The 56,257-nt window shown below is 72.7% G+C and carries 54 protein-coding genes and 2 riboswitches (1 of these 56 cut by a window edge); of the genes, 34 read left to right on the plus strand and 20 right to left on the minus strand.

Annotated elements, in window-relative coordinates; genetic code table 11:
* Positions 1-5: 5 nt before the first annotated feature.
* A complete protein-coding gene (locus ACRWK8_RS12365) occupies positions 6-1,064 on the minus strand; it encodes a tartrate dehydrogenase (protein WP_378741269.1) in 1,059 nt (352 codons plus the stop codon).
* A gap of 66 nt (positions 1,065-1,130) precedes the next feature.
* Entirely contained in the window at positions 1,131-2,030 is a 900-nt protein-coding gene (locus tag ACRWK8_RS12370) for an alpha/beta fold hydrolase (RefSeq protein ID WP_431870330.1), read from the minus strand.
* Positions 2,031-2,143: 113 nt separating this feature from the next.
* Between ACRWK8_RS12370 and ACRWK8_RS12375 the strand changes: the two genes are divergently transcribed.
* Positions 2,144-3,022 carry a LysR family transcriptional regulator gene (locus tag ACRWK8_RS12375; RefSeq protein ID WP_431870332.1) on the plus strand — a complete coding sequence of 293 codons (879 nt, stop codon included), beginning with the start codon at positions 2,144-2,146 and terminating at the stop codon, positions 3,020-3,022.
* A 9-nt stretch (positions 3,023-3,031) separates the two neighbouring features.
* Here ACRWK8_RS12375 and ACRWK8_RS12380 read toward each other — a convergent pair whose 3' ends face one another.
* The 5 genes from ACRWK8_RS12380 to ACRWK8_RS12400 are packed head-to-tail and all read right to left on the minus strand — an operon-like array spanning position 3,032 to position 7,882.
* A complete protein-coding gene (locus ACRWK8_RS12380) occupies positions 3,032-3,457 on the minus strand; it encodes a PPOX class F420-dependent oxidoreductase (protein ID WP_378741276.1) in 426 nt (141 codons plus the stop codon).
* Positions 3,458-3,504: 47 nt separating this feature from the next.
* On the minus strand, positions 3,505-4,866 hold the full coding sequence (locus ACRWK8_RS12385; RefSeq protein WP_431870335.1) for an adenylosuccinate synthetase: 1,362 nt from the start codon (positions 4,864-4,866) through the stop codon (positions 3,505-3,507).
* Positions 4,863-5,849, minus strand: coding sequence for a hypothetical protein (locus tag ACRWK8_RS12390; protein ID WP_378741280.1), 987 nt, complete (start codon positions 5,847-5,849; stop codon positions 4,863-4,865). Before ACRWK8_RS12390 ends, ACRWK8_RS12385 begins: the two co-directional genes overlap by 4 nt.
* Before the next feature lie 39 nt (positions 5,850-5,888).
* On the minus strand, positions 5,889-7,007 hold the full coding sequence (locus ACRWK8_RS12395; protein WP_378741282.1) for a molecular chaperone DnaJ: 1,119 nt from the start codon (positions 7,005-7,007) through the stop codon (positions 5,889-5,891).
* Between the two features lie 50 nt (positions 7,008-7,057).
* Positions 7,058-7,882, minus strand: a complete 825-nt coding sequence (locus ACRWK8_RS12400) for an NUDIX hydrolase (protein WP_378741284.1) — start codon at positions 7,880-7,882, stop codon at positions 7,058-7,060.
* Positions 7,883-8,091: 209 nt separating this feature from the next.
* Here ACRWK8_RS12400 and ruvC point away from each other — a divergent pair, with 209 nt between their 5' ends.
* The 7 genes from ruvC (at position 8,092) to ACRWK8_RS12435 (ending at position 15,647) form a co-directional block, all read left to right on the plus strand.
* A complete protein-coding gene (gene ruvC, locus ACRWK8_RS12405; protein ID WP_431870338.1) occupies positions 8,092-8,640 on the plus strand; it encodes a crossover junction endodeoxyribonuclease RuvC in 549 nt (182 codons plus the stop codon).
* Positions 8,641-8,715: 75 nt separating this feature from the next.
* Positions 8,716-9,330, plus strand: coding sequence for a Holliday junction branch migration protein RuvA (gene ruvA / locus ACRWK8_RS12410; protein WP_378741288.1), 615 nt, complete (start codon positions 8,716-8,718; stop codon positions 9,328-9,330).
* 30 nt (positions 9,331-9,360) lie between these two features.
* The gene (ruvB, locus tag ACRWK8_RS12415; RefSeq protein WP_431870341.1) at positions 9,361-10,437 is read left to right on the plus strand and encodes a Holliday junction branch migration DNA helicase RuvB; all 1,077 of its coding nucleotides are present in this window, start codon (positions 9,361-9,363) and stop codon (positions 10,435-10,437) included.
* A gap of 320 nt (positions 10,438-10,757) precedes the next feature.
* Complete coding sequence (gene yajC, locus ACRWK8_RS12420) at positions 10,758-11,123, plus strand: preprotein translocase subunit YajC (RefSeq protein ID WP_017546174.1); 366 nt, start codon at positions 10,758-10,760, stop codon at positions 11,121-11,123.
* A 155-nt stretch (positions 11,124-11,278) separates the two neighbouring features.
* Entirely contained in the window at positions 11,279-11,839 is a 561-nt protein-coding gene (locus ACRWK8_RS12425; RefSeq protein WP_378741292.1) for an adenine phosphoribosyltransferase, read from the plus strand.
* Between the two features lie 594 nt (positions 11,840-12,433).
* The gene (locus tag ACRWK8_RS12430; protein WP_378741576.1) at positions 12,434-14,617 is read left to right on the plus strand and encodes a RelA/SpoT family protein; all 2,184 of its coding nucleotides are present in this window, start codon (positions 12,434-12,436) and stop codon (positions 14,615-14,617) included.
* 106 nt (positions 14,618-14,723) lie between these two features.
* Positions 14,724-15,647 (plus strand): GNAT family N-acetyltransferase, encoded by a 924-nt coding sequence (locus tag ACRWK8_RS12435; RefSeq protein ID WP_431870344.1) that lies wholly within the window; start codon positions 14,724-14,726, stop codon positions 15,645-15,647.
* A 69-nt stretch (positions 15,648-15,716) separates the two neighbouring features.
* On the opposite strand, the gene ACRWK8_RS12440 is transcribed toward ACRWK8_RS12435, so the two are convergent.
* The 4 genes from ACRWK8_RS12440 to ACRWK8_RS12455 all read right to left on the minus strand — a co-directional run bounded on the left by ACRWK8_RS12440 (position 15,717) and on the right by ACRWK8_RS12455 (position 19,207).
* Positions 15,717-16,184: a nitroreductase/quinone reductase family protein gene (locus ACRWK8_RS12440; RefSeq protein ID WP_378741296.1), complete on the minus strand. Its 468-nt coding sequence runs from the start codon at positions 16,182-16,184 to the stop codon at positions 15,717-15,719.
* A gap of 79 nt (positions 16,185-16,263) precedes the next feature.
* The gene (locus ACRWK8_RS12445; protein ID WP_431870346.1) at positions 16,264-17,457 is read right to left on the minus strand and encodes an acyl-CoA dehydrogenase family protein; all 1,194 of its coding nucleotides are present in this window, start codon (positions 17,455-17,457) and stop codon (positions 16,264-16,266) included.
* 58 nt (positions 17,458-17,515) lie between these two features.
* Positions 17,516-18,796 carry a CaiB/BaiF CoA transferase family protein gene (locus ACRWK8_RS12450; RefSeq protein WP_431870348.1) on the minus strand — a complete coding sequence of 427 codons (1,281 nt, stop codon included), beginning with the start codon at positions 18,794-18,796 and terminating at the stop codon, positions 17,516-17,518.
* Positions 18,797-18,802: 6 nt separating this feature from the next.
* Positions 18,803-19,207 (minus strand): DUF3870 domain-containing protein, encoded by a 405-nt coding sequence (locus ACRWK8_RS12455; RefSeq protein ID WP_378741302.1) that lies wholly within the window; start codon positions 19,205-19,207, stop codon positions 18,803-18,805.
* A 217-nt stretch (positions 19,208-19,424) separates the two neighbouring features.
* A riboswitch (SAM riboswitch) is annotated at positions 19,425-19,539 on the plus strand.
* Between the two features lie 62 nt (positions 19,540-19,601).
* Here ACRWK8_RS12455 and ACRWK8_RS12460 point away from each other — a divergent pair.
* The 3 genes from ACRWK8_RS12460 (at position 19,602) to ACRWK8_RS12470 (ending at position 22,517) form a co-directional block, all read left to right on the plus strand.
* Positions 19,602-20,990: an aminotransferase class V-fold PLP-dependent enzyme gene (locus tag ACRWK8_RS12460; RefSeq protein ID WP_378741304.1), complete on the plus strand. Its 1,389-nt coding sequence runs from the start codon at positions 19,602-19,604 to the stop codon at positions 20,988-20,990.
* A gap of 247 nt (positions 20,991-21,237) precedes the next feature.
* Positions 21,238-21,957, plus strand: coding sequence for an SAM-dependent methyltransferase (locus ACRWK8_RS12465; RefSeq protein ID WP_431870351.1), 720 nt, complete (start codon positions 21,238-21,240; stop codon positions 21,955-21,957).
* On the plus strand, positions 21,948-22,517 hold the full coding sequence (locus ACRWK8_RS12470) for a DinB family protein (RefSeq protein WP_378741308.1): 570 nt from the start codon (positions 21,948-21,950) through the stop codon (positions 22,515-22,517). Before ACRWK8_RS12465 ends, ACRWK8_RS12470 begins: the two co-directional genes overlap by 10 nt.
* On the opposite strand, the gene ACRWK8_RS12475 is transcribed toward ACRWK8_RS12470, so the two are convergent.
* Positions 22,514-24,595 (minus strand): primosomal protein N', encoded by a 2,082-nt coding sequence (locus tag ACRWK8_RS12475; protein ID WP_378741311.1) that lies wholly within the window; start codon positions 24,593-24,595, stop codon positions 22,514-22,516. The two genes, ACRWK8_RS12470 and ACRWK8_RS12475, sit on opposite strands and share 4 nt — an antisense overlap.
* Positions 24,596-24,703: 108 nt before the next feature.
* Here ACRWK8_RS12475 and fmt point away from each other — a divergent pair, with 108 nt between their 5' ends.
* Both fmt and ACRWK8_RS12485 read left to right on the plus strand, forming a co-directional pair.
* Positions 24,704-25,639: a methionyl-tRNA formyltransferase gene (fmt, locus tag ACRWK8_RS12480; RefSeq protein WP_378741313.1), complete on the plus strand. Its 936-nt coding sequence runs from the start codon at positions 24,704-24,706 to the stop codon at positions 25,637-25,639.
* A 76-nt stretch (positions 25,640-25,715) separates the two neighbouring features.
* Positions 25,716-27,179, plus strand: coding sequence for an RsmB/NOP family class I SAM-dependent RNA methyltransferase (locus ACRWK8_RS12485; RefSeq protein WP_378741315.1), 1,464 nt, complete (start codon positions 25,716-25,718; stop codon positions 27,177-27,179).
* Between the two features lie 79 nt (positions 27,180-27,258).
* On the opposite strand, the gene ACRWK8_RS12490 is transcribed toward ACRWK8_RS12485, so the two are convergent.
* Complete coding sequence (locus ACRWK8_RS12490) at positions 27,259-27,645, minus strand: DUF6841 family protein (protein ID WP_378741318.1); 387 nt, start codon at positions 27,643-27,645, stop codon at positions 27,259-27,261.
* A gap of 68 nt (positions 27,646-27,713) precedes the next feature.
* Between ACRWK8_RS12490 and rpe the strand changes: the two genes are divergently transcribed.
* The 9 genes from rpe (at position 27,714) to ACRWK8_RS12535 (ending at position 36,019) form a co-directional block, all read left to right on the plus strand.
* Entirely contained in the window at positions 27,714-28,382 is a 669-nt protein-coding gene (rpe, locus tag ACRWK8_RS12495) for a ribulose-phosphate 3-epimerase (protein ID WP_378741320.1), read from the plus strand.
* Between the two features lie 201 nt (positions 28,383-28,583).
* A complete protein-coding gene (locus ACRWK8_RS12500; protein WP_431870441.1) occupies positions 28,584-29,585 on the plus strand; it encodes a phosphatase PAP2 family protein in 1,002 nt (333 codons plus the stop codon).
* 67 nt (positions 29,586-29,652) lie between these two features.
* Positions 29,653-29,783: riboswitch (FMN riboswitch) on the plus strand.
* A 117-nt stretch (positions 29,784-29,900) separates the two neighbouring features.
* On the plus strand, positions 29,901-30,545 hold the full coding sequence (locus tag ACRWK8_RS12505) for a riboflavin synthase (RefSeq protein ID WP_378741323.1): 645 nt from the start codon (positions 29,901-29,903) through the stop codon (positions 30,543-30,545).
* Between the two features lie 55 nt (positions 30,546-30,600).
* Entirely contained in the window at positions 30,601-31,887 is a 1,287-nt protein-coding gene (locus ACRWK8_RS12510) for a bifunctional 3,4-dihydroxy-2-butanone-4-phosphate synthase/GTP cyclohydrolase II (protein WP_378741326.1), read from the plus strand.
* Between the two features lie 50 nt (positions 31,888-31,937).
* Complete coding sequence (ribH, locus tag ACRWK8_RS12515) at positions 31,938-32,411, plus strand: 6,7-dimethyl-8-ribityllumazine synthase (protein ID WP_378741328.1); 474 nt, start codon at positions 31,938-31,940, stop codon at positions 32,409-32,411.
* Between the two features lie 107 nt (positions 32,412-32,518).
* On the plus strand, positions 32,519-32,992 hold the full coding sequence (locus ACRWK8_RS12520) for a PH domain-containing protein (RefSeq protein ID WP_378741579.1): 474 nt from the start codon (positions 32,519-32,521) through the stop codon (positions 32,990-32,992).
* Between the two features lie 133 nt (positions 32,993-33,125).
* Complete coding sequence (locus ACRWK8_RS12525; RefSeq protein ID WP_378741330.1) at positions 33,126-34,292, plus strand: XdhC family protein; 1,167 nt, start codon at positions 33,126-33,128, stop codon at positions 34,290-34,292.
* A 164-nt stretch (positions 34,293-34,456) separates the two neighbouring features.
* The gene (locus tag ACRWK8_RS12530) at positions 34,457-35,029 is read left to right on the plus strand and encodes a nucleotidyltransferase family protein (protein WP_378741581.1); all 573 of its coding nucleotides are present in this window, start codon (positions 34,457-34,459) and stop codon (positions 35,027-35,029) included.
* 138 nt (positions 35,030-35,167) lie between these two features.
* A complete protein-coding gene (locus ACRWK8_RS12535) occupies positions 35,168-36,019 on the plus strand; it encodes an SAM-dependent methyltransferase (RefSeq protein WP_431870356.1) in 852 nt (283 codons plus the stop codon).
* Here the strand turns inward: ACRWK8_RS12535 and ACRWK8_RS12540 are convergent, their stop codons facing one another.
* The 4 genes from ACRWK8_RS12540 to ACRWK8_RS12555 all read right to left on the minus strand — a co-directional run bounded on the left by ACRWK8_RS12540 (position 36,020) and on the right by ACRWK8_RS12555 (position 41,098).
* Entirely contained in the window at positions 36,020-37,009 is a 990-nt protein-coding gene (locus tag ACRWK8_RS12540; RefSeq protein WP_378741335.1) for an aldose 1-epimerase family protein, read from the minus strand.
* 41 nt (positions 37,010-37,050) lie between these two features.
* Positions 37,051-39,810 (minus strand): serine/threonine-protein kinase, encoded by a 2,760-nt coding sequence (locus ACRWK8_RS12545; RefSeq protein ID WP_431870359.1) that lies wholly within the window; start codon positions 39,808-39,810, stop codon positions 37,051-37,053.
* A gap of 242 nt (positions 39,811-40,052) precedes the next feature.
* On the minus strand, positions 40,053-40,361 hold the full coding sequence (locus ACRWK8_RS12550) for a DUF2470 domain-containing protein (protein WP_378741339.1): 309 nt from the start codon (positions 40,359-40,361) through the stop codon (positions 40,053-40,055).
* A 194-nt stretch (positions 40,362-40,555) separates the two neighbouring features.
* Complete coding sequence (locus ACRWK8_RS12555) at positions 40,556-41,098, minus strand: YceI family protein (RefSeq protein ID WP_378741341.1); 543 nt, start codon at positions 41,096-41,098, stop codon at positions 40,556-40,558.
* A 184-nt stretch (positions 41,099-41,282) separates the two neighbouring features.
* On the opposite strand from ACRWK8_RS12555, the gene ACRWK8_RS12560 reads away from it, so the two are divergent.
* The 11 genes from ACRWK8_RS12560 (at position 41,283) to ACRWK8_RS12610 (ending at position 50,773) form a co-directional block, all read left to right on the plus strand.
* Positions 41,283-41,732: a MarR family winged helix-turn-helix transcriptional regulator gene (locus ACRWK8_RS12560; RefSeq protein ID WP_378741343.1), complete on the plus strand. Its 450-nt coding sequence runs from the start codon at positions 41,283-41,285 to the stop codon at positions 41,730-41,732.
* 102 nt (positions 41,733-41,834) lie between these two features.
* Complete coding sequence (locus tag ACRWK8_RS12565; protein WP_431870362.1) at positions 41,835-42,542, plus strand: SseB family protein; 708 nt, start codon at positions 41,835-41,837, stop codon at positions 42,540-42,542.
* Positions 42,543-42,609: 67 nt separating this feature from the next.
* On the plus strand, positions 42,610-43,551 hold the full coding sequence (locus ACRWK8_RS12570; RefSeq protein WP_431870364.1) for a prepilin peptidase: 942 nt from the start codon (positions 42,610-42,612) through the stop codon (positions 43,549-43,551).
* A gap of 45 nt (positions 43,552-43,596) precedes the next feature.
* A complete protein-coding gene (gene aroC, locus ACRWK8_RS12575) occupies positions 43,597-44,778 on the plus strand; it encodes a chorismate synthase (RefSeq protein ID WP_431870366.1) in 1,182 nt (393 codons plus the stop codon).
* Between the two features lie 453 nt (positions 44,779-45,231).
* A complete protein-coding gene (locus ACRWK8_RS12580) occupies positions 45,232-45,735 on the plus strand; it encodes a shikimate kinase (protein WP_378741584.1) in 504 nt (167 codons plus the stop codon).
* Positions 45,732-46,814 (plus strand): 3-dehydroquinate synthase, encoded by a 1,083-nt coding sequence (aroB, locus tag ACRWK8_RS12585; RefSeq protein ID WP_378741351.1) that lies wholly within the window; start codon positions 45,732-45,734, stop codon positions 46,812-46,814. Before ACRWK8_RS12580 ends, aroB begins: the two co-directional genes overlap by 4 nt.
* Before the next feature lie 160 nt (positions 46,815-46,974).
* Entirely contained in the window at positions 46,975-47,538 is a 564-nt protein-coding gene (efp, locus tag ACRWK8_RS12590; protein WP_378741354.1) for an elongation factor P, read from the plus strand.
* On the plus strand, positions 47,538-47,951 hold the full coding sequence (nusB, locus tag ACRWK8_RS12595; protein ID WP_378741357.1) for a transcription antitermination factor NusB: 414 nt from the start codon (positions 47,538-47,540) through the stop codon (positions 47,949-47,951). The genes efp and nusB overlap by 1 nt, the downstream gene beginning before the upstream one ends.
* Before the next feature lie 42 nt (positions 47,952-47,993).
* Complete coding sequence (locus ACRWK8_RS12600) at positions 47,994-48,776, plus strand: methyltransferase domain-containing protein (protein WP_378741360.1); 783 nt, start codon at positions 47,994-47,996, stop codon at positions 48,774-48,776.
* 41 nt (positions 48,777-48,817) lie between these two features.
* Entirely contained in the window at positions 48,818-50,104 is a 1,287-nt protein-coding gene (gene dinB / locus ACRWK8_RS12605; RefSeq protein ID WP_378741363.1) for a DNA polymerase IV, read from the plus strand.
* Between the two features lie 243 nt (positions 50,105-50,347).
* Positions 50,348-50,773, plus strand: coding sequence for an SCO2097 family morphological protein (locus ACRWK8_RS12610; protein ID WP_378741365.1), 426 nt, complete (start codon positions 50,348-50,350; stop codon positions 50,771-50,773).
* A gap of 175 nt (positions 50,774-50,948) precedes the next feature.
* Here ACRWK8_RS12610 and ACRWK8_RS12615 read toward each other — a convergent pair whose 3' ends face one another.
* The 3 genes from ACRWK8_RS12615 to ACRWK8_RS12625 are packed head-to-tail and all read right to left on the minus strand — an operon-like array spanning position 50,949 to position 55,603.
* A complete protein-coding gene (locus ACRWK8_RS12615) occupies positions 50,949-53,306 on the minus strand; it encodes a transglutaminase TgpA family protein (RefSeq protein ID WP_431870444.1) in 2,358 nt (785 codons plus the stop codon).
* A gap of 17 nt (positions 53,307-53,323) precedes the next feature.
* On the minus strand, positions 53,324-54,577 hold the full coding sequence (locus ACRWK8_RS12620; protein WP_431870370.1) for a DUF58 domain-containing protein: 1,254 nt from the start codon (positions 54,575-54,577) through the stop codon (positions 53,324-53,326).
* A gap of 33 nt (positions 54,578-54,610) precedes the next feature.
* The gene (locus ACRWK8_RS12625) at positions 54,611-55,603 is read right to left on the minus strand and encodes an AAA family ATPase (protein ID WP_378741369.1); all 993 of its coding nucleotides are present in this window, start codon (positions 55,601-55,603) and stop codon (positions 54,611-54,613) included.
* A 309-nt stretch (positions 55,604-55,912) separates the two neighbouring features.
* Between ACRWK8_RS12625 and mraZ the strand changes: the two genes are divergently transcribed.
* On the plus strand, positions 55,913-56,257 hold the 5' portion of the coding sequence (gene mraZ, locus ACRWK8_RS12630; protein WP_378741371.1) for a division/cell wall cluster transcriptional repressor MraZ. 87 nt of this gene lie beyond the right edge of the window; the window shows 345 of its 432 coding nt (coding positions 1-345); the start codon lies at positions 55,913-55,915; its stop codon lies off the right edge, out of view.

The raw sequence follows: 56,257 nt of genomic DNA on the forward strand, positions 1-56,257 counted from the left end.
GGGCGTCAGGGGAGTCGGCGCAGGACCTCGGCGGTGAACGCGTCGGTCCCGGCCTCGCCGCCCAGGTCGCGGGTGCGCACCCGGCCCTCGGCCAGAACGGCGCGGACCGCGTCCATCATCTGTGTCCCCGCCTCGGGGTGGCCCAGGTGGTCCAGCATCATCGACGCCGACCACAGCGCCCCCAGCGGGTTGGCCACCCCACGGCCCGCGATGTCGGGCGCCGACCCGTGCACCGGCTCGAACATGGACGGGTACGCGCGCTCGGGGTTGAGGTTGGCCGACGGGGCGATCCCGATCCCGCCCGCGACCGCCGCGGCGAGGTCGCTGAGGATGTCACCGAACAGGTTGGAGCCGACGATCACGTCGAACCTGGCCGGGTCCAGGACGACCTTGGCGGCCAGGGCGTCGATGTGCTCCTGGTCCCAGACCACGTCCGGGTGCAGCGCGGCCCGCTCCGCCACCAGTTCGTCCCAGAACGGCATGGTGTGCACGATCCCGTTGGACTTGGTGGCCGAGGTCAGCCGTCCACCGCGCCGCTCCGCCAGGTCGAAGCCGTACTCCAGGACCCGTTCCACACCCTTCCGGGTGAACACCGACTCCTGCACGGCGCGCTCCTGGGGAGTGCCCCGGTCGAAGCGGCCCCCCTCACGCGAGTACTCGCCCTCGTTGTTCTCCCGCACCACCACGAAGTCCACCTCGCCCGGCAGGGCGCGCGTCACCGGGCTGGGCACACCCTCCAGGACGGTGATCGGCCGCAGGTTGACGTACTGGTGGAACTCGCGGCGGATCGGGATGAGCAGACCCCACAGGGACACGTGGTCGGGCACGCCCGGCCAGCCCACCGCTCCGAGGAGGATGGCGTCGTGGTGGCGGATCCGGTCGAGGCCGTCCTCGGGCATCATCGCGCCGGTGTGCGCGAACCGCTCACAGGACCAGTCGAACTCGTCGTAGGTCAGGGCGAACCCGTGGTGGGCCGCGACCCGGTCCAGGACGGCGGTCGCGGGGGCGACGACCTCACCGCCGATGCCGTCTCCGGGGATCGTGGCGATGCGGTACTGCTTCATGGGGTCTCCATCGGATGAGAGGTGGGACGGAACGAGGGGTGGGGAGGCGGGAACGGGATCCGGCGGTCAGGCCCCGGCGGCGTGCGCGCCCAGGAAGGAGCGGAGGGAGGCGGCGGTGGCCTCGGGAGCCTCCTCCGGCACGTAGTGGTCACAGTCCAGGCTGTGTCCGCGCACGTCCGACGCGTACTCGGACCAGGCTCCGGGCACGTCGTAGTGGCGTCCGACGAAACTGTGCGCGCCCCACAGGAGCAGGACGGGGCACTCCAGGCGACGCCCCGCGTCCGCGCGGTCGTGTTCGAGGTCCACGGTGGCCGCGGCCCGGTAGTCCTCGCAGGACGCGTGGATGGCGGCGGGGTCGCTGAAGCAGCGCACGTACTCGTCCACGGCCTCGGGGTCGAACGCGGAGCCGCCGTGGTGGCGGGCGTTCATCCGGGTGCGGACCCAGAAACCGGGGTCCCGGCCGATGAGGTGTTCGGGGATGCCGTTGCCCGCCGTCAGGAAGAACCAGTGGTAGTAGCCGGTGGCGAAGTCGGCGTCGGCGTGTTCGAACGCGTACCGGGTGGGCACCACGTCCAGGGCCGCGAACGCGGTGACCGCCTCGGGGTGGTCGAGCGCCAGCCGGTGTCCGACCCGCGCCCCCCGGTCGTGGCCCACGACGGCGAAGCGGTCGAAGCCCAGCTCGCGCATGAGGAGGTACTGGTCCCGGGCCATGGTGCGCTTGGAGTAGGCCAGGTGTCGGGGGTCGGAGGGCGGTTTGTCGCTGTCCCCGTAGCCGCGCAGGTCCGCCAGGACGACGCTGAACCCGTCGGCCAGGAGCGGGGCGACCCGGTGCCAGATCAGGTGGGTCTGGGGGTAGCCGTGCAGGAGGAGGACGGGGGGTCCTTCTCCGGCCCGGCGGACGTTGAGGCGCAGCCCCCCGACCTCCACGTCGTGCCGGGTGAATCCGGGGAGGAGTCGGTCGTTCATGCCCTGATCACAGCAGCCCGGCACGGTGTCCGTCCAAGACCGGTTGTCGATAGTGCTGATAGGCCCGGCCTATAGGATCGGACGGGAGAGGACGAACCGGACGGAGGGGCGACGTGGACGTGCGTCAGCTGGAGTACTTCCTGGCCGTCGTCGACCACGGCGGGGTCAACCGCGCCGCGACCGCCCTGCACCTGTCCCAGCCCTCCCTCTCCCAGGCGATCCGCACCCTGGAACGCGACCTCGGCAGCGACCTCTTCCACCGGATCGGGCGTCGCCTGGTGCTCAGCGACGCCGGGCACGCGCTCGTCGAACCCGCCCGCGAGGCCGTGCGCGGACTCGACCTGGCCCGCTCCGCCGTGGAGGCGGTCCGGGGGCTGCGCCGGGGCCGCGTGGACGTGGCCGCCCTGCCCACCCAGTCCATCGAACCCCTCACCGGGCTGGTCGCGGGCTTCACCGAACGCCACCCCGAGGTGTCGGTGTCCATCCGGGGCGCCCTGACCAACCGGGACGCCGTCCAGATGGTCCGCACCGGTGCCTGCGAACTCGGCGTTGTCGCCACCGACACCCCGCTCCGGGACACCGAGGTGCACGTCCACCCGCTGGTCCGGCAGGCCTTCGTTCTCCTCGCGCCCCGGGACGGTCCCTTCCGCCCGGGAGCCTCCGTCCCCGTCCGCGAACTGAGCGGACGGCGCCTGATCGTCGGCCACGAGGGCTCGGGCATGCGGCGGTTCGCGGACCGTCTGCTGGCCGAGGGCCTGGACGCGCGCATCGCCGTGGAGAGCGAGCACCGGGTGTCGATCCTGCCGCTGGTCCTGGGCGGCGCCGGACTGGCGGTGGTCACCGACGCCTGGCGCGGGCTCGCGGAACAGGCCGGGGTGCTCGTCCTCGAACTGGACCCCACCGACCACCTGCACGTGGCCCTGATCAGCCGCAAGGGGCCGCTCACGGCCGCCGCCCGGGCGTTCGTCGAGCACGCCACCGCCCCGGCGTGAACCGCCCGGTCAGCCGATCATGTTCATCTCGGCGATGACGCGGGTCGGACGCACCCGCACCACGAGCTCACCGGCGACGCCGTTGCGGCGGCCGTACTCCTCCGCGACCTCCGCGCTCACGTAACGGCGGGCGATCGCGGTGGCCGTGCGGACCAGTTCCCCGGGGTCCTCGGACAGCTCGGCCACGCCTTGGACCTGCACGAAGCCGTACGGCTCCTCCTCCAGGTCCACCACCAGCGTCAGCCGGGGGTCACGCGCGAACGCCCGCCCCTTCGCGGAGTCGCGCCCGGTGTTGAACACCAGCCCGTCCTCGTCGATGGTGAACCAGATCGGGGCCGCCAGCGGGCGGCCGTCGGAGGCCGTGTAGGCCACCTTGCCCGTGCGGGTGCCGTGCAGCAGGAAGTCGCGGACCTCGGGATCAGTCAGGGAGCTCATGGCCCCAACGTAGGCCGCGACCCGCCCGCCCCTCCGGTCCGACACGCTCAGACCGGTGCGGGCAAACGCCGGGGCAGGGCCCCCACCCGTGGCGCCCGCCGCACCCGCACGTGGGCGTCGGCCCTGGTCGGACCGGAGAACACCGCCTCCAGCGGCAGGCCCAGGGCGTCCGAGACCGCGTCGGGCGCGTCCCCCGGCACCGGCTCCAGCACCGGACGGGCGGCGCCCAGCAGACCGGTGAGCCGGGCCTGGCGGGCCAGGTCGGGGGAGGAACCCGGCGCGATCCGCACCGGGCTCCCGTCCGCGAGCTCGTACCCCACGCACCAGCGCAGGCGCCGCCCGAGCCGGGCGGGGGCGTCCGCGTGCGTGACCACCAGCGCGTCCACCCCCGCGGTGGCCTCCAATGCGTACCGCAGCGCCACCAGGTCCAGGTGACCCACCCGGAACCCGCCCTGCCACGGGTGCGTCCGGTTGTGCCGGTCGGCCAACCGTTCGGTGAGCCCGGCGTCCTCGGTCACCAGAGGACCCGCCCCGTGACGGGTCGCGAAGGTGCGCGTCACCCCGATCCGGCGGGCCCGCCCCGCCATCCCCGCCTCCGCCAACAGCGCCAGCGGGTTCACGGCGGTGGTGGTGGACCAGGTGGTGTACGGGTGGAAGCCGTGCCACTCGTCCAGCAGCACGCCCTGCGCGCCCTCGAACACCACCGGAGTCCGGGCCAGCAGCCGGGGCAGGTACCGCTCGTCCACCAGCCGGACCCGCTCCGCGAAGGCCCGGTAGGCGGCCAGGCACGCGTCCGGGTCGGGTCGGGGCTCCGGGGTCGCGCCCCCACCCCCGTCCGCCGACCCGGACAGTACCGACGCCAGCCGCTCCGCCAACCGGTCCAGCTTGCGGCGGAGCACCGCCGGGGACGCGCAGTCACCCACGGTCGGCGCGTCCTCCGGGTGCTCCAGGGAGTAGGCCACCGTCTCGCCCACGCCCATCCCGCACGAACCGTGCCGGTCCCGGCCGCGCGCCCGCTCCCGGGCACGGTTGGCGGCCGCGTGCCAGGGGGTGCTGATCAGCGCGCGCCGGTCCACCGTCACCAGGGAGAGGGGATCGGCCACCCCCAGGGAGGACAGGTGCTCCGCCTCGGCGGCCAACGCGAAGGGATCCACCACCGCGAACCGGGACAGGTGCGTGGGCACCGGGCGGCCAGGGGCGAGCGTGCCCGCCCCGAACTGCGCGAACGTGTGGTGCCGACCGTCCGGGGTCACCACGTTGTGCGCCGCCTGCGCGCCGCCGTTGGCCCGCACCACCGCGCCGTACCCCCCACCCGAACACAGGAGGTCCACGGTCACGCCCTTGCCCGCGTCCCCGAACCCCAGGTCCACCACGATCGCGTGGTCGTCGGGCGTCGTCCTGTCGTTCACAGCCGGTCCACCCCCGGGCCGTCACCGGCCAGCCCCTCCAGGCCCGTGGAGGTCGCGACCGCGCCGCGCCCGCGTGCCAGCGGGCGCAGGGCCCGCCCCACCACGTCGGCCTGGTCCGACCCGGCGTCGGCCAGGTCCCGCAGTCCCTCCTCCAGGTCGATGGCCTCCTCACCCAGGCCCACCGTGACCGCGATCGTCTCGCAGACCGCGTCGAGGTCGTCCAGCAGGACGAGGTTCTGCCCCAGGTGCCGCTCCCAGAACTCCCGCACCCGGCCGTTCCGGAAGTGGTGGCTGCCGGTCGGCATGAGGAAGTACACCTCGTACTTGCGCCGGAGCTCCTCCAGGATCGCCGGGAGGGTGACGTCCTCGTCGAGGTCGTCCCCGATCACGTCCCGGACCTCACGCGCCTTGACGGAGCCGTAGGCCATCTCGTCGCCCACGATGAACAGGTAGCCGCGCCGACCCCGCTTCTCCAGGCAGTCCAGCGCGGTGTGGCGGGCCATGAAGTACATCGCCAGCTCGTAGGACTCGGTCGTCTGGCCGCCGCCCCCGCCCTCCAGCACGATGTTGCCGAGGTCGTCCTCCAGCTCGTTGCCGGACTCGAACTGGCCGACCTGGAGCGGCACGCGGTCACAGGTGGCGTCACCGACCGCACCGAACAGGATCTGAGGGTCCGCCACGTAGCCCCGGCGGAGCAGCAGCCCGAACAGGTCGGGAAGCTTGGTCTGGAGGGCGCGGGGCACACGCCCCATCGAACCGGTGACGTCGAAGAGCACCGACACCGCCAGCGAGTTCGGGTGGGCGTCGGAGTCGCGGCTCTCCCGGACGCCCACGCCGCGCGGGTCGAGTGAGGGGTGGGCCCGCCACTGGTCGCGCGGGGCGGAGGTGACGTCGTCGTGGTAGTCGAACCCGCTGCTGCCGGCGGAGGCCTGGTAGGCCCGTCGGGCGTGGTGGGCGTCGGTGGACCAGCTGCTGCTTCCCATGGTGGTCTCCTTCTTCTCCCGGGTGGGGTGGGGTGGGGGTCAGATCGGGGCGGGCATGTGGAAGGGGCGGAACCGGCGTGGGCCGAAGCACCGCTCCAACGCCCCGTCGAGCTCGTCGAGCAGAGCGAACGCGTCCGCGGGCCGTCGGTCGGGGGAGGGGAGCGTGCACCCGCGCGCCAGGGCCCGCAACGGCCCGGGCAGGCGGCCGCGGGTCACGAACTCCACGCACCGGGTGGCCATGTACACGTCCGTCGCGGGCACGGCCGGGCGGCGCCGGGCGACCTCGGGCGGATACGTGTCCACCCGGTGCGGCACCATCGCCGGAACGTGGGGCGCGGTGCGCGACTCTCCGAAGGTGACGGAGTAGCACCAGTCCACGAGGACGAGACCGTGCGCCTCGGGGTGGATCAGGACGTGCTCGGGGACGACCGCGCCGTGCACGACCCCGGACCGGTGGGCGTCGCCCAGCGCGACCAGCAGGCGCCGCCACATCCACGCGGCGTCGCGCGGGTCGATCCCGTCCGGGTGGGCCCGCCGCACCTCGGCCAGGCTGTGGAAACCGGACAGCAGCCCCAGGACGTTGCCGCGCCGCTCCACCCCGGTGGCCGCGTCGCGGTGGCGGACCGACTCCACCAGCTCCGGGAAGAACGCGCGGAACGCATCGTCGCCGCGTTCCCCGATCCGGCGCAGCGCGGTGGCCTCGGCCAGGATCAGGTCGTTGTCGCGCGGGGCCCGGGGGAGCTTGAGCACCCCGTCCCGCCAGGGACCGCCGACGCAGTCGCCCTCCCGCCACCGGACCGGGTGGAGGTCGGCCACGTCGCCGCCGGCCAGGGAGCCGCCCCGGCTCACGTGGTAGGTCCGGGCCCGGGTCACCAGGGTGAGGTCGTCGAGGCCCAGGCCCCCCTCGGCCGCCAGCCGGTAGCGCCGCCACGCCTCGGTGAGCCCGGAGAACCCGGCCGCGGCCTCGGCCGCGCGGGAGGGGGGAGCGGAGTCCGGGTGGAGCAGCCGGGCCAGGCGCCGGTACGCGGCCGTGGCGGCTGGGGGCACCGCCCCGCCGTCGACCGGCAGGGGACCGAACAGCGCGGTGGGGTCGGCCGCGAGACCGAGGTCGCGCAGGGCGGAGTCGAATCCGTCGTGGGGGTGCCGCTCCTGGTCCATGCCTCTCCTCTCCGGGGATGTGGTGCGTCGGGGGCGCACCGGGGTCGGGATCACTGGGAGCCGCGCAGCAGCGGCGGGTGGAGGAGGGCGGCCCCGCCCGCCCGGTACAGGCGGGCGCGGCGTCCGCCTCCCGCGCCCCCGCGCTCGGCCAGCTCACCGGTGTCCTCCACGAACCCCGGGGTGGCCTGGATCTTGCGGTGGAAGTTGGCGGCGTGGAGGGTGCGGCCCCACACCGCCTCGTACACCCCGCGCAGCGCGGAGACGGTGAAGGTGGGAGGGAGGAACGCGGCGGCCAGAGCGGTGTACTCCAGCTTGGAACGGGCGCGTTCGACCGCGTCGCCCAGGACGCGCGCGTGGTCGAAGGCGAGTTCGTGCCGCTCCCGGGACCCGTCGCCGTGGCCGAGCGCGGTCCACGGCACCCAGGCGGCCTCGGCCGTGTCGCGGCCGGTGTGCGGGTCGGGCAGGTCGGGGGCGAGCACCATGTACGCCACCGAGACCACCCGCATGCGCGGGTCCCGGTCGATCGCCCCGTAGGTGCCGAGCTGTTCGAGGTGGAGCTCGGCGGGCAGCGGGGTCTTCTCGGTGAGTACGCGCAGGGCGGCGTCGGGCAGGTCGTGGTCGGCCGGGCCCCCGGGGCCGTCCTCCGCCCGCACGAACCCGCCGGGCAGGGCCCACCGCCCGAGCTGGGGCTGTCGGGTGCGCCGTCCGAGCAGGACGTGGGGGAGGCCGTCGCGGATGGTCATCGCCACCACGTCGACGGTGACGGCGACCGGCGCGAAGGCGTGCGGGTCGTAGCCGTCGAGGTACCTGCGCTCGTCGGCCGCGTCGTAGTGGCCCGCCTCCGTGCCGGTCGGCCCGTCGATCCCCTCGGACACCGCGTCCTCCAAGTTGTTCTCAAGATGAGTTTTTCTCGATGTGAGTTGAACTTAGCATCGCTCGCCCCGTCCGTCCACCCCCGCCCGGGCTGCGGCCCGACACGCCGCCCGTCGCGGACGATCCCGTCGTCGCCCGCCGCTAGCATGGTGCGAACGGACGTTCGAGAGCGGCGTCCGCCGGACGACCGAGCGAAGGACCGGGTGGAGACGTGCGCGTGCTGGGGATCGACCCGGGGCTGACCCGCTGCGGGGTCGGAGCCGTGGAGGGCGCCATCGGCCGCCCCCTGCGCCTGCTGGCGGCCGACGCCATCCGCACCAGCCCCGACACCCCGCTCCCGCAGCGCCTGGTGGAGGTCGAGCGCGGCATCGAGGAGTGGCTGGACACCTACGAACCGGACGCCGTCGCCGTCGAACGCGTCTTCGCCCAGCACAACCTCAGCACCGTGATGGGCACCGCCCAGGCCAGCGGCATCGCCCTGGTCTGCGCCGCCCGGCGCGGCCTGCCCGTGGCCACCCACACCCCCAGCGAGGCCAAGGCCGCCATCACTGGCAGCGGTCGTGCCGACAAGAAACAGGTCGGCGGCATGGTGGCGCGTATCCTCGGACTCGACGGGCCGCCGAAACCGGCCGACGCCGCGGACGCCGTGGCCCTGGCCATCTGCCACATCTGGCGCGGCGGGGCCCAGGCCCGGGTCGCCCAGGCCCAACAGGACTTCGCCCGCAAGGTGGAACTGGCCCGCCGCACACGCGGCCGCTGACACCCGGGCGGCGACGCCCACAGCAGCAGCACCCCCAGGAAGGAGACGGGCACCCCTCCCGGTGTCCCACACGAGATGATCGCGTTCCTCACCGGCCGGGTGGCCGCACGCGGCGCGGCCAGCGCCGTGATCGACGTCGGCGGCGTCGGCATGAGCGTCCAGTGCACCCCCTCCGCCCTCTCCCGACTCCACGTGGGGGAGGAGGGGACCGTGGCCACCAGCCTCGTCGTGCGCGAGGACTCCCTCACCCTCTTCGGGTTCGCCGACGACGACGAGCGGAACCTCTTCGAGCAGGTGCAGACCGCCTCCGGCATCGGACCCCGCATCGCCCTGGCCATGCTCGCCGTGCACAGCCCCGACAGCCTCCGCCAGGCCGTGGCCACCGAGGACACCACCGCCCTCACCCGGGTGCCCGGCATCGGCAAGAAGGGCGCCCAGCGCATCGTCCTGGAGCTGCGCGGCAAACTCGACGCCCCGGTCATGACCGACGGCACCCTGCCCCCCGCCGACGGACCCGGCATGGAACCCCACGGGGCCTGGCGCGGACAGGTCGTCTCCGGGCTGGTCAACCTCGGCTGGTCCAGCAAGGACGCCGAGGCCGCGGCCGCCGCCGTGGCCGCCGAGGCCGAGGACACCGACGACGTCACCGTGCTGCTGCGCAGCGCCCTGCGCAGGCTCAGCCGCGCCTAGCCCCCAACGGGAACCGGAGGGAGAACACCCGTGTACGAGCGTGACGCCGTCTCGCCCGAGGCCGACGTCGAGGAACACCAGATCGAGGGTGCGCTGCGCCCGAGGAACCTGGACGAGTTCGTCGGCCAGCACCGGGTGCGCGAACAGCTCTCCCTGGTCCTGCACAGCGCCCAGCGCCGGGGCCGCGCCCCCGACCACATCCTCATGTCCGGCGGCCCGGGCCTGGGCAAGACCACCCTGGCCATGATCATCGCCGCCGAACTCGGCGCGCCCCTGCGCATCACCTCGGGCCCGGCCATCGAACGCTCCGGTGACCTGGCGGCCGTGCTCTCCACCCTCCAGGAGGGCGAGGTCCTCTTCCTCGACGAGATCCACCGTATGGCCCGCCCGGCGGAGGAGATGCTCTACGTCGCCATGGAGGACTTCCGCGTGGACGTCGTGGTCGGCAAGGGGCCCGGCGCCACCGCGATCCCGCTCGACATCGCCCCCTTCACCCTGGTGGGGGCGACCACCCGTGCGGGCATGCTTCCCGCGCCCCTGCGCGACCGCTTCGGCTTCACCGCGCACATGGACTTCTACGAGCCCGACGAACTGGAGCAGATCCTGCACCGCTCCGCCGGGCTGCTCGGTGCCCCGCTGGACGGCGACGCGGCCCACGAGATCGCCGGTCGCTCGCGCGGCACGCCCCGGATCGCCAACCGCCTGCTGCGCCGCGTGCGCGACTACGCGGAGGTCCGCGGCGGGGGCCACCTCACCCTGGCCAACGCCCGGGCCGCCCTGGAGCTGTACGAGGTGGACGCGCTCGGGCTGGACCGCCTGGACCGTGCCATCCTGGACGTGCTCATGAACCGCTTCCGGGGCGGGCCGGTGGGACTGTCCACGCTCGCGGTGTCCGTGGGCGAGGAGGCCGAGACGGTGGAGGTGGTCGCGGAGCCCTTCCTGGTGCGTTCCGGCTTCCTCGCCCGGACCCCACGCGGGCGGGTGGCCACCCCGATGGCCTGGGCGCACATGGGGATCACCCCGCCGCCGGACGCCGCCTTCGGCGCCGCGGCCGACCCCGCCGCCAACGCCGCCGGACGGGCCGGTCACGGCACCCCGGCTTCCTGACCGGGGCGGGAACCCCACAACGGGCCTCGGGCGGGTGGCGTGAGGCGCGTGCGCGAACCGGGTCCGAACCGTTAGCGCACCGACCCCCGGGCGGTGGGGCGCCGGTGACCGGCGCCACGTAAACTGGGCCGAACCAGCCAGGACGGGGCAGCGCCCCCGACTGGTGTCGTCGGACACCGGCGGAACGAGTTGGCTCCCCCGAGCGTTGTAGGCAACGGGTACGACTCCGGCCGCCGTGGTCGGTCGGCCCGAGAAGGTGGTCGTCGCGGTGTCCGAACCGGCAGACGTCGGCCACACGAAACGTCAGGAAGGACGCCCCCGTGCAGGGCATTTACACTCTCGCCGACGCGGCCCAGCAGGAGGGCAGCATCTTCAGCATGATGCTCCCGTTCGTGCTGATCCTCCTGGTCTTCTGGCTCCTGTTCTGGCGCCCGAACCAGAAGCGTCGCCAGCAGGAGACGCAGATGCAGAGCTCCCTGGTCCCCGGCGTCGAGGTCATGACCAAGGCGGGCATCTTCGCCACGGTCGTGGAGATCCACGACCAGGACGTGCTGCTGGAGATCTCCCCGGGCACCCGTATCCGGATGCTCAAGGCCGGTGTCGGCGAGGTCATCACGCCCGCCGCCGACGACACCCCGGTCGAGGACCGTCCCGACTTCGGCGACGACGACAAGCCCAAGGGATAACACCGGGCCGGGCGCGACGCCGCGCCCCGGCTCGCCACAGACTTCGGTACCGGCCCCCACCCGGGGCCGGTACCGCTGCTGTCCCGGCCACCGCCGCACACAGCTCCGCCCGCGCCGAGGCCCGAGCGGACCCACCACAGAAGGCCCCGCCACCCATGTCCCACGACACCGCGACCCCGGACGTCCCGGACGCCGCCGACCTCGACCTGATCAGCGCCCACGTTCGCGACGTCCCCGACTTCCCGCACCCGGGCATCCTCTTCAAGGACATCACGCCCCTGCTCAACCACCCGGAGGCGTTCGCCGTCGCGGTGCGGGCGCTGGCCGCTCCCTTCCGCGACAGCGGGATCGACCACGTCGTCGGACTGGAGGCGCGCGGGTTCATCTTCGGCGCCCCCGTCGCCATGGCGCTCGGCGCGGGCTTCGTTCCGGCGCGCAAAGCCGGGAAACTGCCCTCGGACACCATCGACCAGGCCTATGATCTGGAGTACGGCACCGCGACCGTCGAGATCCACGCCGACGCGATCACCCCGGGCAGCCGTGTGCTCGTCGTCGACGACGTCCTCGCGACCGGCGGGACCGGCAGGGCCGCGGTGGACCTGGTCCGCAAGGCGGGTGGTACGGTCGTGGGATTCTCCGTCCTGATGGAGCTCTCCGCACTGCGGGGGCGGGAGAAGATGCCCGACGTGGAGCCGCGCACCCTCCTCTCGGTCTGAGGCCGACCTCGCCTGACAGTCGCCCCCCACGGGGGAATACCCCGACGGGGCGTCCTTGTTCACGTACTCCGGCACTCGGCGTGACGTACCTGGTGACCTGTGTCACCAGGCGTACCCACGCGTCGGTATCGGGGACACGAGGCGCCCGACCGCTCCCCGCGCAGGTGGGGAGTGGTCCCCACTAGACTGGCGGGCGAGGGGACCGCGGCGGCCGCGTCAGCGACTGGCCCTGATGACACGCACGTGCACCGGAGGCGAGCCGGACGGCGACGTCGGCTCCACCCGGAGGAACCGCGGGAGGTAGGCATGCCAAGCGAAGTGGTCTCGACCGGGGCCGTGTCCGAGCAGGGGTCGGACGGGCAGACCCCCGGGACGCCGACGGCCGCCACCCCCCAGGAGGAAGCCACCACGCGGGCGGAGCGTGTGCGGGGCACCGACAGACCACAGAAGGACCGCCCGGAGGGCGCCGCGCGCGACGCGGCGCCCTCCGACGTCTCGGGGCCGGGTGCCCCGGGGGGTCAGGCGGCCACCACACCCTCCACCGTGCGAGTACGCCGAAGGCTCGCCCGACTCGGGGCCCAGCGGGGAGTGACGATGAACCCGGTGCTCGAACCACTGATCAAGACCGTGCGCGCCACCCATCCCAAGGTGGACGTGCGGCTGATCGAACGCGCCTACGAGGTCGCGGCCCACCATCATCGCCACCAGAAACGCAAGAGCGGCGACCCCTACATCACGCACCCCCTCGCCGTGGCCACCATCCTCGCGGAGCTCGGCATGCAGGAGGCCACCCTGGCCGCCGCCCTCCTACACGACACCGTCGAGGACACCGACTACTCCCTCGACGAGCTGCGCGCCGACTTCGGCGACGAGATCGCGGAGCTGGTCGACGGCGTCACCAAGCTGGACAAGGTCAAGTACGGCGAGGCCACCCAGGCCGAGACGGTCCGCAAGATGGTCGTGGCGATGGCCCGCGACATCCGGGTCCTGGTCATCAAGCTGTGCGACCGCCTGCACAACATGCGTACCCTGCGCTACCTCCCCGCCCGCGCCAAGCGGGAGAAGAAGGCCCGCGAGACCCTGGAGATCTTCGCTCCGCTCGCCCACCGCCTGGGTATGAACACCATCAAGTGGGAGCTGGAGGACCTGGCGTTCGCCACCCTCTACCCCAAGCGCTTCGACGAGATCGCCCGTCTTGTCTCCGAGCGGGCCCCCCGCCGCGACGTGTACCTCCAGGAGGTCATCGAGGCGGTCTCCGCCGACCTGCGCGAGTCCAAGCTCAAGGCGACCGTGCGCGGGCGGCCCAAGCACTACTACTCGATCTACCAGAAGATGATCGCCCGCAACGTGGGCTTCGACGAGATCTACGACCTCATCGCGGTGCGGGTCCTGGTGGACAGCGTCCGGGACTGCTACGCGGCCCTGGGCACGATCCACGCGCGGTGGAACCCGGTCCCCGGCCGGTTCAAGGACTACATCGCGATGCCGAAGTTCAACATGTACCAGTCGCTGCACACGACGGTCATCGGTCCCTCAGGCAACCCGGTCGAACTCCAGATCCGCACCCGCGCGATGCACCGCCGCGCCGAGTACGGCATCGCCGCGCACTGGAAGTACAAGGAGGACCGCAACTCCTCCGGCGCCGAGGCCAAGCCCAAGGGCACCACCGACATGCAGTGGCTGCGCCAGCTCATCGACTGGCAGCAGGAGACCAAGGACCCGGGCGAGTTCCTGGAGTCGCTGCGCTTCGACCTGTCCGTGCAGGAGGTGTTCGTCTTCACCCCGGGCGGCGACGTCATCTCCCTGCCCCAGGGCGCCACGGCGGTCGACTTCTCCTACGCCGTGCACACCGAGGTGGGCCACCGCACCGTGGGCGCCCGGATCAACGGACGCCTCGTGCCGCTGGAGAACGAGCTGCACAACGGCGAGACCGTGGAGATCCTCACCTCCAAGGACCCCGACGCCGGGCCCAGCCGCGACTGGCTCAACTTCGTCAAGAGCGCCCGCGCCCGCAACAAGATCCGGCACTGGTTCACCAAGGAGCGCCGCGAGGCCGCGATCGAGCAGGGCAAGGACGAGATCGCCAAGTACATGCGCAAGCAGGAGCTGCCGGTCAAGCGCCTGTTCAACGGGGAGGCCATCATCGCCCTCGCCCGTGACCTGCGCTATCCGGACGTCGACTCCCTGTACGCGGCCGTGGGCGAACGCCAGGTCAGCGCGCAGAGCGTGGTCGGCAAGCTGGTGGACTCCATGGGCGGGCTGGACAGCCACGCCGAGGACCTCGCGGAGTCCTCCCTGCCGACCAAGGTGGCCACCAGCCGCCAGCGCGCGGGGAACCCGGGCGTGGTCGTGGCTGGGGGCGACGCCGACGTGTGGGCGCGCCTGTCCAAGTGTTGTACGCCCGTGCCCGGAGACGAGATCGTCGGCTTCGTGACCCGGGGCAACGGGGTCTCCGTGCACCGCGCGGACTGCGTCAACGCCGCGAGCCTGGACCGCGAGCGCATGGTGGACGTCGAGTGGCGCCCCACCGAGGACTCGATGTTCCTGGTGGCGCTGCACGTGGAGGCTCTGGACCGCTCGCGTCTGCTGTCCGACATCACGAGGGTGCTCTCCGACCAGCACGTCAACATCCTGTCCGCCACGGTGCAGACCAGCCGGGACCGGGTGGCGCAGAGCAGGTTCACCTTCGAGATGGCCGACCCCACCCACCTGGGCAGCGTGTTGCGCGCCGTCCGCGGGGTGGACGGCGTGTACGACGTCTTCCGCGTCCGCAACTGACCCGGGCCGTCCCTCGGGGCGCGGCTCGGGCGCGGAAAACCAGTGGAGCGGGGGCGGTCCCCGGCGCTAGCGTGCCCAGGACCACTTCGAGGGAAGGCAGCCCCCCATGCTCGACATCCGTCCGTTCCGCCCCGAGGACGGGCGTGCCCTGGAGGCCCTGGCCCAACGACTGTGGCCGCGGGCACCGCACCCGGGCGGGCTCGGGTGGCAGCTGGCCACCGAGGAGTTCACCGCCGAGAACACGACCGTGGCCGAGCGCGACGGCGGGATCGTGGGCTGGGCGGTGATCGAGGGACCCAACGTCCTGCACTCCCTCGCCACCCTCACGCTCACGGGCGCGACCGAGGACCCCGACGCCGAGTCCGCGCTCCTGGACCGGGCCCTGGCCCGGACCGGTGACGCCGCCGTGGAGCTGCTCGTCTTCGACGGTGACGACGCGCTCCGGGACCTCGCGGAGAAGGCGGGGTTCGCCCTCGGCGAGAACAACACCTTCGGTGAGTGGATGAGCCGCGCCGCCACCGAGGAGGAGATCCGCCTCCCCGAGGGCTACCGGATCCGCCCCGTCCGCGAGGACGAGCGGGAGGCTCGCGTGGAGTGCCACCGCACCGCCTGGCGGCCCTTCGACCTGCCCTGGCCCGAACGCGCGGGCACGGTGAACCCGGACCTCACCAGCCGCTTCAGCCGGAAACGGTACGACAACACCCGCGCCGCGCTGCTGTACGACCGCGAACTCGACCTGGTGGTGGAGGCCCCCGACGGATCGCTGGCCGCCTGCTGCGTCGTGTGGTGGGACGCGCAGAACCGCTGCTCGGAGATCGAACCCCTCGGTGTGGTCCCCGCGCACCGGCGCCGTGGCCTGGCCGTCGCGCTCGCCCTCACGGCGTGCGCCCTGACCGCGCGGCGCGGCGGGGACCGGGTGTACATCAACACCACACCGAACGAGGCCTACCCGACCCCGGCCATGACGTACGCGACGGTGGGCTACACGCCGCTCGACCGGGGCACGGTGCTGCTGCGCCCCGCGCGCTGACACACCGCGCGGTCGACACCCCACGGCGGAGCCCCGGTCACCTGGGTGACCGGGGCTCCGTTCGCGGTACTACAGACGGATCGTCGTGGACCGCACGATCTGGAAGACCGGGTGCCGGTCGGCCTCGGCCTCGAACGCCTGCTCCGGTGCCTCCGGCGGGGCGTCGAAGTACGGGCCCACGACCGCGGACCGGGGGTTGTCCAGGTACTCCTTGAGTACCGGAGCCGCCTCGGCCGGGCCCAGCTCCCGCACGCTCACCAGCTCGATCCAGCCGCCCTGACGGAGGGTGGCGAATCCGTCCTTGCGGATGTTGCGCACCCAGTCGACCTCCCCGTACGGGGAGACCAGGTACCGGCCGCTCTCACTGTCCAGGACACTGAGCGGGATGGTGCGCAGGAAACCGGAGGTGCGCCCACGCGTGGTGAGCAGGTGCAGCTCCGGCGGGCAGGCCCCGTACTTGACGAAGCCGCTGACGAAGGCGTTGGCGGTCCGCCGCAGTTTCGTCATCTCGAACCGCTTCGTCGGTTCGTTCACCATCTTCGGCAACTCCCTCGATCGGATGCTCCCATTGTGATGGTTTCCGGCCACCGATGGCACCCGTGGGCACGCCCCCGGTCTAGCGGAACGCGGAGACGCCGGTCACGGACTGGCCGATGCTGAGCGCGTGGATCTCCTCCGTGCCCTCGTACGTGGCCACGGTCTCCAGGTTCACCATGTGCCGCATCACCGGGTACTCCAGGGTGATCCCGTTGGCGCCGTGGATGCCGCGCGCCGTCCGGGCCACCCGCTGGGCCGCCGCCACGTTCGCGAACTTGCCGAAGCTCACGTGGTTGTGGTGGCAGTTCCCCTCGTCCTTGAGACGGCCGATCCGCAGCGCCGTCATCGAGGCGTGGTTGACGTCCACGACCATGTCGGCGAGCTTGCGCTGGGTGAGCTGGAACCCGCCGATGGGCTTGCCGAACTGCTCACGCGTCTTCGCGTAGTCCAGGGAGGCCTCGTAGCAGGCGCGGGCGGCCCCGGCCACACCCCACACGATCCCGTACCGGGCCTCGTTCAGGCAGGACAGCGGGGAACCGAGCCCCTTCGACGCGGGCATGACGGCGTCGGCGGGCAGCCGCACGTCCTCCAGGACCAGCTCGGAGGTGATCGACGCGCGCAGCGACAACTTCTTGTGGATCACGTTGGCGGAGAACCCGGGGGTGTCCGTGGGCACCACGAAACCGCGGATCCCGTCGTCGGTCGCGGCCCACACCACGGCGACGTCGGCGACCGATCCGTTGGTGATCCACATCTTGGTGCCGTTGAGGACCCAGTCCGCGCCGTCGCGGCGGGCGCGCGTGCGCATGGAGCCCGGGTCGGAGCCGGAGTCGGGCTCGGTCAGTCCGAAGCAGCCGATCGCGTCACCGGCGGCCATCCGGGGCAACCACTCGTTCTTCTGCTCCTCCGAGCCGAACTTGTGGATCGCGGCCATGGCCAGCGAGCCCTGCACGGACACGAAGCTGCGCAGCCCCGAGTCCACCGCCTCCAGCTCGCGGCAGGCCAGGCCGTACGCGACGGCGCTGGAGCCGCCGCAGCCGTACCCCTCCAGGTGCATGCCGAGCACGCCCAGGTCCCCGAAGGCCTTGGCCAGGCCGCGCGGGTCGGGGAGGGTTCCGGCCTCGAACCAGTCGGCCACGTGGGGCAGGAGCTCACGGGTGGAGAACTCGCGGACGGCGTCACGGATGTCGCGCTCGGTGTCGGAGAGCTCGGCGTCCACCGCCAGGAAGTCGAGGGGGTCGGGTGCGGCGGCCCTGCGCTGGGAGTCGCTCATGATGGGTGTCCCTTCGTCGTGCTTGCGTGTGTGGGGTCGGTGCCGGGGCGGGAACGGCTCAGCCGACGTCGGTCTGCTGGACGGCGCCACTGGTCAGGAGCGCCGCGATCCGCTCCTGGGTGAGGCCGAGTTCGCTCAGGACCTGAGCCGAGTGCTGCCCGAGCAGCGGTGGAGCGGTCATCGGTACGGGGGTGTGCTTCATGCGGAAGCCCGCACGGACCTGCTCCAACGGTCCGGCGGTGGGGTGCTCCACGGTGCGCAGGACGTCGTCGCCGTTGGCGTCCGCGGTGCGCAGGGCGTCCAGCACCCCGCGTACCCGACCGGCGGGGACCCCGGCCTCGACCAGGACCCGCATCCAGTGTTCGGCGGGCCGCTCCCGCAGCGTCGCGGACAGCTCCGCGACCAGTTCCCCCCGGTGCGCGACCCGCTCCGGGTTGGTGGCGTACCGGGGGTCCGTGCCCAGATCGGGGCGGTCGATCGCGGAGCACAGGCGCTGGTAGAGGGCGTCGTTCCCGGCCGCGATCACCACCTCGGCGTCCTTCGTGGGGAACACCTGGTACGGCACGATGGTCGTGTGGGCGTTGCCCACGCGCGCCGGCTCGGCCCCGGTGACCAGCGCCTGCTGCGCGAGGTTGACCAGGCTGGACAGGGTGGAGTTGACCAGGGAGACGCTGATGTCCTCGCCGCGCCCGGTCACCCGGGCCCGCATGAGCGCACCGAGGATGCCCACGGCCGCGTTCAGGCCGGTCAGGACGTCGGTGAGCGCCACACCCACCTTGCTCGCCGGACCGTCGACGGGACCGGTGGCGGCCATCAGCCCGCTCTCGGCCTGCACGACGATGTCGAACCCCGGACGGGTGGCGGGTTCGTGTTCGGGGCCGAAACCGCTCACGGAGCAGTACACGACGGCCGGATTGCGCGCGCTGACCTGCTCGTATCCCAACCCGAGCCGGTCGATCACCCCGGGCCGGAAGTTCTGGATCACCACGTCCGAGGTGGCGCACAGCTCCTGGACGGCGGCCAGCCCCTCCGGGTCCTTCAGGTCGACGGCCAGGCTGCGCTTGTTCCGGTTCACGGACAGGAAGTACGCGGCCTCGCCGGGGGAGTGGTCCGCCCGGTGCTCCTCCGTGGGCTCCGCGTAGGGCGGGCCCCAGGAGCGGGTGTCGTCGCCCCGGCCGGGCTGCTCCACCTTCACCACCTCGGCGCCCATGTCCGCGAGCAGCATGGTCGCGTAGGGGCCCGCGAGCACCCGGGACAGGTCGGCGATCCGCACCCCGGCCAGGGGGAGCGGTGCTCCCTGACCGGGACCGGGGTCGGGCTGAGGACGGGTCTCACGCATGGGGGGTCACTCCTTGCCGTCGGACGGGCACTCGGGATCCACGGGGCCGCCGGGCAGCTGGTCGCCGTCCCGCAGCTGGTAGTAGGTCTCCAGGCAGCGGCGCAGCGCGGTGGTGAGCGCGGCGCCGGACTGGCCCGCGTAGCGCGTCTGGACCCGCTGGACGATCTCCGCGATGTCCTCGGTCACCGAGGCGCCCTCGACCAGGGCACGGAAGAAGTCCTTGGCCAGGTCGGTCAGGAGGGTGGTGTCCGCGGCCACGATCCGGCCGTCCGCGGAGTCCACCGCGAGCACGACACCGAGCCGCTGGTACTGGGAATGGCTCGCCACCGAGTCGGGAAGACGGGCGTAGCCGGAGATGAGCACGACCCTGGGGTCGCGGAGAAGCTGCTGAACACGGTCGTCGCCGTACAACGGAAAAGCACCTCTTGTCTGCGGGCACGCGAAAACTCCAACTGACTGGAGTCTCGCGTCTGAAGGGCGGCCGGGGGAAACCGGACACCCGCGACGTGAGGGCAGTTCTCGATCAGTATGGCCCAGCCGGGACGGTCGGTGTCAAGGCGGGGGGTGGTCCAGGGCACACGCGCGCACGGATGCGCGCTCCGGGAACCCTGTGTTACATTTCCGCTCAGGTCACGAGTACCAGCGACAAGCCCCGGCTAGCTGGTCGGCAACCCTCCTTCCGCGGTGGGGTGCCCCGGGTGAGGACCAGGTCCCGACACGACCGTGTCAGACAAGCGCGGACCCCTGAGGCGCAGCCGTCATCGGCGTACCCCGTGGGTCCCACGACCCGCAGAAGAGGTGCCCCATGACCACCGTCATCCCGTTCGACTCCACGCGCTCCAGCCGTTCCGCCGCCCGGGACGCGGCCCGAGAGGCCGAGGCCCGCACCGAGTGCGCGATCGTCACCGCCGAGGGCGGGGTCCCCCTGGTCGACGGTGAGTACGTCGACTACGCCAACTTCGACTACGCGGCCAGCGCCCCCTGCCTGACCAGCGTCGCGGACGCGCTCTCCGCCGCTCTCCCGTACTACGCCAGCGTCCACCGGGGCGCCGGGCACCACTCGCAGGTCAGCACCGACGCCTACGAGCGCGCCCGCCGCAGCGTCTCCCGGTTCCTGGGCGTGCGCACCGAGGCCGACGCCCACGGTTCCGCCGACGCGGTCGTGTTCGTGCGCGGCACCACCGACGCCGTCAACCTGCTGGCCCGCGCCGTGCCCGAGGGCTGCACCGTGGTGGTCTTCGAGTCCGAGCACCACGCGAGCCTCCTTCCGTGGGAGCACCCGGCCGCACGCGCCGGACAGGTGATCCGCCTTCCCCTGCCCGCGTCGCCCGAGGAAGCCGTCGCCTCGGCCCGCGCCGCGCTCGCGCGGGCGCCCGAGGGTCCCCGCCTGCTGTGCGTCACCGCCGCCTCCAACGTCACCGGCGAGATCTGGCCGGTCGAGGAACTGGTCGAGGCCGCCCACGCTGAGGGGGCCCGTGTGGTGGTGGACGCGGCCCAGTACGTGCCGCACCTGCCGTTCAGTCTCACCGGCACCGGGGCCGACTACGTGGCCCTGTCCGGGCACAAGCTCTACGCCCCCTTCGGTTCCGGAGTGCTGGCGGGCCGTGCCGACTGGCTCAGCGACGCCGCCCCCTACCTGGCGGGAGGGGGCGCGACCCGCCGGGTGACCGAACACGACGTCCAGTGGAACGACCTGCCCGCGCGCCACGAGGCGGGCAGCCCGAACGTGCTGGGAGCCGTGGCGCTGGCGGCGGCCTGCGACACCTTCACCACCGAGACGCTCTCCCTCCAGCACATCCGTGAGGCCGCTCTGCTGGAGCGCCTGCGCTCCGGGCTGGGCGAGATCGAGGGCGTGCGCGAACTGTCCCTGTGGGACGCCGAACACGCCCGGGTCGGGATCGTGTCGTTCGTGGTCGACGGCCTGCCCGCCGACCTCCTCGCCGCCGCGCTCTCCGCCGAGTACGGGATCGGGGTGCGCGACGGCCTGTTCTGCGCCCACCCGCTCACCACCCACCTGCTGCCCGAGGGGCACGAGCAGGCCGTGCGGGCGAGCCTGGGCGTGGGGACCACCGAGGAGCACGTGGACCGGCTGGTCGGCGCGGTCACCGACCTCGTGGCCCACGGCCCGCGCTGGGAGTATGCCGACTGCGACGGCCGCCTCGCCCCGGTTCCGGACCCCCGCAACGTCCTCTGAAGCGTCGGATCCCGCCCGGAGTGTCTGGAATCTGTGTGTTCGGGACCTCGGACTCATGGAACTTCACTACGCATGACCCCCCATTCGACGCACTGGGTCACATTTCACGCGGGGGTGTGCTGGGGATCACGTTCCCAGGCGGTACTATCGGGCCCTGACGGCGGGGCGCGCCGTCGCCGGACCCGACCGGTCCGTACCGACGCGACGTCCCGCCTCCCGCGAGCGAACCGGCTGGGGGAGCGTGATCGTGACGGACGTACGAGGACCCAAGACAGGTCCCCTCACGGCCGTGTTCCGACCCACCGAGCCCCCGCGCGTCCCCGAGCAGCCCTCACCGGTGGTCAGCCTCGGCCCGCGCACCCGACCGCCGGACCCGGCCGACGCCGAGCGGGTCCGCCTGCACCAGGCCTTCCTCGGCCGCGTCGTCGACTACCTCTGCGCGGACGCCGGGATACGCCAGTTCGTGGACTGGGGCTGCCCGGTGCCCGGCACCGCCGAGCGCGTACGCCGGGCCAGCGCCGACGCCACACTGGTGCACCTGGCCCCGACCGGGACGGCCGGGGTGCTGGCCGCACCCGCCTCCAACGCGACCGTCCTGGCCGGGGACGGCTCCGGCGGCACCGGTACGGACTCCGTGCTCCGACGCCTCCACACCAGCGGGCTCGTCGACTTCGACGAGCCCGTCGCCGTCCTGATGACCCGCCCCGGCACCGAACAGGACCCGCCCGCCGGTCTCGACACCCTGCACCGCATGATGCGCGGCGGCGGATACGTCGCCCTCACGTCCACGGCTCCCCGCCCCACGGCGGAGCGGGCCTTCGCCCCCTTCCTCCCCGTCGAACCGGGGGTCGCCGACCTGACCTGGTGGCCCTACCCGGACGAGGACGTGTCCGCCCCGGGGTGTGGAACCCTGGGCGGACTGGGCCGCGCGCCCGGGCGAGGAAGGGGAGCGACGCGATGGCGCTGAACTGGAACGGTGAGATCCAGGCCCAGATGAGGTTCTACTGGGACTTCTCGCTGTGGCCCAGGCTGGAGGGGCTGACGGACGCCGAGTTCTACTGGGAGCCCGTCCCCGGCTGCTGGACGGTGCGCCAGCTGCCCGACGGCCGCCACGCCCCGGACGGTGCCTACCCGGAGCCCGTCCCGCCGCCGGTCACCACCATCGCCTGGCGCCTGGGACACATCGTGGTGGACGTCCTGGAGGCCAGGATCAACTGGCACTTCGGGGACCGCACCGCCAGCCGCGACAACATCGACTGGCCCTCCAGCGCGGCCGAGGCCAGACAGCGCCTGCGCAGGGCCTACCTCACCTGGTCCGAGCACGTCCAGGAACTCGACGACGACGACCTGGCCGAACCGGTGGGCGGCGCCGAGGCGCCCCAGTGGGCGGACTTCCCGCTGGTCGTGCTCATCCTGCACCTGAACCGCGAGTTCATCCACCACGGCGCCGAGGTCGCCCTCCTGCGCGACCTGTACCGGGCCCGCTTCGGGGAGAGCGCCGGTCCGTGGTCGGAACCGGTCGCCTAGAGCACGTGCGGGGGGTCCACCCGGACCTGCACCAGGTGTTCGTCCCGCCGCGCGCTGCGCGCCGAGGCGGCCGCCTTCAACGCCCGGGAGAGGTCGCCGATCGCCCCCCGTGGCACCCGCAACAGCGCCCGCTCGGTCACGTGGTCACCGTTCTCGCCGGTCTCGGACCCGACCGGGACCGGTCCCAGCAGCTCGGCCGACTCGGGCAGCTGGATCTGGTCCAGCAGCTCGCGCACGTGCTCGGGGGCCCCGGTGATCGAGGCCATCGACACCGCTGGAGGGAAGCCCAGCGCGCGCCGCTCGGCCAGCTCCCGTTCGGCGAAACCGCCCGGGTCCCAGCGGACCAGTGACTGCACCACCGGCAGGGACGCGTCGGCCGAGACCACCACGGTGCCCCCCGGCCGCACGAGCGCGGCCGCGTTGAACCAGCGGCGCAGCGCCTCCTCCGAGGCGCGCAGGTCCGCCCGGTTGAGCAGCGCCCAGCCGTCCAGGAGCACCGCGGCCGCGTACCCCCCGTCCGGGACCACCGGCTCCGCCCCCGGAGTGGAGACCACCAGCGAGGGCTGGTTCGGCACCTCCGCCAGGACCTCGTCCCGGCCGGAGGTGCGCACCGTCAGGGACGGGAAGGCCCGGCCGAGCTCCTCGGCGGTCCGGCGGGCACCCACCACCACCGCCCGCATGCGGGTCACTCCGCACTCGGGGCACGCCCACTGACCGGCCACCCGCCCGCACCACCCGCAGGAGGGCACCGCGTGCGCCTCCCGGATGGCCAACGGCCCGTGACAGGATCCGCAGCGGGCCGGTTCGCGGCAGCCAGCGCAGGCCAGGGCGTTCAGATAGCCCCGCCGCGGCACCTGGAACAGCACCGGGCCCTCCCGTGCCCCCTCCCGCGCCGCCTTGAGGGCCAGGCTCGGAAGCCGGGCGGAACGCGCCGCCTCGTCCCGGGCCAGTTCGCGGTCGTCCCCGGCGGGTTTGACCACCGGTGCCCGGCCGCGCAGGGTCGTCCGGTCGGAGACCAACGGGAGCGCCCACCCGGATTCCACCAGGAGCTGGGTGTCGGTGGTGCGGGTGTGTCCGCCGAAGAGCGCGCCCGCACCCGCCATGTGCGCGCGCATCGCCAGGACCGTGCGGGCGTGCGGATAGGGCGCGTGCGGATCCACGTGCACGTCGTCCCCGTCGTCCCACAGCACCACCAGGCCCAGGTCGCGCACGGGCGCCAGCAGGGCCAGGCGCGAGCCCACCACCACCCGCGTCCGCCCGTGCAGCACCGACAACCAGCGCCGGTAGCGCGGGGTCGGGCCGAGGTCGGCGGGGAGCGCGGCGTGGCGCCCCTCGCCCAGGACGCGGGTCAGGGCGGCGTCCACGGCCTGCACGTCACGGCTGTTGGGGACCACGATCACCGTGCCGCGACCGGCGTCCAGCGCGGACCCGGCCGCCACCGCGATGGCGTCGGCCCACTCGGGGCCGGGCAGGGCGTTCCAGACCGCGCGGGCCGGACGCCCCTCGCGCAGGGCCTCGACGAAGGCCGGACCCTCCGGATAGTCCCGCCAGGGGCCCGGGTCCGTCGCTGATCCGCCGCCCACCGGGGCACCCTCCTCCTCGGGCGGGGGCTCCCGTTCCACCTTCACCCTGCGCGGCGGCACGGCCAGCTTGGCCACCTCGTTGAGGGTGCCCGCGTACCGGTCCGCCACGGCCCGGGCCAGCTCCAGGATCTCCGGGGACAGGACCGGCTCCGAGGAGACCACCGAGTCCAGGTAGGCGAGCCGCCCGGCGAACTCCGACCGCTCCACCCGCTCGGCGAGCAGCCCCGCCAACAGGCGCCCGTTGAACACGACCTTCACCCGGCAGCCGGGCACCGCGTCGGCGTCCTGGTCACTGGAGACCTGGTAGTCGAAGTAGCGGTCCAGGTGGGGGAGCGGGGTGTCCACGATGACGCGCGCCACCGGAAGGCTCGCGGCGGGCCTTCGGGGTTCGGGGCGGGACGCATCCCTGGCCCGGGCCTTGGCCAGCGCCTTGGGGTCCAGCAGTTCCGACACGTCGAAGAGGCCGTCGTCGGGCTGGTCGGGCTGCTCAGTCATCACCCTTGGTTTACCAGAACCCACCGACAACGCCGCCTTTCCCGCTCGGGCGACCCCGCAGGTACTGGTAGAACAGTGAACCGTAGGCGCAGCGGAGGGGACCCGAACATGAAGCTTGTCTTTGCCGGAACGCCGGAGGTGGCGGTGCCCTCGCTCCGGGCGCTCATCGACTCCGGGCACGAGGTCGCGGCGGTGGTCACCCGGCCCGACGCGCGCTCCGGCCGTGGTCGGAGCCTCTCGGCCAGCCCCGTCGCGGAACTCGCCGAGAGCGAGGGCATCGAGGTCCTCAAGCCCGCGAAGGCCGGGGACCCCGAGTTCCTGGCCCGCCTGGCGGAGATCGCCCCCGACTGCTGCCCGGTGGTGGCCTACGGCGCCCTGCTGCCGCAGTCCGCGCTGGACGTCCCCAAGCACGGCTGGGTGAACCTGCACTTCTCGCTGCTGCCCGCGTGGCGGGGTGCCGCCCCGGTCCAGCACGCCCTCCTGCACGGCGACGACGTCACCGGGGCCTCCACCTTCCAGATCGTCAAGGAGCTCGACGCCGGGCCGGTCTACGGCACCCTCGCGGAGACGGTCCGCCCCACCGACACCAGCGGCGAACTCCTCGGCCGCCTGGCGGAGTCCGGCGCGGGGCTCCTGCTCCGCACCATCGACGGCATCGCCTCCGGAGAGCTCGTCCCGGTCCCGCAACCGGACGCCGACGTGTCCTACGCGGGCAAGCTCACCACCCTGGACGCCGAACTCGACTTCACCGCGCCCGCCCAGCGGGTGGACCGCGTCGCCCGCGCCTGCACGCCCGCGCCCGGCGCCTGGACCACCTTCCGGGGCACGCGCCTCAAGCTCGGCGCGGTGCGGCCCGTCACCGACGCCGACCGGCCCGACCTCGACCCCGGCCAGCTGCACGCGGACAAGAGGCGCGTCATCGTCGGCACCAGCACCCACCCCGTGGAGCTGGGCCTGGTGCGGCCGCAGGGCAAGAAGGAGATGGCCGCCGTGGACTGGGCCCGTGGGGTGCGTCCCACCGAGGACGACCGACTCGGCCGCTGAGCTGCCGTACTCTCGGATCTGGCGTGCGTGAGCGTGCGTCGGCACCCGTCCCCGGCTTGTTGAGGCAGAGCACACGTTGAGCGAGCAGTCCCGGTCCCGGAACCAGCGCCCCCGCAAGGGTGGAAAACCCAGGCAGGGCGGTGGCCACCGGACCGCTCCGCCCCAGCCCCGGGACCCCGCCCGGCGGGTCGCCTACGACGTGCTGCGCGCGGTGGAGCAGCGGGACGCCTACGCGAACCTGCTCCTGCCCGCCCTGCTCGGCGAGCGCGGCATCCACGGCCGCGACGCGGCGCTGGCCACCGAGCTCACCTACGGGACCCTGCGCCACCAGGGCACCTACGACGCGATCCTGGAGACCTGCGTCGACCGTTCACTGGCCTCGGTGGACGCCGAGGTGCTGCCCCTGCTGCGGCTCGGATCCCACCAGCTGCTGTCCACGAACATCCCGCCGCACGCCGCCGTCAGCGAGACCGTGGACCTGGCCCGCCGCGTGGTGGGCCAGCACCGGGGCAAGTTCGTCAACGCGATCCTGCGCAAGGTGAGCGCGCGCGACCTGGACGCGTGGATCGCGATCGTCGCCCCCGACCGCGAGCGCGACCCCAGCGGCTACCTGTCCGTCGTGCGCAGCCACCCGCGCTGGGTGGTCAAGGAGCTGGCCCGTGCCCTGGGGGAGCGGGCCAAGGACGGCCTGGAGCAGACCGAGAGGCTGCTGGTGGCGCACAACGACCGCCCGAGGGTCACCCTCGTGGCCAAGCCCGGCCGGGCCAAGGTCGCGGACCTGGAGGAGTCCGGGGCGCTGCCGGGCCGCTACTCGCCCTTCGCCGCCTACCTGCCCGAGGGGGACCCGGGGCTGATCCGCGAGGTCCGGCAGAACCGTGCCGCCGTCCAGGACGAGGCCAGCCAGCTCGTCGCCCTCGCGCTGACCCGGGTGGACGCCGGGGGCCGCGACGCCCTGTGGCTGGACATGTGCGCGGGCCCCGGCGGCAAGGCCGGTCTGCTGGCCAGCATCGCGGGTCAGGGCGAGGCCCGCCTGGTCGCCTCGGAGCTCCAGCCCGCCCGCGCGGGCCTGGTCGCGAGCGCGGTGCGCCGCGCCCCCCGCGACGCGGGCCGGGCCGTCGTCGCCGACGGCACCCGCCCGGCCTGGAAGCCGGGCTCCTTCGACCGCGTCCTGGCGGACGTGCCGTGCACCGGCCTGGGCGCTCTGCGCCGCCGCCCCGAGTCCCGCTGGCGCCGGGGCCCGGAGAACGTCACCCAGCTCGCCCCGCTCCAGCACGAACTGCTCACCCGGGCGGTCGAGTCCGCGCGCCCCGGCGGCGTCGTCGCCTACGTGACCTGCTCACCGCACCTGGACGAGACCGACGTGATCGTCCGGAGGGTGCTGGCCGAGCGCGAGGACCTCGAACTCCTGCGCGCCCCGGACTATCTCGACGAGGTCCCCGACCTCGCCGCCGGCCCGGAGGGGAAGTACGTCCAGTTCTGGCCGCACGTCCACGGCACGGACGCCATGTTCCTCGCCCTCCTGCGCCGCAAGCCGGAGTAGCGGACCGACACGCGCCCCCGGGACTCTCACCCGGGGGCGCGTGTCGGACATATCAGAATCTACGTCGTAAAGGCGCCGGTCACGCGACGCCCGTCGCGACCACCACGCAGATCATGCAGGAGTTCCCCGCCTCCCGCAGCAGGTACCGGTACGACTCGCCCCGGACCTCCTCGCCGCGCGCGTCCCGATAGGACCAGCGCACGTCCGCCCACACCAGCCTCGCGGTGAGCTCCTCGATCCGCCGGATCTCGGGGACCGCGTCCACCATCCCCTGCTCGCGGTAGCTCCCGGCCGCCCCCGCGAAGGCCTCCCGCACGTCCGCGGGCGCGGCCACCGCGATGCTCTCGAGGTCCCCCGCGACATAGGCCGGGTATCCGTACCGCGCCGCGATCCCGTCCAGATCGCCCCCGACCAGCTCCCGGCTGTAGGCCTCCAGGAAGTCCCGTAGCCCGTCCTCGTCCAGCATGTCTCCCCCTCGGTCCGTGGTACCCCCGAGGCACACCTGCCCCGAACCCGCCCGGATACACTGCTGACGTGGCAATTCAGATCTCTCCCAGCATCCTCAGCGCCGACTTCGCGCGCCTCGCCGACGAGGCCGCCCGCGTCCCCAACGCGGACTGGCTGCACGTCGACGTCATGGACGGGCACTTCGTCCCCAACCTCACGCTGGGCCTGCCCATCGTGGACTCCCTGCTCAAGGCGACCACCACCCCGCTGGACTGCCATCTGATGATCGAGGACCCCGACCGCTGGGCACCCGCCTACGCGGAGGCGGGTGCCGGGAGCGTCACCATCCACGCCAGGGCCGCCAACGCCCCCGTGCGGACCCTGCGCGAGATCCGCAGGCACGGCGCCCGCGCCGGGCTGGCCCTCAACCCCGCCGAGCCGGTCGACCCCTACGAGGACCTCATCGGTGAGATGGACATGCTCCTGCTCATGACCGTCGAGCCGGGGTTCGGCGGCCAGCGGTTCCTGGACCTGGTGCTGCCCAAGATCCGACGGGCCCGGGAACTCCTCGACAACCGCGACGCGGCGGTCTGGCTCCAGGTCGACGGCGGCGTGAGCGACGAGACCATCGAGCGTGCCGCCGAGGCCGGGGCGGACGTGTTCGTGGCCGGATCCGCCGTCTACGGCGCCCAGGACCCGGACGGCGCCATCGAGTCCCTGCGCGCCCAGGCCCGCAAGGCCAGCCCGCTCGCCTGACCCCCCGGTAACGATCGCGGCGCGCCGGGCCGGGGGGCCTGGCCACCGTGGGACGGTCCGCCCTATGCTGCCCGCTGTAGTCGTCGATTTCGCTTGGTCGCGGCTCCGTCTTCCCCTCGGGGGAGCGGCGCGGCGTGAGCGCGTTGCCAGGCGCGGACCCGTGGAGTACGCGTGAACGCTTGGACCCCCGAGCACCTGGCCATGGACGCCCTCTGGGAGGCGGAGAGCGAGGCGATCCGCTGGTTGCAGGGCCTGGCCGGGTGGCTCGCCCCTCCCTTGGAGGCCGTCACCTTCCTGGGCTCCCAGGGCGTCATCATCGTCCTGCTGGTGACCGTCTTCTGGTGTTTCCACGCGAGCCTTGGCGCCCGGCTCTTCGTGGCGGTCATCGCCTCGGCGGTGGTCAACAACCTGCTCAAGTCGGTGCTCTACGGCTCCCGGCCCTACTGGTTCGATCCGCGGGTCACCGGATACTCCCAGCACAGCAGCTTCGGGATGCCCTCGGGTCACAGCCAGGCCGCCGTGGTGACCTACGGGTATCTCGCGGCCAGATCCGGCCGCAGGAGCCTGGCGTGGGCGGCGGTCGCGGTGATCGCCCTGGTGGCCTTCTCCCGTGTCTATCTGGGCGCGCACTACTTCAGCGACGTCGTGGTCGGTCTGGCCGTGGGCGGTGCCGTGCTGTGGCTGGTGCTGCGCTACGAGGAGCGTGTTCTGGCCTGGTGGCGCTCCCTGGACACGCTGCGCTGGGTGTCGTGGCTGCTGGTGGTCTCGCTGGTGCCGTGCGCGGTGGCGACCGCCTGGCAGTTCGGTGTGCGCGGGGACTGGGTGGTCCCCACCGCCGAGTGGATCGGCGCGACCCCCTCCGATCCCGCCGCCCACACCCTGGCCGGGCTCTACACCACCTGCGGAGCGCTGCTCGGCGGGGTCCTGGGCTTCACCCTGCTGCACCGGCGCGGCTGGTACAGCGCGGCGGGCACGCCCACGGCGCGCGCGGCGCGGTTCGCCCTCGGGATCTCCGTGGTCCTGCTAGTCCTCGCGGTGGAGCGGGTCCTCTTCCGGGACCTGGCCGGGCTGCCGTCGGCCCTGGTGTCGTACGTGGTCTACGCCGCAGTGGCCTTCTGGGCGTCCTTCGGGGCGCCGGAGATGTTCGTGCGCGCGGGTCTGGCCGCCCGCCCGGACCGGTCGACGGACCCCGCCGAGCAATGAACCCCGTCACACGGGCTATGCGCCGTGTGGGGGAGGGGTTAGGATCGGGTCGTCAGACAACAGTCAGACGCGTGCTCCGGGGTCGGTGAAAGTCCGAACCGGCGGTGACAGTCCGCGACCCGGTCGATTCCATCGACCGGTTGAACCGGTGGAATTCCGGTACCGACGGTGAAAGTCCGGATGGGAGGCAGTGCGCGTTGGGGCGGGTCCGAGCCGTGCCGATCCCTTGGTGACGGCTCCGTGCTCCGCTCCTGTCGTGGACCCGTTTTCCACACCCTTTTCCCCGGAGCCGTACCAGGCGAAGGGATGTAGGGCGTGTTCACCGGAATCGTCGAGGAACTCGGCAAGGTCGTCTCCATCGAACCCGCTGGGACCAACGGTGAGGCGGTCCTGCTCACCGTGGACGGCCCCCTGGTCAGCTCCGACGCCGGTCTCGGTGACTCCATCGCGGTCAACGGCGTGTGCCTGACCGTCGTCGCGCGCGGCGAGGGCACCTTCACCGCCGACGTGATGAAGGAGTCCCTGGACCGCTCCTCCCTCGGCGCCCTCACCCCCGGCGCCCCCGTGAACCTCGAACGCGCCGCCCGCAGCGACGGCCGTCTGGGCGGCCACATCGTGCAGGGCCACGTCGACGGCACCGCCACCCTCCTCTCCCGGAACCCCGGTGACAACTGGGACGTCCTGAGGTTCGGCCTCTCCCCGCAGCTCTCCCCGTACGTGGTCGAGAAGGGGTCCATCACCGTGGACGGCACCAGCCTCACCGTGTCGGCTGTGAGCGCTCCCGGCGCCGAGGACGAGTTCTTCGAGGTCAGCCTCATTCCGGCCACCCTGGAGGCCACCACCTTGGGCGGCCTCGCGGTCGGCGCCACCGTGAACGTCGAGGTGGACGTCATCGCCAAGTACGTGGAGCGCATCACGGCCGTCTCCCGGGCCCGAGCGCAGGACGGCACCCGCGCCTAGGACCAGGCACCCACCACCCACCAGACCCACCCACGACGCACCTTCAGGAGCGGGCATGACCGTCACCGACACCACCCCGGCCGCCGACACCACCCCGGCCGTCGTCCTCGACCGCATCGAGGACGCCATCGCGGAGTTCGCCCAGGGCAGGGCCATCGTGGTGGTGGACGACGAGGACCGTGAGAACGAGGGCGACATCATCTTCGCCGCCGAGCTCGCCACCCCCGAGCTGCTGGCCTTCATGATCCGCTACACCTCCGGAGTGGTGTGCGTCCCCATGGAGGGTGAGGACCTGGACCGCCTCGACCTGCCGCTGATGACCGCGCGCAACGAGGAGAGCCTGCGCACCGCCTACACGGTGACGGTGGACGCCCGCGAGGGAGTCAGCACCGGCATCTCCGCCGCCGACCGCGCCCGCACCATCCGCCTGCTGGCCTCCGACGACAGCCGCCCCGTGGACTTCGTGCGCCCCGGCCACATCCTGCCGCTGCGCGCCCGCCCGGGCGGTGTCCTGGCCCGCCGCGGCCACACCGAGGCCTCCGTGGACTTCGCCCGCCTGGCCGGTCTGCGCCCCGCCGGCGTGCTCGCGGAGGTGGTCAACGACGACGGCACCATGGCCCGCCTGCCCCGGCTGCGCGAGTTCGCGGACGAGCACGGCCTGAAGCTGGTTTCCGTCGAGCAGCTGGCCGCCCACCGCGCCTCCCTCGGTGAGGCCCTCACCGAGGAGGAGGCCAACCCCGCACTGGTCACGCGCATGGTGGAGACCCGCATGCCCAACCAGTACGGCGAGTGGCGCGCGGTCGGCTTCAAGGGCACCGCCGACGGCGCCGAGCACGTCGCCCTGGTCCTCGGTGACCTGTCCGACGGCGACGACGTCCTGGCCCGCCTGCACTCGGAGTGCCTGACCGGCGACGCCTTCGGCTCCCACCGCTGCGACTGCGGCGCCCAGTTGGACGCCGCCATGGCGGCCGTCGCGGAGGAGGGGCGCGGGGTCATCGTGTACATGGGCGGCCACGAGGGCCGGGGGATCGGTCTGCTGCACAAGCTGCGCGCCTACAGCCTCCAGGACGAGGGCGCGGACACCGTCGACGCGAACCTGCGTCTGGGGCTGCCCGCCGACGCGCGCGAGTTCGGCGCCGGGGCGCGCATCCTCACCGACCTCGGGGTGGCCTCGGTGCGGCTGCTGTCCAACAACCCCGCCAAGGCCGAGGGGCTGGAGCACCACGGGGTGCGGGTGAACGAGCGGGTGGCCATGCCGACCTTCGTCACCGACGACAACCTCTCCTACCTGCTGACCAAGCGCGACCGGATGGGTCACGACCTGGCCCGCGTCGCCCAGTAGGACCACCACCCCCCGACACCACCATCACTCCATCCCAGGAAGGGCCGGTCATGAGCGGCACAGGACGTCCGGACGAACACCAGATCGACGCCTCGGGGCTCTCGGTGGGCCTCGTCGTCACCCGCTGGAACGAGGCGATCGTCGAGCCGATGCTCGCCAACGCGCTCGCCGTGGTGAAGGCCTCGGGGGCCTCCGAGCCCGTCGTGGTGAGGGTCGCCGGGGCGGTGGAGATCCCGGTGGTGGCCCAGGAGCTGGCCCGCAGGCACGACGCGGTGATCGCCCTGGGAGCGGTCATCCGTGGCGGAACCCCGCACTTCGACTACGTGTGCCAGTCGGTCACCCACGGTCTGACCGAGGTGGCCCTGCGCGAGTCCACCCCCGTGGGCAACGGTGTGCTCACGTGTGACACCCTGGAACAGGCGCGTGACCGCGCCGGACTTCCGGGAAGCGTCGAGGACAAGGGCGCCGAGGCCGCGCTGGCCGCCCTGGACACGGCGGTCGCGCTGCGCGGACTGCGTCGCTGATCCCACCCTGCTGGTGCGCGCGACCGCGCCTGGCCGGACGGTGACCGGGGTGAGTCACGCCTGAGCGCGTGGAGATGGAGCAGCTGGTGCGGACGAGGGAACTACCTGTGGACGAGGCGTCGAGCAAGGCGGCCCTGCCGAGGACGTGGCGGCCCCGCGCGGTGCGGTTGGTCGCCTACGGCCTGGGCCTGCTGATCGTGGCGACCATGGTCGTGCTGGCCGTGATCCTGCCCGCCGAGTGGCGCATCATGGACCGTTTCCTGGTCGTGGGCCTCGGGTTGGCGGTGGCCGCGGGGCTGCACATGCTGGGCCGCCCCCGGCTGATCGCCACGGAGCGGAACGTGGTGGTCATCAACGGCATCCGTACGCACCACCTGGCCTGGCCGGAGGTCCTGGACATCCGGATGCCGGAGGGGGAGCCGTGGCCCTGCCTGGACCTGTCGGACGGCACGTCGCTGCCGGTGATGGGCATCCAGAGCACGGACGGCGAGTTCGCCCGGCGCGCGCTGGCCGAGTTCCGTTCGATGCTGGGCCGTGGCGAGGGCCGCGAGCCCGACCTCCCCGGTGAACCGCGTTCGTAGACGAGACCGAATCGAGCCCCCGTTTCCTGGAGGAACGGGGGCTCTTCCGTGTCGCGTTGGGCACATAGGTTGGTACCAGGGCCCATGAGCGGACCGTCGCGGCCCGCCGGAGGAGTCGTGGAAGAGGTGCCTCGTGCGTGATGTCCGAGCCAGCGTGTCCGATCTGTACGCCGCGGGGGAGACCTTCGCGGTGGCCACGGTGATCGACACCTTCAAGAGCGCGCCCCGTGACGCGGGCGCCGCCATGCTGGTGAGCGCGTCCGGTGAGGTCACCGGTAGCGTGTCGGGCGGTTGTGTGGAGGGGGCCGTCTACGAGGAGGCCCTGGAGGCGATCCGCACCGGTGTGCCGGTGCGCCGCACCTACGGGGTGAACGACGACGACGCCTTCAGCGTGGGACTCACGTGCGGGGGGACCCTGCACGTGTTCGTCGAGCCGGTGAGCCGCACGACCTATCCCCAGTTGGGCGCGGTGCTCGGTGCCGTGGACGAGCACCAGCCGGTGGCGGTGGCCACCATCGTCGCCGATCCGTCCGACGCCTCCCGGGTGGGCCGCCGCCGGGTCGTGTGGCCCGGTCACGCCGAGGGTGACCTGGGTGCGGGCGGTGAGCGCCTGGCCGCGGCCCTGGACGACGACGTGCGCGGCATGCTGGCCCAGGGCAGCACGGGGCTGCTGCACTACGGGGTGGACGGTCAGCGGCGCGGTGACGAGCTGGAGGTGTTCGTGCAGTCGTTCGCCCCGGCGCCCCGCATGCTGGTGTTCGGCGCCATCGACTTCGCGGCGGCCGTGGCCGATCTCGGCTCCTACCTGGGCTACCGGGTGACGGTGTGCGACGCCCGCCCGGTGTTCGCCACGCCCAGGCGGTTCCCGACCGCCGAGGAGGTGGTGGTGAAGTGGCCGCACGTGTACCTGGACGAGATCGCCGACGAGATCGACCAGCGCACCGCGATCTGCGTGCTCACCCACGACCCCAAGTTCGACGTGCCCGTGCTCAAGCGGGCGCTGTCCACCGGGGCCGGGTACATCGGCGCGATGGGTTCGCGCCGTACGCACGAGGACCGGCTGGACCGGCTCCGCGAGGCCGGTGTGGAGGAGGAGGCGCTGGCGCGCCTGCACTCTCCGATCGGGCTCGACCTGGGCGCGCGCACCCCGGAGGAGACGGCGGTGTCCATCGCCGCCGAGCTGGTGCGCAGCAGGTGGGGCGGGAGCGGCAGGGCTCTGAGCGAGACCCGGGGCAGGATCCACCGCGACACTCCGCCGGTGCCGCTGGTTCCGGCCGGATTCGGCCAGACCGAGGGGTGAACCGAAACCGCCGTGGCGGTGAATCCGCAGTTCACGGCGGTGGTCCCTGCTCGGGTGCCGGTCCGTGGCCCGCGACCTCGCCGAGGTGGCCCACCCGGGGAGCGCGTCCGTGGCATCATCGCGTCATGGGTACGGGGGAGCGAGGAGACGGGCGTTCGGGCGCGGTGGCGGGCCTGCTGCTGGCGGCGGGTTCGGGGAGCAGACTCGGCCGCCCCAAGGCCCTGGTCGAACTCGCGGGTGAACGCCTCGTCGACCGGGGCGTGCGCACGCTCTCGGGAGGCGGCTGCGCCCCGGTCCTGGTCGTCCTCGGCGCCGCCGACACCGGCGTGTCCGGGGCGGTGACCGTGCACAACCCCGACTGGTCCACGGGGATGGGCTCCTCGCTCCGCGCCGGGATCGACGCGATGCCCGACACGGTCGACGCCCTCCTGGTCGCCCTCGCGGACCAGCCGCTCGTCACGTCCGAGGCGGTCCGACGCCTGGTCGAGGCCTACGCCCAGGGTGCCCGGGCGGCGGTGGCCACCTACCACGGCAACCCGCGCAACCCCGTGCTGCTGGGCCGCGAGCACTGGTCCACGGTCTACTCCATGGCCGAGCGGGACGTGGGCGCCCGCCCCTTCCTGCGCGCCTACTCCCACCTGGTCACGACGGTGGCCTGCGACGACGTCGCCAGCCCCGAGGACATCGACACCGAGGAGGACCTGGCGCGGCTGACCGAGACGCTCGGGGGAGTGTGAGGGAGAGGGGCCCGGGGCCTCCGGGTAGGCTGGGCGCCATGTCCTCCTGAACGTGTGCTCAGCCCTCCCCGCCACCGGGCCCGTGCCGACGCGCCTCACGCGTCCCGCCGGTGGTCCCACACGTGAACGAGGAACACCGTGAACCCACTCTTCGCCGCGCTCTCCGACATGGCCGAGCGCCCCGCCCCCTACGCCCGCGTCACCACCGCCGACCTGTGGACCGACGGCCACATCTCGGAGCGGATGCTCGCCAACCACCTGGCCCCCGAGGTCGACGCCGCCTCCCACCGCGCGGAGTTCGTGGACCGGGCCGCGGACTGGATGGTCGGGCACTTCGGCCTCGGCTCCGGATCGCGCGTGGCCGACCTGGGCTGCGGGCCCGGTCTGTACACCGCGCGGCTGGCGCGCGCCGGGGCGAGCGCACTCGGGGTCGACATCGCGTCCCGGTCCGTGGAGCACGCCGAAGGAGTCGCGCGGGAGGAGGGCCTGGACGCCCGTCACCTGTGCGGCGACTACCTGGCCCTCGACCTGGACGAACGCTTCGACCTGGTCGTGATGGTGATGCGTGACTACTGCGCGATGGCGCCCTGGGACCGGGTGCGGCTGCTCGGGGTGGTGCGCCGTCACCTGGCCGACGGGGGCGCTTTCCTGTTCGACGTCGACGCCGAGCCCGGACTCGACCTGCTCCGTGAGGGCGCGGTGTACGCCCCGGATCTCATGGGCGGGTTCTGGTCGGAGCGCCCCTACCACGGTTTCCAGCACACCTTCCGTTACGAGGAGGAGCGGGTGAGCCTGGACCGGTACGACGTCGTCACCGAGGACGGCACCCGGGTGTTCCACAACTGGGTCCGCTACTTCACGCCGGACACGCTGACCGCCGAGCTCGCCGGGAGCGGGTTCACCCCGGACGAGGTCCACGGGGACCTGACGGGGGCGCCGTACGACCCCGCTTCAGGACAGTTCGCCGTGGTGGCCCGGCCCTCGCGCTGATCAGTCCAGCGGCTCGGCGAGGATGCCGAAGGTGTGCTCCACGCTCTCACCCGGAGCCAGGACGATCAGGTCCGTGCCGCTGTTGAGGGCGTCGGGCGGGCAGGTCATGGGCTCGGCCGCCAGGTGCGCCCGGTGGAGGTCGCCGCCGAGGGAGTCGGAGCTGAACAGCTGGAGCCAGCCGTAGCCCGCTCCCGCCCACAGGCACACCCGGTGCTCGGGGCCGCTCAGCCGCACCCAGGCGCGTCCGTTCCGGTCGCGGTCGAGGTCGGTGAAGGCGGTGTCCAGCTCCGTCGCGCCCGGGTTCCGGCCGGGCGGACGCAGGTCGTACGCGGTCCCGGACACCGGGACCGGGTCGCCCACGGGAATCAGGTCGGCGTCGGCCGGTTGGCGGCTGCCGACCGTGGCCTCCAGCCGCACCTGGTCCCGCTCGACCAGGTCCCGGAAGGGTGCACCCAGGGTGAGGTAGGGGTGGAAGCCGAGACCGTACGGGGCGTCGGAGTCGCCGGTGTTGCGTGCCGTGACGGTGACGGTGAGCCCGTGCGCCTCCGAGGCCTCGGACACCAGGCGGTAGGTGGCCGTCAGCTCCAGCGGGAACGGGTACCCGGGGGTGCCGGGGAAGTCCAGGCCCAGGGTCACGTCCTCCTCGGACCGCTCCTGGGTGCGCCACACCACCTCGCTGACCAGGCCGTGGATCGCGGACCCGGTCTCCGGGTCGTTGACGTCCAGCCGGTGCTCGGTGCCCTGGAAGGTGTAGCGGGCCGAGGCCACCCGGTTGGGCCAGGGGGCCAGCAGCTGCCCCTGGGAGGCGATGGGGCCCGACTGGCGCGTGTACGGCCAGACGAGGTCGTGCCCCCGCCAGGTGAGCGCCTGCAACCCGGCCCCGGTCCGGTCGACGCGCGCCCGGTACTGACCGGCGCGCAGCTCGAACACCTCAGCCACCCGTCCACCCCTCTTCCCGTGGTCCGGCACACCGCCGAACCGGGAGATCATAGCGTGTCCAACGCCTCACCCGGGGTGCCGGCCCGCGGGGCTCAGCCGCCCAGGAGCCCGTCGAGGGGGATGAGCACACCCGATCCCAGAGCCAGCAGCCCCGTGGAGAACAGCACCACGAGCATGAGCAGGGATCCCGCGACGGCCAGGCGGAAGGCGCCCAGGCGGCGGCGGGCCTTGACCGTGGACTTCGCGGCGGTGCGGCCCAGCGTGATCAGCGCCACCGACAACAGGACCGGGAACCACCAGGCCGCGCCGATCCCGCCGGGCAGCAGCCCGGTGAGCGCGGCGGCCCCGTCGCTCAGGGGGTTGTCACCGAACTCCAGCAGGCCCGTGTAGGCGTCGGTCACGAACGCGCTCTCGGGGAAGAAGCCCTCCCCGGGCCGCAGCGCCCGACCCAGCCCGTCCAGCAGACCCAGCAACGCCGCCGGGTACGCGAACCTGCGGCACCGGCCCGCCCTCATCGCGCGCTGGATCTGGCCCATCGTCCGATCGACGCGCCGGGTCGCCCGCTCCTGCTGACGCCGCTCCTTGGCGGTCGCGGGCTCCTGCGGTCGGGCGGGATCGCCGGGAAGCGCGGGGTTGTCGGGCCGGGTGGCGGCGACCCCGCGGCGCTGTCGGGCCGTGGCCACCTTCTCCTGGGCGCCCTCCCAGCGTGCCCGCGCGGAACCGGCGAGCGCGGCCCAACGGTCCTGACGACGGGCCCGGCCGTCGGCGCGCTCGCGCTCGGCGATCGAGCCGCCGACCCGCGCGGCCTCCGGGAGCAGGAGCAGGGCCGTGAGCGTGGCGCTCCGGCTGGCCAGCTGGTCGCCGCCGTCGCGCAGGGCCGCCCTGCGCTGTTCGGACCACCACGGCGCGTTCGGCGCGGAACTGCGCTGTTGCGGGTGCCAGGACTGGCGGCGCAGCAGGGACCGGTGCTGTGCGGCGGTCTCGGGGGAGAGCACCAACTCCACCGCGCGTGCCCAGGTGGAGTCGATCTCGTGGGCGGCGGGGTGCCGGGGCGCGTCGGGGCTCCGGGTCGTCTCGGGGCGCGCGTCCACCACGCGCTCCAGGGTCTCGTTCACCCGCGCCATCAGCAGCGGGACCTCGTGCTGGACCCGCTCCAGCAACGCGCAGCGGCCGGAGCCGCCCGACCGGCACTCGGGGTGCGGGCACCAGTGCTGGGCGCCCAGGCCCACCACGCCCGACTCCACGGCCTCGCGCACCACCGAGTGGCGGCTGGCGTCACCCGCCGCCAGGGCCAGGAGGCCGTCCGCGCTGATCTCGTGCCCCCGGAAGCGCGGCGGCATGCCGGGCACGTAGCGGGCGGCCAGGGCGCTGATCGCCACGTGTGCGAGGTCGGGGCGGGCCTCCAGGCCGGTGAGATAGGCGCGGTCGAAGGTGTAGTCGTTGACCTCGCGGTCCAGCCAGGTCCGGAGTTCGGGCCAGTGGCTGCGCAGCCACATCGCGCCGGTGTCGGAGCGGTCCAGCAGGTCGAAGGCGAGGCTCGGCGGGTCCTCGTGGGAGGTCCCGGCGAAGTTGATGGGGCGCCGACGGCTCGCGGTGCGGATAGGCGGGCGCTCACCGGCCAGCCACGCGGCGACCTCCTCGTGTCCCCAGCGGGCGGAGGGCGCCAGGGTGAGCAGGCCCCGGGCGAGCAGGCGCCAGCGCTCGTCGGTGATGGCCGAGATGTCCACCTCGGTGTTGCGTGCGGTCAGCCAGTTGCCGCCGCGATCGGGGCGGCGGCCGGTGACGAGTTCGTGCACCATGACGCCCAGGGACCACCAGGCGGCCGGGGCCTCGCGGCGCCCCTCCACCACCTCGGGGGAGGCGTAGGCCTCGGTGACGGCCTGGCCGCCGTAGACACGGCTCATGGTGGCGCGCACGGCGCCCCCGAAGTCGGTGAGGGCGACCACCGGCGGGTCCAGGGAGCGGACCAGGAGGTTCTCGGGTTTGACGTCGGTGTGGTTGTGCTGGAGCTCGCTCTGCCAGTGGTGCAGGCAGTCGGAGACCGCGCGGACCACCGCCCGGGCGCCCTCGTCGTCCAGGGGTGCCTGGTTGATGACCTCGCGCAGGGTGCCCAGGGAGAAGTACTCCTGGGCCTCCCAGGCCAGGTCCTCGCCCCAGGAGCTGGCGGCGGTCCCGTAGCCCTGGATGGCGGGCGTGTGGGGGGAGGCGGTCCCCCGTGCGCGCAGCCGGTCCAGGAGTTCGCGGTTGATGTCGTGGCCGGGCCGGTACACCTTCAGCGCCAGTCGGCGCCCGGGTGAGTCGGTGGGTTCGGCCAGGTAGACGACGGCCTCACCGCCCGCGCCGATGTGGTCCAGGACCTGGTAGCGGCGGCGGAGCTCGGCGGGCACGGCGTAGTCGAGGTCGCCCGCGGGGCCCACGACCACACGGGAGACCAGACGCGCCGTCCAGTCCAGGAGGGGGCCGAGGAGCACCCGCCACCACGGGGCACGGCCTCCGGGGGGTGCGCCCGGTGTGGGTCGGCCGGTGCCCGGACGCGCCGTGGGGGCGACGGGAGGCTGGACCCGGGTGCCGTCGACGGGAGCGGCGCCCAGGGCCGCGTCACCGGGCAGGACGGTGGTGCGGTCCGCCCCGGACGGCGCGCCCGGCGGGACCACCCGGGTGGGTGCGTCGTCGGACACGGGGGGCGGGCCCGGATGGGCCGAGCCCGGCTCGGGCGGAGGGGCGGCCCCCGGTCGGAACACGCGTGTGACCCAGCGCGTGGCACCCACCGCCGGATCGGCTCGCGTGGTGGGTGTCGTGGGGTCGATCCGCTGGGTGGGTGCGTTCTCGTCACCGGGGTCGGGCGTGACCATCGAGGCCGGAGCCATCCTTCGGATAGGTGGTCGTCTGCGGGCGTCCGGGGGAAGCCGTGGCGGGGCGGACCCCTCCAGGTTAGGTCGTTCACGGGCCCGGTCCGGGTGGTGGAGCCCACCGGTTCCGGTCCCGTGAACGGTCTTCCCCCGTCACCTGGTGGGACTCCTCCGAGGCCGTTCGGGTTCCCGTTTCCGTGACCCTTCGTCACCGGACCCCTCGGTGGCGTCCGCGGGCGGGTGACTCAGTGCTGGCCGCGCGGGGTGATCCCGAGGGCGGCGCAGGCCTCCTGGTACATGCGGACCACCTCGACGCGGATCTGCGCGCGCTCGGTCAGCGGTGTGGCCCAGGGGATGCGCACGTCCTCCTCGGCGCCGTCCACGGTGACCGCGTAGTCTCCTCCGTCACCGTCGAGCCCGGTCATGCGGGCGGCGGTGGCCTCCGGGCGGCCGCCCAGGGCACGGCAGATGATCAGGGTGTCCTCGGGGTGGTCGCCGTTCATGTGGGCGGTGACGGCGGAGACGACCTCGGGGGCGAAGGGCTGGGACGGCACGGTGCTTCTCCTGCGGTCTGTGGGGTGCTGCCGGACATACGAGGACGGGGGAGGGTCCGTGGACCCTCCCCCGTCGACGATATCCGAGACCTCACCGGGTTACTGACGGAGTGTCGTCAAAACCCGGGGTGGTGGTCGCTCCCCTCGGGCGACCACACCCGGACACCGCCCTCCCCCGTCGGAGCCGGTGCGGCTCAGGCCTGGCGGGTGAACTCGGCGTCGATCTCGATGGAGATCTTGTCGCCGACGACCACGCCGCCGCTCTCCATCGGCATCTCGATGTCGACGCCGAACTTCTTGCGGCTGATGGTGGTGGAGGCGGCGAACCCGGCGCGGTCCAGGCCGTAGGGGTCGACGGTGGAGCCGTTGAACTCCAGGGCCAGCTCGACCGGGTGGGTGTTCTTCTTGATGGTCAGGTCACCCTTGAGGACGAAGTCCTCGCCCCTGGCCTCCAGGCCGGTGGAGCGGAAGCTGAACTCGGGGTGGTTGTCGGCCTCGAAGAAGTCGTTGGACCGGATGTGGTTGTCACGGTCGGTGTTGTCGGTGTTGATCGAGCTGGCCTCGATGGTGGCCTCGACGGAGGACTGGGTGGGGTCCTCGGGCACCGTCAGCGTGGCGTCGAAGCTCTCGAAGCGGCCGCGGACCTTGCTCACCATCATGTGGCGGACGGAGAAGCCGACCACGCTGTGGGCGACGTCGATCTTCCAGGTGCCGGGCTTGAGTTCCTGAGCTGCCATGGTGTCTCTCCCTGAGTTCGGGCGACCCGGGTCCTGGGCCGTCCAGCGGTGCGGTTCGTTGTCTAGCAACAAAGTACCTTAGAAGTATCTTCCTGGGAAGTAGATTAGGTGTTCCTCCCCGAGGACGCAAGGGCCCCGTCTCACCGGGACCCCTCCCCGGGCCCGCCGGGGCTAGAATCAGGCCATGGAGAAGGCCTGGCTCGAAGCCGACGAACAGGACGTCTGGCGCGGGTTCCTGCGGATGAACGCCTGGATCTACGACGAACTCGAACACGACCTGCGCTCCCGGGACGGCCTCTCCCTCATCGAGTACGGCATCCTCGCCCACCTCTCCGAAGCTCCGGAGCAGCGCATGCGGATGCGCGACCTGGCCGAGACCGTCATCGTCTCCAAGAGCCGCCTGTCCCACCAGATCGCCCGCCTCGAACGCGACGGCCACGTGCGGCGGGAGAGCTGCGAGGACGACCGGCGCGGGCTGTGGGCGGTGCTCACCGAGGACGGCGCCAGCGCCCTCCGCGCCGCCGCGCCGGGCCACGCCACCCGTGTGCGCTCGCTGATGTTCGACCGGCTCACCCCGGAACAGGTCGACCAGCTCAGGGGGATCGTCGACGCGCTCGGCGGCGCCCGCCCCTGATCCACGGCGCACCCGCGGGGCCGGAAACAGGGGAGAGGTCACAGGGTTCTGTCCGGGAAGCGACCCCGGAACGGACCCGCGCCCCGGGTAGAGTCGGGGCCCGTGAGCAGACCATCGATCATCGGCGCCCAGAACTTCCGTGACGACGACGGCAGCGCCGACCCGGACGTCGAGGCGAGCCTGCGCGAGCACGCCGCGGGCCGGACCGGCGACCGGCAGGTCCTGGCCGCCCTCAGCAGCTCCCGGGTCCTCATCCCCGTGGTGTCCGTCGCCACCGAGACCGAGCAGGGCGTGGGGGGGCTCACCAAGGACAAGAACAGCGAGGTGGCCATCCCCATCATGACCGGCAAGGACGGTCGTCGCGGAGTCCTGGCCTTCACCTCCGTGGACGCCGTCCGGCGCTGGCGCCCGGACGCCCGACCGGTGCCCTTCACCACGCGGGACGCCTGCCAGGCCACCCTGGAGGAGAACGCCGACGCGCTGGTCATCGACGTGTCCGGGCCGGTCCCGCACACCATCCAGGGCCGCTTCCTCACCGTGCTCGCCGAACAGGGGTCGGTACCCGAACCCCAGGACGACCCGCAGGTCCTGTCGATCGTCCACCGGGTGACCCACGCCGAGTTCGGGATCGAACGCGTGCGTATCCACCCCTCCGAACGCGCGGACCTCGGCATCCGCCTCGAACTGGACGAGCGCGACGACGAATCGCTGCGCCGGGTCGCCGAACGGCTCGGCACCGAACTCCAGCACGTCCTGCCCGGCGGCGTCGAACTCAGCGCGGTCGTGCGGGCCCGGCGCGACGACGCCTGACCGCGGGGTTGTCCACAGGCGGCCGCACACCCTGTCGCCGAACCCCGCCAGCAGGTAGTTTCCGAACATGCCCACCCCCCTGGCGCTCACGTCGTCCCCGCTCCCGTGGGCGGTCCTCGCGGCCGCCGTGCTCCTGGCCCTCGGCGTCGCGCTGGGCCGCGTCGGCGGCAGAGTGGTCCACCTCTTCGGTCCCGGGCTGGCCGCTCACCAGGACGTTGTCACACGTGGAGTCGGTGAACGGGCAGGCGCGCCCGACACACCGGCGACCGCCGCCACCGCCACGGTCCCCGACCCCGAGGAGGAACACGACGGGCCGCCACCGCCCCGCTGCCCGCACTGCCTGACCCGGCTCCGCTTCGCCCGGGGCCTGCCCGTCGTGGCCTCCCGTGAGTTCCGGAGAAGCGGCACCTGCCCCCACTGCTCGGAACGGGTCCGCCCCGACCCCGCGGTCGTCGGCACCACGGCGCTGCTCTTCGCGCTGGTCGGCGCCCTCACCCCCACCCACCTCACCGACTGGTCACCCTTCGGGCTCCTCGCCGTGCTCTGGCTGGTCGCTCTCGGCGTCCCGCTCTCCGCCGTCGACCTGCGCGTCATGCGCCTGCCCGACGCCCTCGTCGCCCCCGCCTACCCCGTCGCCGCGCTCCTCCTGGCCGCGGCGGTCCTCCTCCCACCCTTCGGCCCCGACCTCGAACGCGGCACCGGGGCCCTGGTCGGCATGGCGCTCATCACGGTCCTCTACTGGCTGCTGTGGCGGATCAGGCCAGGCGGGCTCGGCTTCGGGGACGTCAAGCTCTCCGGCCTCACCGGCCTCTACGCGGGCTGGGCCGCCGGACCGGTGGGCGCCCTGGTCGCCGCCTTCTGGGCCTTCGCGGCCTTCTCCCTGCTGGGAGTGGCCCTGCTCCTCCTGCGCCGGATCACCCGGGCCGAACCGCTCCCGCTCGGCCCGTTCATGCTCGCCGCCACCCTCGCCACCGTCCTGGCCGGTCACCCCCTGCTCCCGCAACCCTGAGCCCGGTGACCACGCCTCCCCCCGATCCGTGGGAGGATCGTGGACATGTTGCGTTGGCTGACCGCGGGGGAGTCCCACGGACCTGCACTCGTCGCGATCCTGGAGGGCCTTCCGGCCGGTGTGTCCGTCACCTCTGACGACATCGCCGCCGCGCTGCTCCGACGTCGCGCCGGGTACGGTCGGGGCGCCCGGATGAAGTTCGAGAAGGACCAGGTCTCCGTCATCGGGGGGATCCGGCACGGCCTCACCCAGGGTGGGCCGGTCGCGATCGAGGTCGGAAACACCGAGTGGCCCAAGTGGGAGAAGGTGATGTCGCCCGACCCGGTTCCCGCCGAGGAACTGGACGGCGTGGCGCGCAACGCGCCGCTCACCCGCCCCCGCCCCGGGCACGCCGACCTCGTGGGCATGCAGAAGTACGGGCACGAGGAGTCCCGCCCGATCCTGGAGCGCGCCAGCGCCCGCGAGACCGCGGCCCGGGTCGCGGTCGGTGAGGTCGCCCGGCAGTTCTGCCGCCAGGCGCTCGGGATCGAGATCCTCAGCCACGTGGTCTCCATGGGCCCGGTCGCCGTCCCCGAGGGCGCCGCCGAGCCGCGCCCCGAGGACCTCGCCGCGATCGACGAGGACCCGCTGCGCTGCTTCGACCCCGAGACCAGCGCCCGCATGGTCGAGGAGGTCGACGACACCAAGAAGTCCGGGGACACCCTGGGCGGCGTCGTCGAGGTCCTCGCCTACGGCCTGCCGCCCGGTCTGGGCAGCCACGTGCACTGGGACCGCCGCCTGGACTCCCGTCTGGCCGGGGCCCTCATGGGCATCCAGGCCATCAAGGGCGTGGAGGTCGGTGACGGCTTCCGCACCGCCGCCCGACGCGGATCCGAGGCCCACGACGAGATCGAGCCCGGCCCCGACGGCGTCCGCCGCCGCACGAACCGGGCCGGCGGGGTCGAGGGCGGCATGTCCACCGGCGACCCCCTGCGGGTCCGTGCCGCGATGAAGCCCATCGCCACGGTGCCCCGGGCGCTGGACACCATCGATACCGAGACCGGCGAGCCCACCAAGGCCCACCACCAGCGCAGCGACGTCACCGCCGTCCCCGCCGCCGGTGTGGTGGCCGAGGCCATGGTCGCCCTGGTCATCGCCGAGGCCGCCATCGAGAAGTTCGGCGGCGACTCGGTCCCCGAGACCGCCCGCAACCTCCGCGGTTACCTGGACTCGCTGACGATCCACTAGCACCGCCTCACACTGGTCCGCGCTCCCCCGGAGCGCGGACCAGTGGGCTTTCACGCCCGTTCCCGCGCCGGGTCCACCAAGGCGCTCTGGGGTGAGCCCCTCCCACGTGTGAGGAGGGCCGCGCTGGTTCGTTCGTCCACTCGGACGCTTCGCGGGTCCCGCCCACAGGGGCGTGCCTGACCGGTCGGCCCCTCTCGGGCGCCCCAGTGGTGGGCCCGGCGCTCGCGGGGAGGGCCCCGTCCCTCGGCGACGGAGTGCCTCGTGTCCAGCTGCTCCCCGCCCACGTGGGATGGCCCCCGCGACTACCGGTAGCGTTGGACGCGCAGAGCCTGCTCCCCGCGCACGCGGGGCTGGGCCGCCGTCAGGCGCGGCTCTGAGCAGGCGGTCAGAACGTTCCCCGTGAGTACGGGGATGACCCCCAGAGGTAGGCAGAGCGTGGCAAGAGCGATCGCGGTGCTCATCGGTTCGCCCGGTTCGGGCAAGTCCACCGTCGGTGAGGCCCTGGCCCGCCGGTTGGACACGGACCTGTTGTGCACCGACACCGAGATCGAGAAGCGTGCGGGGAAGCCCATCAGCGACATCTTCGTCCAGGACGGCGAGGAGCACTTCCGCGCCCTGGAACGCGAGGTCGTCGCCGAGGGCCTGCGCTCCTGGGAGGGGGTCATCGCCGTCGGCGGTGGCGCCGTCCTGAACGAGGACACCCGCGAGGACCTCGCCGACCACCACGTGGTCTACCTCCAGGTGGAGTTCGGTGAGGCGGCCAAGCGCGTCGGCATGGACGTCGCCCGCCCGCTGCTGTCCGGAAACCCCCGCACCCAGCTGCGCAAACTCCTCAACGAGCGGCTCCCGGTCTACGAGAGCCTCGCCTCGGTGACCGTGCCCACCACCGAGTACCACCCCGAGGAGATCGTGGACGCGATCGTCGACTCCCTCCCCACCGGAAAGGCCGCCCAGTGACCGTGACCCGGATCGGTGTGGGGGAGCCCACCGGACGCTACGACGTGGTGGTCGGCAGCGGTGTCCTCTCCGAACTGCCCTCCCTGGTCGGCGGCGCCGCTCAGGTGGCCGTCATCCACCCCGAGGGCCTGGGCGAGATCGCCCGCCCCGTGGTGGGGGTCCTGGAGGAGGCCGGGTACACCGTCCGGCCCATGCCCGTACCCGACGGCGAGGCAGCCAAGACCGCCGCGGTCGCCACCGGTCTGTGGTCGCGGCTGGGCTCGTTCAACTTCACCCGCACCGACGCCGTGGTGGGCGTGGGCGGCGGGGCCGCCACCGACCTCGCCGGGTTCGTCGCGGCCACCTGGCTGCGCGGCGTGCGTTCGGTCCTGGTGCCCACCACCCTGCTGGGCATGGTGGACGCCGCCGTGGGCGGCAAGACCGGCATCAACACCCCCGAGGGCAAGAACCTCGTGGGCGCCTTCCACCCTCCGGCCGGGGTGCTGTGCGACCTCGCCACCCTGCCGAGCCTGCCCCGCGCCGACTACGTCGGCGGGCTGGCCGAGATCATCAAGGCCGGGTTCATCGACGACCCCGTCATCCTCGACCTGGTCGAGGACGACCCCGAGGGCGCCGCACTCCCGGAGGGCGCGCACACGCGCGAACTCATCGAGCGCGCCATCCGCGTCAAGGCCGACGTCGTCTCGGGCGACCTCAAGGAGAGCGGCCGCCGCGAGATCCTCAACTACGGCCACACCCTCGCGCACGCCGTCGAACGCGCCGAGAACTACACCTTCCGGCACGGCTACGCGGTCTCCATCGGCATGGTCTTCGTCGCCGAACTCGCGCGCCTCGACGGGCGGATCGACGAGGACCTGGTGCGCCGTCACCGTTCCGTGCTCACCTCGGTGGGGCTGCCCGTCAGCTACGCCGCCGAGGCCTGGCCGGAGCTGCGCGCCACCATGGCCGTGGACAAGAAGGCCCGTGGATCCACACTGCGGTTCGTGGTCCTGGACGGTCTGGCCAGGACCGCGATCCTGAGCGGGCCCGCCCCCGAGCTGCTGGACGAGGCCTACCAGGCGGTCGTGAACGGTTCCTGAGTCCTCGGGAGCCACTAGACTGACCGAAGGCGAGGAGTGCCCGGGTGCCGGTCGGCACAGCCACCGGCGGCCACGGGAACCACGCCTCGCCCCACTGACCACCGACCGGACCAGCGAGTCCGGTCTCCGACGTGTCACACCCCTGGGAGAGACGACCGAAGTGGCCACGACGAACGACATCAAGAACGGCACGACCCTGCGGCTCGACGGCGGCGTCCTCTGGAACGTCCTGGAGTTCCAGCACGTCAAGCCGGGCAAGGGCGGCGCGTTCGTCCGCACCAAGCTCAAGAACGTCCTCACGGGCAAGATCGTCGACAAGACCTTCAACGCCGGCTCCAAGATCGAGTTCGCCAGCGTCGACCGCCGTGACATGGAGTACCTGTACCACGACGGTGACTCCTTCATCTTCATGGACACCCAGACCTACGACCAGATCCCGGTCGGCGACGCCGTGGTCGGTGACGCCAAGGGCTTCCTCCTGGAGAACACCAAGGTCACGGTGGCCACCAACGAGGGCAACCCGCTCTACATCGAGATGCCCGCCGCCGTCGAGCTCGAGATCTCCGAGACCGACCCGGGCGTCCAGGGCGACCGCTCCACCGGCGGCACCAAGCCCGCCAAGGTCCAGACCGGCGCCACCATCCAGGTGCCCCTGTTCGTCACCACCGGCGAGCGCGTCAAGGTCGACACCCGCACGGGCGACTACCTCGGGCGTGTCAACTGATGAGTGGTGCACGGCGCAAGGCCCGTCGGCGCGCGGTGGAGGTCCTCTACGAGGCCGAGGTGCGCTCCACCTCCGTGGAAGACGTCATCAAGCGTCGCCGGGCCCAGCCCGAACCGCCGATCAACGAGTTCACCGAACTGCTGGCCCGCTCCGTCGACGAGCGGCGTGAGCGCATCGACGCGCTCCTCGACGAGTACGCCATCGGATGGACCCTGGAGCGCATGCCGGTCGTCGACCGCAACATCCTCCGGATGGGCGCCTACGAACTCCTGTGGGCCGAGGACATCCCCGACGGCGTGGCGATCGCCGAGGCCGTCGGCGTCGCCAAGGAGCTGTCCACCGACGAGTCGCCCAACTTCATCAGCGGACTTCTGTCTAGGCTGATGGAGAACAAGTCGACGCTCTCGCTCTGAGACCTCGCCGAGGCCGGGCACTAGCTGATTGAGGGAACGCAGGTGACTGACAGGAGCGGCACGCCCGCGACCGGTTTCGGTACGGGGACCGGCCCCGCGCGGGCGGCCAACGCGGCCCGGACCGCCGTGGTGTGGGACGCCCTCTCGCGGCTGCTGGACCGACTCTTCGACGGTGAACCCCTGGAGATCGTCGACGCGGGCGGGGGAACCGGCGGCGCCGCCGTCCCGCTCGCGGAGCTCGGTCACCGCGTGACCGTCGTCGAGCCCAGCCCCGACTCCCTGGCGGCCCTGGAGCGCCGCGCCGCCGAGAGCGGTGTCATGGTGCGCGGCGTCCAGGGGGAGACCCAGGACCTGGCCTCGCTCTTCCCGGCCGCCAGCGCCGACCTCGTGTTGGTGCACAACGTGCTGGAGTACGTCGACGACCCCGCCGCCGCGCTGGCCGACGTCGCCGGGGTGACCCGCCCCGGCGGCGCGGTCAGCCTGCTGGTCACCAACGCCGTGGCGGGGGCCCTGCACCGGGTCCTGGCCGGGCACATCACCGAGGCCCGCCACCTGCTGGAGGACCCCGACGGCCGCTGGGGCGGAGCCGATCCCATGCCCCGCCGCTTCACCCGACAGCAGCTCCTCGACCTGATCGGCCACTCCGGCCTGACCGGGGAGAGCGTGCGCGGGGTGCGCGTGTTCGCGGACATCCTGCCCGGACAGGCGTGGGAGGGCGACGCCCAGGCCGGACAGCACCTCGTGGAGCTGGAGCGGGCCGCCGCCGACCACCCGGAGCTGATCGGCGTCGCCACGCAGCTGCACGCCGTCGCCCTGAAGCCCTAGGGCCGGGGCCGGTCGCTGTGGACAGGGCATAACCTGGCCTTATGAGCCGACGTCAACTGGAGCGCGGTGCCGCTCTGCGGGGTGTGGTCACCCCCGAGGGGATCACCCCCCTGCGGTCGGACTTCCCCTTGGACGGCTCCGGTCCGGACGACGACTGCAACATCCTGCACCTGGACATGGACGCGTTCTTCGCGAGTGTGGAGCAGCTGCGCCACCCCGAGGCCCGGGGGCGTCCGGTGATCGTGGGTGGCACCGGCCCGCGCAGCGTGGTCTCCTCCGCCGACTACATCGCCCGCCGCCACGGCGTGCACTCGGCGATGCCGATGGCCCAGGCGATGCGGCTGTGCCCGGAGGCCCTGGTCTACCCGCCGGACGGTGCCGCCTACCGGCAGGCCTCCGAGGCGGTCATGGACATCCTGGGCTCGGTGACGCCCCTGGTGCAGCCGTTGTCGTTGGACGAGGCCTTCCTGGACGTCTCCGGTGCCCGCCGTCGACTCGGCGGTCCCGTGCGCATCGCCGCGATGATCCGCGAACGCGTCCGCCGCGAGCAGCGGCTCACCTGTTCGGTCGGGGTGGCCGCCACCCGGTTCGTGGCCAAGCTCGGTTCCACCCACTGCAAGCCCGACGGCCTGCTGCTGGTGCCCACGCGGGAGGTGCACGGCTTCCTGGACCCCCTGCCGATCGGTGCCCTGCCCGGGGTGGGGGACAAGACCGAGCGCACACTCGTCCGGCTGGGGCTGCGCACGGTGGGCGCCCTGTCCCGGGCCGACCCCGACCTGCTGCGCATGGAACTCGGGGAGAAGGCCGGTGCCCGCCTGACCGCGCTGTCCCGGGGCGAGGACCCCAGCGCGGTCGTCCCCGACACCCCGGACAAGAGCGTCGGCGCGGAGGAGACCTTCGCCGAGGACGTGGACGACCCGGGCCTGATCGACCGAGAGCTGCTGCGGCTCTCGGAGAAGGTGGCGCACCGTCTGCGCGTCTCGGGACAGGTGGGGCGCACGGTGAGCGTGAAGCTGCGCCGGGCCGACTTCTCCACGATCACCAGGGCGCGGACCCTCTCCGAGAGCACGGACGTGGCCCGGGAGATCAGCGCGGTGGCGCGCGCGCTCTACGCGGCGTCGGGCCTGAAGGGCACACCGCTGCGGCTGGTGGGGGTCCGTCTGGAGGGTGTGGCCCCGGTGGAACAGGCGCACCACCAACTCGCCTTGGGAGAGGAGGACTCTGGTTGGCGGGACGTTGAACGGGTTATGGACAGGGTGAAGGCCCGTTTCGGTCCAGGCGCGATACAGTCGGCAGTATTGGCCAAGCGTGACGAAAACGACGTATGATGCGGCAACTTCCGGGGGCCTCTGAGCGTTCTCAGAGTACAACCGGAGTAAGGGTTAGAAGAGAGGCATGGAAGCCGGTGTTTCCGATACAGGGCGAGGGTATCGTGGCCGTAGTGGGTCAGGTACACACGCAGCTTTTCTTTCCACTAGGCGCTAGTGCACCGTATTCTGGGCATACCACTGACCAAGAGACTGTTCATCAGTACCCGTCACCCCAACCGGGGACTGCCGTAGGGAGGCGCCGTGCCGCTCTCTGAACACGAGCAGCGCATGCTCGACCAGATCGAGCAGGCGCTGTATGCCGAGGACCCGAAGTTCGCGAACACTGTTCGGCAGACGAACCCCGGAGTCCATTACAAGCGCTGGATCATCAAGGCCGTCATCGGCTTCGTACTCGGTATGGGGTTGCTCCTCCTGGGGCTGCTGCTGAGTAGCCCGGACTCGTCTCTGGCGGTTCCGGTCACCATCAGCGTCCTCGGGTTCATCTTCATGCTGGCCTCCTTCCTGCTGGGCGCCAACGCCTGGCGCAAGGCCGCCGGGGGCGGCGCGGAGGCGATGCTGGCCGAGGCTGAGACGGAGACCAAACACAAGCGCAGGGGCGCCAAGCGTCCCGGGATGATGAACCGCTTCGAGGAGCGGTGGCGCCGTCGCCAGGAGGGCGAGGAGTAACAGCTCGCTCGGGACGGACACCGGTCCTCCCAGGTGACGGATGCCCAGAACGCTCGCCCGTTCGCAACGGTGGGGCCCACACACGCCAGTCGTGTGTGGGCCCCACTGCTTTCCGTGCCTGCTCCCTGCGGGGCGGGAGCCCCGCCCCGGCCCCGCGCCGCCCGGACCGGGTGGGTCAGGCGGTGGCGGGGACGGCCTCAGCCGCGGTCCGGGGGCGGTGCCACGGGGCGAGCGACCGCGGTAGCAGGAGGGCCCGCCAACGGTCGCCACGTGTGGCGGTGCCGTGCGCCCCCGACCGGGCCGTGGCCAGGTCGGCGGCGATCCGCGCGCCGTCGGTGTGATGGACGTCCCCGGGGTCCGGTGCGTAGCGCGCGGCCTCCTCCGCCAGGGCCAGCCGCCACACGGCGGCGTGCGCCTCGGAGGGCAGCGACGTCCCGTCCGGGCGGACGGTGCCCAGGCGGGCGGCGGTCGCCCGGGGACTCTCGGTGAGTGTCCACTCCACCCCCAGGTCCAGACAGGTGTCCCGCAGTTCCCGCCAGGCCGTGTGCGCGGCGGCGACCCCACCCGACGCCACCGCGGCCCGCCGCGACCAGCGGATCACGGATCGGACCAGGGCGGGAGCGGCCAGCAGCAGGAGCCCGCCGAGCAGACCCGCCGCCACCGGCCACCACGGGGCCGCGCCGGATCCCGCTCCGTCCTCCGAAGCGCTCGCACCGGAGTCGCCGGACTCCTCCTCGTCCTCCTCCGGGGTCGGACTCGCGGCCTCGGAGGGACTGGCGGAGGGGTCGTCCTCGGGGGACTGGCTGGGCTCGGGGGAGTCCGAGGGGCTGGGGGCGGAGTCGGGCGTGCCCTCCGGCACCCCGTCGCCCCCGGCGTACTCGGGGACCGACGCCGTGCCCTGCCCCTGCGAGGAGGCGGGAGTCGGCTCGAAACGCACCCATCCCGAACCCTCGAAGTACAGCTCGGGCCAGGCGTGCGCGTCACCGACCGACACCGACCACTGGCCGTCGCCGCGCTGCTGTCCGGCCGTGTAGCCGACCGCGACCCGAGCCGGGATGTCCGCCTGGCGGGCCATGACCGCCATCGCCCCCGCGAACTGCTCGCAGTAGCCGACCCGGTCATCGAGAAGGAAGTGGGAGAGCGGGTCGGCGCCGTTCGGGACGGCGGGCGGGCTGAGGTCGTAGGTGAAATCGCCGCCGGTGAAGAAGTCCTGGAGCGCGAGGGCACGACCGTAGGCGGAGTCCGCGTCCGCGGTCAGGGAGTCGGTGAGCTCCTGGACGCGTCCGTCGAGGTCGCTCGGGAGGTCGAGGAGGTCGCCGGACAGGCCGGTCGGTTGCCCGGCGTCGGCCAGATCGCGGGCCTCGGGGTTGTTCTCGGCGGACTCCACGGTGAAGCCGAACCCGCTCGGCGGAGTGTCGGTGCTGAAGACCATCAGGGTGTCGGGGTCCACGTACCAGTCACCGGTCACGTCCACCGAGCGTGCAGGATAGGGGAGGGGCAGGAACTCCGTGCCCGGTGCGTCGGAGGCCATCGTCACCTCCGTGGTGACCGAGGCTGCGGAATCGCGGCTCCAGCCGGGGGGCAGCGGGAGCGGGTTCCCCAGAGCGGAGTCACGGCCGGTGTGGACCGGCGACATCGTCCAGTTCTCGCCGCCGAACTCGTCCAGGACGTAGGTGCGCAGGTAGTCGGGGGCCTCGGCGTCACTGCGGTAGGTGAGCACCGTGCGGTCGGAGGAGGCGGCCAGGTCGCGGCGGAGCGAGACCAGCGGGTGGGTGGTGGTCACGCTGCCGCTGGCACCGAACTCCACGCCGTCCGCCATCGTGTGGACGGCGTCAGTGCGCAGGGACGGCACCATCAACGGCAGGGACAGCGCCAGGAGGATCGCCACGGAGGCGGCGACGACCACGGTGCCCAGCTGGGCGGCGCCCGCCGCGAACCGGCTCCCGGGGGTGTGCCCGTCCGGGACCCGGACCCCCCACTCACGCCCGCGGACCCACATGTCCGTGGCCAACAGGGAGACGTAGCCGGCCGCGCAGACGGCGGCCTGGGCCCAGCTGAGCCCGGCGCCGTTCACGGCCAACGGCACCACGATCAGCGCCAGCACCAGCCCGCCGACCATCCCCGGGCAGCGCGCGGTCACGGCGAGGAAGTCCGCCGTCATCATGAACACCAGGAACGTCAGCGCGACGATGAGCTGGAGCCCGGTGGTGGTCGGAATCGGCGGAGTGCTGGTGTTGATGCTGTTGACACCCTGCTCGAACAGCACCCAGGCCCGCTCGACGGTGGCCGAGGTCGGCACGACCCCGAGGAACCCGGTGCCCGGGGTGAGGATCGGGGTGAACAGCAGCGCCGCCACCACCAGCTGGAGGAACGGCACCGGGAACGAGGTGCGGCCGGTCAGACGGTACAGCGCGGACACCAGGGTCACCGCGACCATGAGGACGACGGCCGGCCCCCACCAGCCCTCACCACGAATGAGCCCGCCCAGCAGCGGCAGCGCCGCCAGCATGGAGACCAAGGCGGCCAGGGGCATCAGTGTGTTGATCAGTCTCAACGGGAACCCTCCCAGGAACCACGGGCGCCGGTCGGGGCCAGGGGCGACCCACCGGTGACGGCCCGCCGCCACAACGGAGGGAGCTCGGCGGCCTCGGCGACCTCGACCACCCTCCACCCGTTGGCGGTGAGCAGTTCGGCGGTGCGCCGTGTGTGTTCGGTGTCGGTCCACGCCGCCCGCGTGCACAGGACGGCCACGTGCAACCCGGACCCGCGCACCCGGGACAGGGCCGAGGCGTCCTCGGGCGACACCGCGCCCAAGACCGCCACCACCAGGCTCGACGAGGAACTCCGCGCGCCCTGCAGCGTGCTGATCCCGCCGTACAGGCCGTCCGCCTCGGAGGCCTCCACGGTGGCCAGACCGTCCAGCACACCGGAGGTGTGGGCGGTGTGCAGCTGGCCCCGTTCGGTGTGCAGACGAAGTTCGTGCCCGCTGTCCAGCAGGTTCACCGCCACGGAGGCGGCCACGCTGACCGCCGTCTCCAGCGAGTTCCAGACGCCCTCACCGGCGTGCGCGGCGAACCTGGTGTCCAGGAGGAGGGTGCTGTGCTCACGCCAGTGCTGTTCGTCCCGGCGCACCATGAGCTCGCCGTGCTTGGCCGTGGAACGCCAGTGCACCCGCCGCATCTCGTCGCCGTAGCGGTACTCGCGGGGGATGGGGTCCTGTTCCCCGGCGCCGGACACCGAACGGCGCGGGGAGTTCTCTCCCTGGGAGCCGTCGGAGGCACTGAGCGTGGAGAGCGGCACCACCGGCGGGGTCACCAGCAGGGGGGTGGGCGCGCCGACCTGGCGGGTCACCCGGACACAGCCCAGCGGATCCACCACGCTCACCCGCAGCGGGCCGACCGGATACCGGCCACGGACCGCCGGACGCACCAGGTAGGTGACGTCGCGGACCGCTCGCGCGGCCAGGAACCCCACCGTGTAGCGGGGTTCGTACCCCAGCCGGACCGGCAGGGTGTCCTCGACCCGCACCCAGATCACCGGCCAGGTGGTGGAGGAGTTCCCGATCCGCACCAGGACCCGGGTGTCGGTACCGGCGGGGATACGGTTCGGTTGCAGCGCTCGGCTCTGCGCCACCCGACCGGTCGCGCCCAGGATCGTCAGCGCCGAGATCGGGGGCGCCAGGAGCAGGAAGAAACCCACCCCCGCGAGCTCCCGCTGGCCGATGACGAACCCGCACACGAGCAGGACGACACCGGAGAACAACATCAGACCACCGCGTGCGGTGAGGGTACGTTGCGGGCGCATGGTCCGTCTCTTGTGGTTCCGAGGGGCGGAGGGTCAGCGGGGGCCGGGCACGGGCAGCCGGGAGACCAGCTTGGCGACGATCTGCTCGGCGCTGAGCCGCTCCATCTGCGCCTCGGGTCCGGGCAGCAGCCGGTGGGCGAGGACCGGGACGGCCAGGGCCTGCACGTCGTCGGGAACCACGTAGTGGCGGCCCTCCAGAGCGGCGTGCGCCCGCGCGGCGCGGACCAGGTGCAGGGTGGCGCGGGGCGAGGCACCCAGCTTGAGCTCGGGCGCGGTCCGGGTGGAGTTCACCAGGTCCACGACGTAGCGGCGCATGCCCGGAGCCATGTGCACGTTGTGGACACGGTCCACCAGGGAGCGGATCTCCGCCGCGTTGGTGACCGGGGCCAGCTGGTCCAGCGGCGAACCGGCACTGTGGCTGTCGATCATGTCCAGCTCGGCCTGCGGGGAGGGATAGCCCACCGAGACCCGGGCCATGAAACGGTCCCGCTGCGCCTCGGGAAGCGCGTAGGTGCCCTCCATGTCGGCCGGGTTCTGCGTGGCCACGACCATGAACGGCCGCTCCAGGGCACGGGTCTGGCCGTCCACGCTGACCTGGCGCTCCTCCATGCACTCCAGGAGTGCCGACTGTGTCTTGGGGGAGGCGCGGTTGATCTCGTCGCCCAGGACGATGTTGGCGAAGACCGGGCCCGGGTTGAACTCGAACTCGTTCCGGTCCTGGTGGTAGACGCTCACTCCGGTGATGTCGCTCGGGAGCAGGTCCGGGGTGAACTGGACGCGCTGCACCGAGCAGTCCACGGCTCGGCCCAGGGCCTTGGCCATCATCGTCTTGCCCACACCGGGGACGTCCTCGACGAGAAGGTGGCCCTCCGCGAGCAGGACGGTCAGCGCGATGCGCAGCACGTCGGGCTTGCCCTCGATGACCGTCTCGATCGCGTCGCGGACGCGTCCGGCGACGGCGACAACGGCACCGACGTCCCCTCGGACGTCGCCCCCGTGACCGTCATGCTGTGTGCCGAGTGACACGAGAACCCTCTCGCTCGGTGTGCCTGCGTGTTTCGCTCCGAGGCTAGGCCCAATCACATCCCTTGCAAACCAAAATGCCGGAATCGGTCGTCGAACGGCCTCCCGGGGGACGGCGGAGAGGCGCGACGCACGCGGACGTCACCGTGCCCCATTCGGCCACCACTCCCAACCCATCTGTTTGACCTGCGCATTTGTCGATTCTTCAGCGTCTGAATACGGATTGAAGCTGTTGACGGTGGGGAAGAGTGGAGTAAGGTGGAGCACCGTGGAGAGGGTGAATTCTCCGCATAGGGGTGAGGGGGTGAGTGCGTGTTCCTCGGCACCCACACACCTCGCCTCGACCAGAAGGGACGGCTGTTCCTTCCCGCGAAGTACCGCGACGAACTGTCGGGGGGTCTGGTGATCACGAAGGGCCAGGAGCGCTGTCTCTACGTCTTTCCGACGGACGAGTTCCGCCGCGTCACCGACGCCCTGCGCTCCGCACCGGTCACCGCCAAGGCGGTCCGCGACTACAGCCGCGTCCTCTTCGCCAGCGCGTCGGACGAGTCCTGCGACAAGCAGGGCAGGGTCACGATCCCGTCGAAGCTGCGCGTCTACGCGGGCCTGGACCGCGAGTGCGTCGTCATCGGGGCCAACACACGCCTGGAGATCTGG

Source organism: Nocardiopsis eucommiae (genome assembly GCF_965344335.1).
Taxonomy (GTDB): domain Bacteria; phylum Actinomycetota; class Actinomycetes; order Streptosporangiales; family Streptosporangiaceae; genus Nocardiopsis; species Nocardiopsis eucommiae.

Coding starts and splice junctions, on each gene's coding strand:
- ACRWK8_RS12365 (WP_378741269.1), bottom strand. CDS start 1,064: ATGAAGCAGTACCGCATCGCCACGATCCCCGGAGACGGCATCGGCGGT.
- ACRWK8_RS12370 (WP_431870330.1), bottom strand. CDS start 2,030: ATGAACGACCGACTCCTCCCCGGATTCACCCGGCACGACGTGGAGGTC.
- ACRWK8_RS12380 (WP_378741276.1), bottom strand. CDS start 3,457: ATGAGCTCCCTGACTGATCCCGAGGTCCGCGACTTCCTGCTGCACGGC.
- ACRWK8_RS12390 (WP_378741280.1), bottom strand. CDS start 5,849: ATGGGAAGCAGCAGCTGGTCCACCGACGCCCACCACGCCCGACGGGCC.
- ACRWK8_RS12395 (WP_378741282.1), bottom strand. CDS start 7,007: ATGGACCAGGAGCGGCACCCCCACGACGGATTCGACTCCGCCCTGCGC.
- ruvA (WP_378741288.1), top strand. CDS start 8,716: ATGATCGCGTTCCTCACCGGCCGGGTGGCCGCACGCGGCGCGGCCAGC.
- ACRWK8_RS12425 (WP_378741292.1), top strand. CDS start 11,279: ATGTCCCACGACACCGCGACCCCGGACGTCCCGGACGCCGCCGACCTC.
- ACRWK8_RS12430 (WP_378741576.1), top strand. CDS start 12,434: ATGAACCCGGTGCTCGAACCACTGATCAAGACCGTGCGCGCCACCCAT.
- ACRWK8_RS12435 (WP_431870344.1), top strand. CDS start 14,724: ATGCTCGACATCCGTCCGTTCCGCCCCGAGGACGGGCGTGCCCTGGAG.
- ACRWK8_RS12440 (WP_378741296.1), bottom strand. CDS start 16,184: ATGGTGAACGAACCGACGAAGCGGTTCGAGATGACGAAACTGCGGCGG.
- ACRWK8_RS12445 (WP_431870346.1), bottom strand. CDS start 17,457: ATGAGCGACTCCCAGCGCAGGGCCGCCGCACCCGACCCCCTCGACTTC.
- ACRWK8_RS12450 (WP_431870348.1), bottom strand. CDS start 18,796: ATGCGTGAGACCCGTCCTCAGCCCGACCCCGGTCCCGGTCAGGGAGCA.
- ACRWK8_RS12460 (WP_378741304.1), top strand. CDS start 19,602: ATGACCACCGTCATCCCGTTCGACTCCACGCGCTCCAGCCGTTCCGCC.
- ACRWK8_RS12470 (WP_378741308.1), top strand. CDS start 21,948: ATGGCGCTGAACTGGAACGGTGAGATCCAGGCCCAGATGAGGTTCTAC.
- ACRWK8_RS12475 (WP_378741311.1), bottom strand. CDS start 24,595: ATGACTGAGCAGCCCGACCAGCCCGACGACGGCCTCTTCGACGTGTCG.
- fmt (WP_378741313.1), top strand. CDS start 24,704: ATGAAGCTTGTCTTTGCCGGAACGCCGGAGGTGGCGGTGCCCTCGCTC.
- ACRWK8_RS12490 (WP_378741318.1), bottom strand. CDS start 27,645: ATGCTGGACGAGGACGGGCTACGGGACTTCCTGGAGGCCTACAGCCGG.
- ACRWK8_RS12500 (WP_431870441.1), top strand. CDS start 28,584: ATGGACGCCCTCTGGGAGGCGGAGAGCGAGGCGATCCGCTGGTTGCAG.
- ACRWK8_RS12510 (WP_378741326.1), top strand. CDS start 30,601: ATGACCGTCACCGACACCACCCCGGCCGCCGACACCACCCCGGCCGTC.
- ribH (WP_378741328.1), top strand. CDS start 31,938: ATGAGCGGCACAGGACGTCCGGACGAACACCAGATCGACGCCTCGGGG.
- ACRWK8_RS12540 (WP_378741335.1), bottom strand. CDS start 37,009: ATGATCTCCCGGTTCGGCGGTGTGCCGGACCACGGGAAGAGGGGTGGA.
- ACRWK8_RS12545 (WP_431870359.1), bottom strand. CDS start 39,810: ATGGTCACGCCCGACCCCGGTGACGAGAACGCACCCACCCAGCGGATC.
- ACRWK8_RS12555 (WP_378741341.1), bottom strand. CDS start 41,098: ATGGCAGCTCAGGAACTCAAGCCCGGCACCTGGAAGATCGACGTCGCC.
- ACRWK8_RS12560 (WP_378741343.1), top strand. CDS start 41,283: ATGGAGAAGGCCTGGCTCGAAGCCGACGAACAGGACGTCTGGCGCGGG.
- ACRWK8_RS12570 (WP_431870364.1), top strand. CDS start 42,610: ATGCCCACCCCCCTGGCGCTCACGTCGTCCCCGCTCCCGTGGGCGGTC.
- aroC (WP_431870366.1), top strand. CDS start 43,597: ATGTTGCGTTGGCTGACCGCGGGGGAGTCCCACGGACCTGCACTCGTC.
- nusB (WP_378741357.1), top strand. CDS start 47,538: ATGAGTGGTGCACGGCGCAAGGCCCGTCGGCGCGCGGTGGAGGTCCTC.
- dinB (WP_378741363.1), top strand. CDS start 48,818: ATGAGCCGACGTCAACTGGAGCGCGGTGCCGCTCTGCGGGGTGTGGTC.
- ACRWK8_RS12615 (WP_431870444.1), bottom strand. CDS start 53,306: ATGCCCCTGGCCGCCTTGGTCTCCATGCTGGCGGCGCTGCCGCTGCTG.
- ACRWK8_RS12620 (WP_431870370.1), bottom strand. CDS start 54,577: ATGCGCCCGCAACGTACCCTCACCGCACGCGGTGGTCTGATGTTGTTC.